Source organism: Streptomyces sp. NPDC002476, from assembly GCF_042889785.1.
In the GTDB taxonomy this organism is placed as follows: domain Bacteria; phylum Actinomycetota; class Actinomycetes; order Streptomycetales; family Streptomycetaceae; genus Streptomyces.
Map to the genome: position 1 here is coordinate 200,572 of NZ_JBIARH010000002.1, position 55,484 is coordinate 256,055.

51 protein-coding genes, 2 pseudogenes and 1 riboswitch (1 of these 54 running past the window's edge) are annotated in these 55,484 nt (G+C 72.0%); of the genes and pseudogenes, 14 read left to right on the plus strand and 39 right to left on the minus strand.

Features of this window, described 5'->3' with window-relative positions:
* Positions 1-150 precede the first annotated feature (150 nt).
* Both ACFYXM_RS02765 and ACFYXM_RS02770 read right to left on the minus strand, forming a co-directional pair.
* Positions 151-714: a M23 family metallopeptidase gene (locus ACFYXM_RS02765; RefSeq protein ID WP_389286198.1), complete on the minus strand. Its 564-nt coding sequence runs from the start codon at positions 712-714 to the stop codon at positions 151-153.
* A 5-nt stretch (positions 715-719) separates the two neighbouring features.
* A riboswitch (cyclic di-AMP (ydaO/yuaA leader) is annotated at positions 720-874 on the minus strand.
* 218 nt (positions 875-1,092) lie between these two features.
* Positions 1,093-1,670 (minus strand): annotated as a pseudogene (locus tag ACFYXM_RS02770) (alpha-galactosidase); the annotation flags it as partial.
* A 230-nt stretch (positions 1,671-1,900) separates the two neighbouring features.
* Between ACFYXM_RS02770 and ACFYXM_RS02775 the strand changes: the two are divergent.
* Positions 1,901-2,713: a tyrosine-protein phosphatase gene (locus ACFYXM_RS02775; protein WP_389286199.1), complete on the plus strand. Its 813-nt coding sequence runs from the start codon at positions 1,901-1,903 to the stop codon at positions 2,711-2,713.
* A gap of 26 nt (positions 2,714-2,739) precedes the next feature.
* Here ACFYXM_RS02775 and ACFYXM_RS02780 read toward each other — a convergent pair whose 3' ends face one another.
* The 18 genes from ACFYXM_RS02780 to ACFYXM_RS02865 all read right to left on the minus strand — a co-directional run bounded on the left by ACFYXM_RS02780 (position 2,740) and on the right by ACFYXM_RS02865 (position 22,771).
* Positions 2,740-2,907 carry a DUF6126 family protein gene (locus ACFYXM_RS02780; protein WP_389286201.1) on the minus strand — a complete coding sequence of 56 codons (168 nt, stop codon included), beginning with the start codon at positions 2,905-2,907 and terminating at the stop codon, positions 2,740-2,742.
* Positions 2,908-2,942: 35 nt separating this feature from the next.
* The gene (locus ACFYXM_RS02785) at positions 2,943-3,551 is read right to left on the minus strand and encodes a helix-turn-helix domain-containing protein (RefSeq protein WP_389286203.1); all 609 of its coding nucleotides are present in this window, start codon (positions 3,549-3,551) and stop codon (positions 2,943-2,945) included.
* Positions 3,552-3,660: 109 nt separating this feature from the next.
* Complete coding sequence (locus ACFYXM_RS02790; protein WP_389286204.1) at positions 3,661-5,058, minus strand: aspartate aminotransferase family protein; 1,398 nt, start codon at positions 5,056-5,058, stop codon at positions 3,661-3,663.
* Positions 5,055-6,956, minus strand: coding sequence for a 1-deoxy-D-xylulose-5-phosphate synthase (gene dxs / locus ACFYXM_RS02795; RefSeq protein WP_389286205.1), 1,902 nt, complete (start codon positions 6,954-6,956; stop codon positions 5,055-5,057). The genes ACFYXM_RS02790 and dxs overlap by 4 nt, the downstream gene beginning before the upstream one ends.
* Positions 6,957-7,142: 186 nt before the next feature.
* Positions 7,143-8,162 (minus strand): adenosyl-hopene transferase HpnH, encoded by a 1,020-nt coding sequence (gene hpnH / locus ACFYXM_RS02800; protein ID WP_389286207.1) that lies wholly within the window; start codon positions 8,160-8,162, stop codon positions 7,143-7,145.
* Between the two features lie 5 nt (positions 8,163-8,167).
* Positions 8,168-8,827 carry a 1-hydroxy-2-methyl-2-butenyl 4-diphosphate reductase gene (locus ACFYXM_RS02805; RefSeq protein ID WP_389286209.1) on the minus strand — a complete coding sequence of 220 codons (660 nt, stop codon included), beginning with the start codon at positions 8,825-8,827 and terminating at the stop codon, positions 8,168-8,170.
* Positions 8,827-10,815, minus strand: coding sequence for a squalene--hopene cyclase (shc, locus tag ACFYXM_RS02810; protein WP_389286211.1), 1,989 nt, complete (start codon positions 10,813-10,815; stop codon positions 8,827-8,829). Before shc ends, ACFYXM_RS02805 begins: the two co-directional genes overlap by 1 nt.
* 108 nt (positions 10,816-10,923) lie before the next feature.
* Positions 10,924-12,027 (minus strand): polyprenyl synthetase family protein, encoded by a 1,104-nt coding sequence (locus ACFYXM_RS02815; protein ID WP_389286213.1) that lies wholly within the window; start codon positions 12,025-12,027, stop codon positions 10,924-10,926.
* Positions 12,024-13,412 carry a hydroxysqualene dehydroxylase HpnE gene (hpnE, locus tag ACFYXM_RS02820; protein ID WP_389286215.1) on the minus strand — a complete coding sequence of 463 codons (1,389 nt, stop codon included), beginning with the start codon at positions 13,410-13,412 and terminating at the stop codon, positions 12,024-12,026. Before hpnE ends, ACFYXM_RS02815 begins: the two co-directional genes overlap by 4 nt.
* Positions 13,413-13,524: 112 nt before the next feature.
* Positions 13,525-14,445 carry a presqualene diphosphate synthase HpnD gene (gene hpnD / locus ACFYXM_RS02825; protein ID WP_389286217.1) on the minus strand — a complete coding sequence of 307 codons (921 nt, stop codon included), beginning with the start codon at positions 14,443-14,445 and terminating at the stop codon, positions 13,525-13,527.
* A gap of 29 nt (positions 14,446-14,474) precedes the next feature.
* Complete coding sequence (gene hpnC, locus ACFYXM_RS02830; RefSeq protein ID WP_389286557.1) at positions 14,475-15,395, minus strand: squalene synthase HpnC; 921 nt, start codon at positions 15,393-15,395, stop codon at positions 14,475-14,477.
* A gap of 453 nt (positions 15,396-15,848) precedes the next feature.
* Positions 15,849-16,634, minus strand: coding sequence for an ABC transporter ATP-binding protein (locus ACFYXM_RS02835; RefSeq protein WP_073781367.1), 786 nt, complete (start codon positions 16,632-16,634; stop codon positions 15,849-15,851).
* Positions 16,627-17,556: an ABC transporter permease gene (locus ACFYXM_RS02840; RefSeq protein ID WP_389286219.1), complete on the minus strand. Its 930-nt coding sequence runs from the start codon at positions 17,554-17,556 to the stop codon at positions 16,627-16,629. Before ACFYXM_RS02840 ends, ACFYXM_RS02835 begins: the two co-directional genes overlap by 8 nt.
* Positions 17,557-17,676: 120 nt before the next feature.
* On the minus strand, positions 17,677-18,549 hold the full coding sequence (locus tag ACFYXM_RS02845; protein ID WP_389286559.1) for a glycosyltransferase family 2 protein: 873 nt from the start codon (positions 18,547-18,549) through the stop codon (positions 17,677-17,679).
* An 8-nt stretch (positions 18,550-18,557) separates the two neighbouring features.
* A complete protein-coding gene (locus ACFYXM_RS02850; RefSeq protein ID WP_389286221.1) occupies positions 18,558-19,337 on the minus strand; it encodes a CDP-alcohol phosphatidyltransferase family protein in 780 nt (259 codons plus the stop codon).
* Positions 19,315-20,376 carry an iron-containing alcohol dehydrogenase family protein gene (locus ACFYXM_RS02855; protein ID WP_389286223.1) on the minus strand — a complete coding sequence of 354 codons (1,062 nt, stop codon included), beginning with the start codon at positions 20,374-20,376 and terminating at the stop codon, positions 19,315-19,317. The genes ACFYXM_RS02850 and ACFYXM_RS02855 overlap by 23 nt, the downstream gene beginning before the upstream one ends.
* Positions 20,364-21,101, minus strand: a complete 738-nt coding sequence (locus ACFYXM_RS02860) for a sugar phosphate nucleotidyltransferase (RefSeq protein ID WP_389286225.1) — start codon at positions 21,099-21,101, stop codon at positions 20,364-20,366. The genes ACFYXM_RS02855 and ACFYXM_RS02860 overlap by 13 nt, the downstream gene beginning before the upstream one ends.
* On the minus strand, positions 21,098-22,771 hold the full coding sequence (locus ACFYXM_RS02865; RefSeq protein WP_389286561.1) for a DUF5941 domain-containing protein: 1,674 nt from the start codon (positions 22,769-22,771) through the stop codon (positions 21,098-21,100). Before ACFYXM_RS02865 ends, ACFYXM_RS02860 begins: the two co-directional genes overlap by 4 nt.
* A 521-nt stretch (positions 22,772-23,292) precedes the next feature.
* Between ACFYXM_RS02865 and galE the strand changes: the two genes are divergently transcribed.
* The 4 genes and pseudogenes from galE (at position 23,293) to idi (ending at position 26,753) form a co-directional block, all read left to right on the plus strand.
* Positions 23,293-24,282, plus strand: a complete 990-nt coding sequence (galE, locus tag ACFYXM_RS02870) for a UDP-glucose 4-epimerase GalE (protein WP_389286228.1) — start codon at positions 23,293-23,295, stop codon at positions 24,280-24,282.
* Between the two features lie 166 nt (positions 24,283-24,448).
* Complete coding sequence (locus ACFYXM_RS02875; protein ID WP_389286230.1) at positions 24,449-25,390, plus strand: cation diffusion facilitator family transporter; 942 nt, start codon at positions 24,449-24,451, stop codon at positions 25,388-25,390.
* A gap of 116 nt (positions 25,391-25,506) precedes the next feature.
* Positions 25,507-26,013: pseudogene (locus ACFYXM_RS02880) on the plus strand (GNAT family N-acetyltransferase); the annotation flags it as partial.
* A 146-nt stretch (positions 26,014-26,159) separates the two neighbouring features.
* Complete coding sequence (gene idi, locus ACFYXM_RS02885) at positions 26,160-26,753, plus strand: isopentenyl-diphosphate Delta-isomerase (protein WP_351525772.1); 594 nt, start codon at positions 26,160-26,162, stop codon at positions 26,751-26,753.
* Between the two features lie 141 nt (positions 26,754-26,894).
* Here idi and ACFYXM_RS02890 read toward each other — a convergent pair whose 3' ends face one another.
* Together ACFYXM_RS02890 and ACFYXM_RS02895 are read right to left on the minus strand one after the other, a co-directional pair.
* Positions 26,895-27,317 (minus strand): ATP-binding protein, encoded by a 423-nt coding sequence (locus ACFYXM_RS02890; RefSeq protein WP_389286233.1) that lies wholly within the window; start codon positions 27,315-27,317, stop codon positions 26,895-26,897.
* Between the two features lie 164 nt (positions 27,318-27,481).
* Positions 27,482-28,198, minus strand: a complete 717-nt coding sequence (locus tag ACFYXM_RS02895) for an HdeD family acid-resistance protein (protein ID WP_389286235.1) — start codon at positions 28,196-28,198, stop codon at positions 27,482-27,484.
* Between the two features lie 84 nt (positions 28,199-28,282).
* Here ACFYXM_RS02895 and ACFYXM_RS02900 point away from each other — a divergent pair, with 84 nt between their 5' ends.
* The gene (locus ACFYXM_RS02900; RefSeq protein WP_389286237.1) at positions 28,283-29,095 is read left to right on the plus strand and encodes an enoyl-CoA hydratase/isomerase family protein; all 813 of its coding nucleotides are present in this window, start codon (positions 28,283-28,285) and stop codon (positions 29,093-29,095) included.
* Between the two features lie 43 nt (positions 29,096-29,138).
* Here ACFYXM_RS02900 and ACFYXM_RS02905 read toward each other — a convergent pair whose 3' ends face one another.
* Both ACFYXM_RS02905 and ACFYXM_RS02910 read right to left on the minus strand, forming a co-directional pair.
* A complete protein-coding gene (locus tag ACFYXM_RS02905; RefSeq protein WP_389286239.1) occupies positions 29,139-29,774 on the minus strand; it encodes a DJ-1/PfpI family protein in 636 nt (211 codons plus the stop codon).
* Positions 29,775-29,936: 162 nt separating this feature from the next.
* A complete protein-coding gene (locus tag ACFYXM_RS02910; protein ID WP_389286241.1) occupies positions 29,937-30,899 on the minus strand; it encodes a GlxA family transcriptional regulator in 963 nt (320 codons plus the stop codon).
* Positions 30,900-31,164: 265 nt separating this feature from the next.
* On the opposite strand from ACFYXM_RS02910, the gene ACFYXM_RS02915 reads away from it, so the two are divergent.
* Positions 31,165-33,546 (plus strand): Tex family protein, encoded by a 2,382-nt coding sequence (locus tag ACFYXM_RS02915; protein WP_389286243.1) that lies wholly within the window; start codon positions 31,165-31,167, stop codon positions 33,544-33,546.
* 96 nt (positions 33,547-33,642) lie between these two features.
* Here ACFYXM_RS02915 and ACFYXM_RS02920 read toward each other — a convergent pair whose 3' ends face one another.
* The 3 genes from ACFYXM_RS02920 to ACFYXM_RS02930 form a co-directional block, all read right to left on the minus strand.
* The gene (locus ACFYXM_RS02920; protein ID WP_389286245.1) at positions 33,643-35,280 is read right to left on the minus strand and encodes an ABC-F family ATP-binding cassette domain-containing protein; all 1,638 of its coding nucleotides are present in this window, start codon (positions 35,278-35,280) and stop codon (positions 33,643-33,645) included.
* A gap of 84 nt (positions 35,281-35,364) precedes the next feature.
* The gene (locus tag ACFYXM_RS02925) at positions 35,365-35,724 is read right to left on the minus strand and encodes a hypothetical protein (protein WP_389286247.1); all 360 of its coding nucleotides are present in this window, start codon (positions 35,722-35,724) and stop codon (positions 35,365-35,367) included.
* A gap of 140 nt (positions 35,725-35,864) precedes the next feature.
* Positions 35,865-37,805, minus strand: coding sequence for a Xaa-Pro dipeptidyl-peptidase (locus ACFYXM_RS02930; protein ID WP_389286249.1), 1,941 nt, complete (start codon positions 37,803-37,805; stop codon positions 35,865-35,867).
* A 211-nt stretch (positions 37,806-38,016) separates the two neighbouring features.
* Between ACFYXM_RS02930 and ACFYXM_RS02935 the strand changes: the two genes are divergently transcribed.
* The gene (locus ACFYXM_RS02935) at positions 38,017-39,504 is read left to right on the plus strand and encodes a M1 family metallopeptidase (RefSeq protein WP_389286250.1); all 1,488 of its coding nucleotides are present in this window, start codon (positions 38,017-38,019) and stop codon (positions 39,502-39,504) included.
* Between the two features lie 98 nt (positions 39,505-39,602).
* Here ACFYXM_RS02935 and ACFYXM_RS02940 read toward each other — a convergent pair whose 3' ends face one another.
* Positions 39,603-40,544, minus strand: coding sequence for an oxygenase MpaB family protein (locus tag ACFYXM_RS02940; RefSeq protein WP_389286252.1), 942 nt, complete (start codon positions 40,542-40,544; stop codon positions 39,603-39,605).
* Positions 40,545-40,836: 292 nt separating this feature from the next.
* On the opposite strand from ACFYXM_RS02940, the gene ACFYXM_RS02945 reads away from it, so the two are divergent.
* Positions 40,837-41,292, plus strand: a complete 456-nt coding sequence (locus tag ACFYXM_RS02945) for a hypothetical protein (protein ID WP_389286254.1) — start codon at positions 40,837-40,839, stop codon at positions 41,290-41,292.
* Positions 41,293-41,358: 66 nt separating this feature from the next.
* On the opposite strand, the gene ACFYXM_RS02950 is transcribed toward ACFYXM_RS02945, so the two are convergent.
* The gene (locus ACFYXM_RS02950; RefSeq protein ID WP_389286256.1) at positions 41,359-41,832 is read right to left on the minus strand and encodes a macro domain-containing protein; all 474 of its coding nucleotides are present in this window, start codon (positions 41,830-41,832) and stop codon (positions 41,359-41,361) included.
* A 181-nt stretch (positions 41,833-42,013) separates the two neighbouring features.
* Between ACFYXM_RS02950 and ACFYXM_RS02955 the strand changes: the two genes are divergently transcribed.
* Positions 42,014-42,748: a MerR family transcriptional regulator gene (locus ACFYXM_RS02955; RefSeq protein WP_389286258.1), complete on the plus strand. Its 735-nt coding sequence runs from the start codon at positions 42,014-42,016 to the stop codon at positions 42,746-42,748.
* A gap of 36 nt (positions 42,749-42,784) precedes the next feature.
* Here the strand turns inward: ACFYXM_RS02955 and ACFYXM_RS02960 are convergent, their stop codons facing one another.
* The 6 genes from ACFYXM_RS02960 to ACFYXM_RS02985 form a co-directional block, all read right to left on the minus strand.
* Positions 42,785-44,992: a 3-hydroxyacyl-CoA dehydrogenase NAD-binding domain-containing protein gene (locus ACFYXM_RS02960; protein ID WP_389286260.1), complete on the minus strand. Its 2,208-nt coding sequence runs from the start codon at positions 44,990-44,992 to the stop codon at positions 42,785-42,787.
* A 238-nt stretch (positions 44,993-45,230) separates the two neighbouring features.
* Complete coding sequence (locus tag ACFYXM_RS02965; RefSeq protein WP_389286261.1) at positions 45,231-46,445, minus strand: acetyl-CoA C-acetyltransferase; 1,215 nt, start codon at positions 46,443-46,445, stop codon at positions 45,231-45,233.
* A gap of 81 nt (positions 46,446-46,526) precedes the next feature.
* Entirely contained in the window at positions 46,527-47,669 is a 1,143-nt protein-coding gene (locus ACFYXM_RS02970) for an acyl-CoA dehydrogenase family protein (protein WP_389286263.1), read from the minus strand.
* 84 nt (positions 47,670-47,753) lie between these two features.
* The gene (locus ACFYXM_RS02975) at positions 47,754-48,905 is read right to left on the minus strand and encodes a CaiB/BaiF CoA transferase family protein (RefSeq protein ID WP_389286265.1); all 1,152 of its coding nucleotides are present in this window, start codon (positions 48,903-48,905) and stop codon (positions 47,754-47,756) included.
* A 44-nt stretch (positions 48,906-48,949) separates the two neighbouring features.
* Positions 48,950-49,732: a peptidoglycan-binding protein gene (locus ACFYXM_RS02980; RefSeq protein WP_389286267.1), complete on the minus strand. Its 783-nt coding sequence runs from the start codon at positions 49,730-49,732 to the stop codon at positions 48,950-48,952.
* A 323-nt stretch (positions 49,733-50,055) separates the two neighbouring features.
* Positions 50,056-50,274, minus strand: a complete 219-nt coding sequence (locus ACFYXM_RS02985; RefSeq protein ID WP_389286269.1) for a hypothetical protein — start codon at positions 50,272-50,274, stop codon at positions 50,056-50,058.
* 257 nt (positions 50,275-50,531) lie between these two features.
* Here ACFYXM_RS02985 and ACFYXM_RS02990 point away from each other — a divergent pair, with 257 nt between their 5' ends.
* Positions 50,532-51,554 (plus strand): peptidoglycan-binding protein, encoded by a 1,023-nt coding sequence (locus ACFYXM_RS02990; protein WP_389286271.1) that lies wholly within the window; start codon positions 50,532-50,534, stop codon positions 51,552-51,554.
* 29 nt (positions 51,555-51,583) lie between these two features.
* Here ACFYXM_RS02990 and mmpA read toward each other — a convergent pair whose 3' ends face one another.
* Together mmpA and ACFYXM_RS03000 are read right to left on the minus strand one after the other, a co-directional pair.
* A complete protein-coding gene (mmpA, locus tag ACFYXM_RS02995; RefSeq protein WP_389286273.1) occupies positions 51,584-51,727 on the minus strand; it encodes a morphogenic membrane protein MmpA in 144 nt (47 codons plus the stop codon).
* A gap of 102 nt (positions 51,728-51,829) precedes the next feature.
* Complete coding sequence (locus ACFYXM_RS03000; RefSeq protein WP_389286275.1) at positions 51,830-52,507, minus strand: endonuclease V; 678 nt, start codon at positions 52,505-52,507, stop codon at positions 51,830-51,832.
* 74 nt (positions 52,508-52,581) lie between these two features.
* Here ACFYXM_RS03000 and ACFYXM_RS03005 point away from each other — a divergent pair, with 74 nt between their 5' ends.
* Positions 52,582-52,878, plus strand: a complete 297-nt coding sequence (locus tag ACFYXM_RS03005) for a YciI family protein (protein ID WP_351519968.1) — start codon at positions 52,582-52,584, stop codon at positions 52,876-52,878.
* 68 nt (positions 52,879-52,946) lie between these two features.
* On the opposite strand, the gene ACFYXM_RS03010 is transcribed toward ACFYXM_RS03005, so the two are convergent.
* A complete protein-coding gene (locus ACFYXM_RS03010) occupies positions 52,947-54,116 on the minus strand; it encodes a WD40/YVTN/BNR-like repeat-containing protein (RefSeq protein WP_389286277.1) in 1,170 nt (389 codons plus the stop codon).
* 184 nt (positions 54,117-54,300) lie between these two features.
* Between ACFYXM_RS03010 and ACFYXM_RS03015 the strand changes: the two genes are divergently transcribed.
* The gene (locus ACFYXM_RS03015; RefSeq protein WP_073781396.1) at positions 54,301-54,714 is read left to right on the plus strand and encodes an SsgA family sporulation/cell division regulator; all 414 of its coding nucleotides are present in this window, start codon (positions 54,301-54,303) and stop codon (positions 54,712-54,714) included.
* 131 nt (positions 54,715-54,845) lie between these two features.
* On the opposite strand, the gene ACFYXM_RS03020 is transcribed toward ACFYXM_RS03015, so the two are convergent.
* Positions 54,846-55,250 (minus strand): ATP-binding protein, encoded by a 405-nt coding sequence (locus ACFYXM_RS03020; RefSeq protein WP_389286279.1) that lies wholly within the window; start codon positions 55,248-55,250, stop codon positions 54,846-54,848.
* 222 nt (positions 55,251-55,472) lie between these two features.
* Between ACFYXM_RS03020 and ACFYXM_RS03025 the strand changes: the two genes are divergently transcribed.
* Positions 55,473-55,484, plus strand: the 5' end (the start) of a protein-coding gene (locus tag ACFYXM_RS03025; protein WP_389286281.1) for a Scr1 family TA system antitoxin-like transcriptional regulator. The gene runs 840 nt beyond the window's last position; only the first 12 of its 852 coding nucleotides appear in the window; its start codon is at positions 55,473-55,475; its stop codon lies off the right edge, out of view.

Here is a 55,484-nt window from a genome sequence, read left to right on the forward strand (position 1 = left end):
TTGTTATCCCCCCCGGGGTTTGGTGGGCGGGGGGTTAATACGGGCCGGGGGGGGGGGCGGCGCGGGCGCCCCCCGCCCCTCCGTGTCGTCCGGGCCGAACCCGGCCGCTCCGGTCGTCGGACCGTTCGTCTCGGGCGTGGTCGGCTTGGATCAGACGTAGATTCCGTGCGCCGCGAGGTAGGCGACCGGGTTGATGTCGGAGCCGTACGCCGGGCCGGTGCGGACCTCGAAGTGCAGGTGCGGCCCGGTGGAGTTGCCGGTGGAGCCGGAGAGGCCGATCTGCTGGCCGGTGCTCACGGACTGGCCCACCGAGACGGAGATCGAGGACAGGTGCCCGTACTGCGAGTAGCGGCCGTCGGCGTGCTTGACGACGACCTGGTTGCCGTAGGCGCCGCCCCAGCCGGCGGTGACAACCGTGCCGGCGGTGATGGACTTCACGCTGGTGCCGGTGAAGACGGGGAAGTCGATTCCGCTGTGGCTGCCGCTGGACCAGTTGGATCCGGAGGCCCGGTATCCGGTGGTGTGGTTGCCCGGGACCGGGTGGACGTAGCTGGAGGCGGTGCTCGTGGCAGCCGGGGCGGCCGGCTGCGCGGCGTGGGCGCCGGTGGCGCCGAGCAGCGGCAGGGCGATGATGGCGCCGCCGGTGCTCACGGCGGCGACACCGCGGGCGATCAGGCTGGACTTGGTACGACGGTGCTTACCCGAGATGGGCATGATGCGCTTCCTCTCCGGCGCCTGCGAGGTGAGCTGTCGGGTTCGGGCTGGAGATGCCCGGCCGCGGCGAGCGCGACTTCACCCCGAGCCGACCGGTCTTCGCCGGTCGGCGGACTACCTGGTTCCCCCGCTCCTGCCACGCGTCGAGTGAGTGCGATATCCGGCCGGCGGCAGGATTGGGCGGCCCGTCCGGATTGACGGTGACCGTAGGCGAGCCGGAGACCGAGAACAAGCCGCCGATTCCGGAGAAGATTCCGCGCCGCGAATTCGGCGCGGAATTTCGGTCACCCTCCGTGGATCCGGGATCTTGAATTCCCGCGCCGCGTAAGGAATATCCGATCGGCCCGCCGGTACGCACGGTCACGGATATGATTCCGCTCACGAGAAGGAATCCCTCGACGGAATGAATTTGGACACACGCCAACAAATATCCTCAATACGGACATTCGGTCGATGTCGTGTACGGCGGAGCCCCTGCGGCCGCGCGTCGAGGTCCCCGCGCAACCCCGTCCGCAGCCCCGTCCGCAGCCCCCGGTGGAGAGCAGTACCGAACCGTGGTGCACCTCCCCCGCGTCCCGGCACACATAGGTCGCCGACGGGGCGGGCCCACGCAGCCGCAGGGCCGGCGGCCACGCCTCCCACCGCTGCCCGTCCAGCCACATCAGGACCACGGTCTTCTCCCCGTGGACGTACTGGACCGCGCCGAGGCCGCCGCGCGTCGATCGGCGTATCGGAGAGCAGCGCGTCGAGTTGCTCCCAGCGATACTCCCGGACATCACTCCGGGCGAGACCGAGAACCATTGGATGACAGAACTCCGTCCGCGTCCTTCCCGGAAATGCTGCACCCGGTCGGGGTGCGCGCGATAAAGATCACTTTCGACATTGACCATTTCTGGTTCGACACAAATTCCGAACTGTATGCCGAGCGCGTGCACTTCGTCAGCGCACGCCTCGATCGCGAAATCCCCGCATCCGAACATTTCCGCACATCATCAACCGTCACCGAGCGGCCGGGAAATGTCCACTGACAAAGAATCGGGGCAAATTCGCCTCGGAGGCACGGCGGTTGACACGGGCATCGACAGGGAGGAGGACGAAATGATTGCCTGAGGAACCGATGTCGTATCGTCGCAGGAGTGGCCTTGTCGGCGACTCGCACCGACGGCCGGACACCCCAGGAGTCACCGTGACGCAGCAACTGCCGCAGATCCCGCCGACGGAACCCGAGCTGGCGGGTGTCCGCAACTTCCGTGACGTGGGCGGCCTGCCCACCGCGGACGGCCGACGGGTGCGGTACGGGCGGCTCTTCCGCAGCGGGCATCTCGCGCACGCCACCGCCGAGGACACCGCCTTCCTGGCCGGTCTGGGACTGCACACCGTCTTCGACTTCCGCAACGCCGCCGACCGCCGGCTGGACGGGCTGGACGTGGAGCTGCCGGGCGTACGGAATCTCAGCATCCCGCTCTCCGACCCGGCGGACGGTGCAGAGTTCTGGCGGATGGTCCGCGACGGCGACCTGGACCAGCTGCGCTCGCTCCTCGCCGACGGGAAGGGGGCGAACCGGATGATCGCCTCGTACCGCTCGATCGTCCTGGAGCGCACCGCCGAGCACAGCCGGGTGCTGCACGCGCTGGCCGAGGACAGCGTTCCGGCGCTGATGCACTGCGCGGCGGGCAAGGACCGGGCCGGTCTGTCGATTGCCGTGTCGCTGCTCGCGGTCGGCGTCGAACGCGACGCCATCGAGGCCGACTACCTGAAGTCCAACGACGCGCACCGCCGTTACCGGATCCGCCGCAGCGACACCTCGGCGAACGGCGTGTCGGCCGAGGTGCTGGAACTGCTCAATCCGCTCTTCGGCGCGCACCGCGACTATCTCGCCGCGGCGTTCGCCACCATCGAGGAGACCTGGGGCGGCACGGAGCGCTATCTGGAGGAGGGCCTGGGGCTGTCCCCCGAGACCCGTGAGCGGCTGCGCGACCGGCTCCTCGAATCGGTCTGACGGCAGCCGCCCTCCGGTCGAGGTGGTCAGCCTTTGCCGGCCACCTCGAAGAGGATGTACAGGAAGGCCGCGAGGACGTGCCCGGCGATGAGATAGGCGAACAGCCGGATCACGACGCCGCGCGGGAACTTGCGCTCCTGGGCCTCGTACTTCTTGCTCGACCCCAGTGGGTCGAAGTTCTCTGAATCGGACATGGCAGTCCTCTCTGGCGACCGGCCGGGGGCCGGTCTCAGCGGCGGTGGATACCGTCGCCGAGGCACAGCTCGGCGGCGGGGCTCTGCAGCAGGGTGTGGACGAAGAGGAGCTCGGCACCCTCGCGGTCGACGGCCGAGAGCCGGTGCGGGGTGAGCGAGTCGTAGTGCGCACTGTCGCCGGGAGCGAGGTCGTGCACGGTGTCCCCGAGCGTGACCCGCAGATGCCCTGCGAGCACGTACAGCCACTCCTCACCGGGGTGAACGCGCACCAGGTCCCCCTCCGCGCCGTGCGGCACCCGGACGCGGAGCGCCTGCATCGCCCGGCCGGGGCTGCCGGCCCGTTGGTACTGCCAGCCGTCGGCCGCGGGGCCCTCGAACACGCCGCCGCGGATGACCGCTTCCCGTTCGGGAGGCCGCTCGCCGAGCAGTTCGGAGACCGTCGTACCGTAGATCCTGGCAAGACCGAGCAGCATCGGCAGCGAGGGCTGCCGCCGCCCCGTTTCCAGCCGGGAGAGGTGGGCGGGCGACAACCCGGCCCGCTGGGCGGCGGCCTCCAAGGTGAGACCGCGGCCACGACGCAGATCGCGCAGGCGCGGCGCGACCTCGGGCAGCTCGTCGGCCGCCGCTCCGTCCGGAGTGTTCATGTACCTATTGGGCCAAAATTTTTCCTGTCAGGCAAATTTCTTACCCGAGAGGCAAACCGCTGGGGCGCGGCCCACCGCGCCCGTCCGGACGAGGGGGCCGCGGCCGAGGTCAGCGGTGGGCGACGGCCTGTTTCACCAGGGTCCTGCCGAAGTCCCACATCAGTCCGCCGCCGCTGTGCGCCTCGTCCATGACGGCGGTGAACGCCGTGACGAACCGGTCGACCTCCGGCTCCCCGATCACCAGCGGCGGAATCAGCTTGATCACTTCCATGTGGTCGCCCGACACCTGGGTGAGGATGCGGTGCTTCCGGAGCAGGGGCACCACGACCATCTGCGCGAAGAGGCCCTTGCGGGCGGTCTGCAGCATCGTCCAGCGGCCGCGCAGCTTCAGTGACGAGGGCCGGCCGAACTCGATGCCGATCATCAGCCCGCGCCCGCGCACCTCGTGCAGCAGTTCGTACCGGTCGATCAGCGCCGCCAGCCGCTCGCGCAGCAGGTCGCCGGTGCGGCGCGCGCCCGCGACGACGTCCTCGTCCTCCATCACCGCGAGGACCGCGAGCCCGGCGGCCATCGCCTGCGCGTTGGAACCGAAGCTCGCGGAGTGCACCAGGACCCGGTCCATCGAGGAGTAGACCTTCCTGAAGATCCAGTCCTTGCCGAGCGTCGCCCCGACCGGTACATAGCCCCCGGAGAGAGCCTTGGCGACGCAGACCAGATCGGGTTCGACCCCCTCCTCGTGCTGGTACGCGTAGAAGTCGCCGGTCCTGCCGAGTCCGGTCTGCACCTCGTCGGCGATGAGCAGCGCCCCGTGCCGGTGCAGCAGCTCCTGCGCGGCCCGCAGGTAGCCGGGCGGCGCGGCGTGCACGCCCTTGCCCTGGATCGGCTCGACGACGAGCGCCGCGACGTCCCCGCGCCGCAGCTCGCGGCCCAGCGCGTCGAGATCGCCGAGCGGGACGGCGGTGTCCGGCAGCAGCGGCGCGAAGCCGTCCCGGAAGCCGCTCTCCCCGTTGACCGACAGCGAGCCGGCCGTCAGCCCGTGGAACGCGTGCGCGCAGTAGAGGACCCTGGGCCTGCCGGTGGCGTACCGGGCGAACTTCAGGGCGGTCTCCACGGCCTCCGTACCGCTGTTGCCGAAGAAGACCCGGTCCAGGTGCGGGCTGTGCGCCAGCAGCCGCTCGGCCAGCAGTCCGGGCAGCGGCTGACAGTCGAAGCGGGTGAGGTCGGCGAGCGAGGCGTCGAGGACATCGTGCAGCGCCCTGCGCACGACGGGGTGGTGGCGGCCGAGGCCCATCACCCCGAACCCGGCGAGCATGTCGAGGTAGTCGTTGCCGTCCGCGTCCCAGAAGTACGCGCCCTCGGCCCGTTCGTAGACCTTGTCGAAGCCGATGGTGCGCAGCATGCGGGGCAGCTGGTGATTGAGGTGCTTCGCGTGCAGCTCGTAGCGTTCGGCGCCACGCTCGGCGAGGAGCCGTGCCAGGTCGAAGCCCTTGGGTCCGTCGTCCTTCATTCCGTGCCCTCCTCGGTCCGTCCGGCCGCTCCCCGGCCGGCCAGGGCGGCGCTGATCCGCCCGGCGATCCCGACCGGCGTGAGGCCGACGTCCGCCAGCACCTCGGCGCGTCTGCCGTGGGCGAGGAACCGCTCGGGGATGCCGAACGTCCGCAGCGGTACATCGACCCCGGCGTCCCGCAGCGCCCGGCCGACCGCCCAGCCCACGCCGCCCGCCCGGCTGTTGTCCTCGGCGACGGCGACCAGCCGGTGCCGTTCGGCGAGCGGCGCGAGGTGCGCGTCGACGGGTTTGACCCAGCGCGGGTCGACGACGGTGCAGCGGATGCCGCGCCCGGCCAGCAGGCCGGCGGCGCCCAGGCACACCGGGGCGAGCGCCCCGACGGCCACCAGCAGGACGTCGGGGTCGTCCACCCGGTGCAGGACGTCCATGCCCCCGATCCGGCCGACGGCCTCGATCCGCTCCCCCACCGACTCCTTGGGGAACCGGATCACGGTGGGCGCGTCGTCGATGTCGACGGCCTCGCGGAGCTGGGTGCGCAGTTCGTCCGCGTCGCGCGGGGCGGCGATCCGCAGACCGGGGACGACCTGGAGCACGGACATGTCCCACATCCCGTTGTGCGACGGCCCGTCGGGGCCGGTGACCCCGGCCCGGTCGAGGACGAACGTCACCCCGCACCGGTGCAGTGCCACGTCCATGAGCACCTGGTCGAAGGCCCGGTTGAGGAAGGTGGCGTAGACGGCGACGACCGGGTGGAGTCCGCCGGTGGCCAGGCCGGCCGCGCAGACCGCGGCGTGCTGCTCGGCGATCCCGACGTCCCAGACCCGGTCGGGGAATGCCTGCGCGAACTTCGTCAGGCCGACGGGGTGCAGCATCGCCGCGGTGAGGGCCACGACGTCCGGCCGCCGCGCCCCGATCGCGGCGATCTCGTCCCCGAACACCGAGGTCCAGGACGGTGCTTCGGCCGGTACGAGCGGGGCGCAGGTCAGCGGGTCCATGGCGCCCACGGTGTGGAAGCGGTCCTCCTCGTCGAGCAGCGCGGGCGGGTACCCGCGGCCCTTCTCGGTGATGCAGTGCACCAGCACCGGTCCGTGGAAGCGCTTCGCCCGGTGCAGGACCGACTCGACCGCCGCGATGTCGTGGCCGTCGACCGGCCCGACGTACTTGAGACCGAGGTCCTCGAACATGCCCTGCGGGGCGAACGCGTCCTTGAACCCCTTCTTGGCGCCGTGCAGCGACTCGTACAGCGGCTGCCCGATGACGGGGGTCTGCTGGAGGACCTCCTTGCCCCAGGCGAGGAAGCGTTCGTAGCCGTCGGTGGTGCGGAGAGTGGCGAGGTGGTCGGCGAGGCCGCCGATCGTCCGGGCGTAGGAGCGCTCGTTGTCGTTGACGACGATGATCAGCGGCCGGCCCCGCGCCGCCGCGATGTTGTTGAGCGCCTCCCAGGCCATGCCGCCGGTGAGGGCGCCGTCGCCGATGACGGCCACGACGTGGTCGCTCCGGCCACGCACCTCGTCGGCCTTGGCCAGGCCGTCGGCCCAGCCGAGCACGGTCGAGGCGTGCGAGTTCTCGATGATGTCGTGCGCGGACTCCTCGCGGGACGGATAGCCGGACAGGCCTCCCTTGCCGCGGAGTTTGGAGAAGTCCTGGCGTCCGGTGAGCAGTTTGTGCACATAGCTCTGGTGACCGGTGTCCCACAGGATGCGGTCGGCGGGCGAGTCGAAGGCCCGGTGCAGGGCGATGGTGAGTTCCACCGCGCCCAGGTTGGGCCCCAGGTGGCCGCCGGTCCTCGCCACCGCCCGGATGAGGAACTCCCTGATGTCCCCGGCCAGTTCACCGAGTTGTGCCTCGCTCAGCGCCTTGAGGTCGCGCGGTTCCCGGATCCTCTCCAGAATCGTCACGCCCGGGCCCCCTCTCTCTGATTCCGTTCGGCTCACGCCGACGGGGACGACCGTGGTGGTGTCCCCGTGCCGTCCCTGCCCGTCCGCTCCCCGCCCGCGCCCGCGCCCGCGGCCGGCCGTACGCGCCGCGGCCGTCGACCGCGGCGGACACGTACCCGCCCGCCCGGCTCCGTCGCGGTCGCGGTGTCACCGGCTCCCGGCGATGGTCTCGCGCGCGGCGCGCAGGGACTCCTTCAGCGATCCCATGGTGGCGAGGACCGCGGTCGGCTCGTAGCCGCAGTGCGCCATGCAGTTGGCACAGCGCGGGTCCTTGCCGCGGCCGTACTTGTCCCAGTCCGTCTTCTCGATGAGTTCGCGGTACGTGGGGACGTATCCGTCGCTCATCAGGTAGCAGGGGCGCTGCCAGCCGAACAGCGAGTAGTTCGGGATCGCCCATGCGGTGCAGGGGAAGTCCGCCTTGCCCTCCAGGAAGTCCAGGAAGAGGGGCGAGTGGTTGAGCCGCCAGCGCGAGCGGTTGCCGCCTGCGAAGGACTTCTTGAAGAGTTCGCGGGTCTGCTCGACGCCGAGGAAGTGCTCCTGGTCGGGCGCCTTCTCGTAGGCGTAGGCGGGCGAGATCATCATCTCGTCGACCTTCAGGTCGTCGTTGAGGTAGTTGAGGACCTCGATGACGGTCTGCGGGGTGTCGGTGTTGAAGAAGGTGGAGTTCGTGGTGACCCGGAATCCGCGCCGCTTGGCCTCCTTGATGGCTGCCACCGCCTCGTCGAAGACGCCTTCCTTGGCGACCGATTCGTCATGGCGCTCGCGCAGTCCGTCGATGTGCACGGCGAAGGCGAAGAACGGGGAGGGCGAGAACTTGTCGATCTTCTTCCGCAGCAGCATGGCGTTGGTGCAGAGGAACACGTACTTCTTGCGTGCCACCAACTGCCGGACGATCTCGTCGATCTGCGGATGCATCAGCGGCTCGCCGCCCGCGATGGAGACCATCGGAGCGCCCGATTCGAGCACGGCGCCCACGGCCTGGGCAACCGGCATGCGCTGCTTGAGCACTCCCGCCGGATGCTGGATCTTCCCGCAGCCCTCGCACGCGAGGTTACAGGCGAACAGGGGCTCCAGTTCCACGATGAGCGGGAACTTGTCCCGCCTGCGGAGCTTCTGTTCCATGAGATACGTCGCAACCTTGATGGACTGACGGAGCGGCATGGCCATCTGGCTCACCTCCTGGGGAGCGGCAAAGATCGGTGCCATTCATAAAAAGCAGGCAGGACGGCACGGAGTACGCGGAAAGCCGATATTCCACCGCGTATCGTGCTGATACGGACGAGCTCATGCTCCGGGGCGTCGACGACCACCCGTACGGCCGCAACGGGGCGCGGCCCGGCCCGCAGCGCGGCGCCGAGGGTGGCGGCGGACTCCATGTCCACCGCGATCGCTCCGGTGGCCCGCAGCTCGGCCCGCTCGTGTCCCCGTACGACATGGGCGGAGCCGGTCAGCGGACCGGTGTGGACGGTGCGCCCGGGTACCGCCCGGGCGAGGGCCTCGGCGAGCAGCTCAGAGCCGGTGCAGACGGTCGGGTCTCCGGTGCCCCGGGTCTCGTCGGCGACCACCAGGTCCCCGGGGTGCATGCCGGGCGACAGTCCGGCGCAGAACCCGGCGGCGAGGACGGCCGTGCCGGGCGCCCGGCCCGTACCGAGCGCCCTGGTCACGGCCGCGTCGGCGGCCCTGGGACCCATGCCCGTGCAAAGGACGGACACCGGCCCCGGAGCCCCGCCGGCCCTGTCCCTGCCCCTGCGCAGCGCGAACCGCTCGATGCCGAGCGCGCAGGCGATCAGCAGCGGCGCCGTGGGACCGGCCGGCCGGGGGCCGTCGCCCATCAGGCCCCCTTGCGGCCGGCGAACGGTTCGCCGTGCACGTACCGCCCGAGCGCGGTCAGCGGGAAGACCTGACGGTAGAGGTGGTAGTTGATGGAGAAGTCCCACGGGAACCCGGTGCCGGTGAAGTACGGCTCGTCCCAGGAGCCGTCGGCCCGCTGCGTCCCGGTGAGCCAGGAGACGCCCCGCCGTACGGCCTCGGTGTCCCGTTGTCCCGCGGCGAGCAGCGCGAGCAGGGCCCACGCGGTCTGGGAGGCGGTGGAGGCGCCGTGGCCGATCCACTTCTCCTCGCGGTACGAGCGCAGGTCCTCGCCCCAGCCGCCGTCGTCGTTCTGCACGGACTCCAGCCAGGTGACGGCCCGGCGGATCGCCGGATGGGTGGCGGGCAGTCCTGCGACCACCAGTGCGGGCACCACCGACCCCGTGCCGTATACGTAGTTGACGCCCCAGCGGCCGAACCATCCGCCGTTCGCCTCCTGTTGGGCGAGCAGCCACTGGATACCGCGCCGGGCGGCGGGCCGGCCGGCCTGGCCCTCGACGGCGAGCATCTCCACCACGTGTCCGGTGACGTCGGCGGACGGCGGGTCGATGACCTCGCCGAAGTCGCAGAAGGGCAGCCGGTTGGGGAACGGGCTGGTGTTGTCCGCGTCGAACGCCCCCCATGCCCCGTTGCGGGACTGCATGCCGAGGTTCCAACGCACTCCGCGCGCGATGGCGTCCTCGACGCGCGAGGGGTCGGGGTGGCGGACCCGGCGCAGCGCGAGGACCACTTCGGCGGTGTCGTCGATGTCCGGGTAGTTGTCGTTGTGGAACTCGAACGCCCAGCCGCCCGGCGCGAGCCGGGGACGGCGTACGGCCCAGTCGCCCGGCCGGTCGATCTGTTCGCCGAGCATCCAGTCCGCGGCCTTCACGAGCGCCGGGTGGTCGGGGCGGACCCCGGCGTCGGCCAGCGCGATGGTGGCGAGGCAGGTGTCCCAGACCGGGGACTGGCACGCCTCGATCATCCGCGCGCCGTCCTCGCGCCAGACGGCGAACCGGTCGAGGGAGGCCAGACCGGCCCGCATCACCGGGTGGTCCAGGTCGTAGCCGAGCAGGTGCAGGGCGATGACGGAGTAGACGGCGGGAGGCTGGATGCCGCCCCAGCAGCCGTCGTTCTCCTGGCGTTCGACGATCCAGCGCGCCGCGTTGTTCATGGCGGCCCGGCGCAGCTTGCGCGGTGCGATCCGGTGGTAGAGGCGCAGCGCCTTGTCGAGGCGCTGGAAGAGGCCGTCCCAGCTGGCCGCGGGGGCGGTGCGCCGGGACGGGTTCGGGCTGTCCGGGTCGGTGTGGAGTTCGTCGAGCGGGAAGGGCGCGGGGCGTACCGGCCGCTTCGCCGAGACGATGGTGAGGGGCACGATGGTCTGGCGGGCCCAGCAGCCGAATTCGTAGATGTTGAGCGGGACCCACGTGGGGAAGAACATCAGCTCGGGCGGGAGCTGGGGAAGGTCCTCCCACTTCCACCAACCGAAGAGAGCGAGCCAGATGCGAGTGAAGACGCGGCTCTCGGCGATGCCGCCCTGTTCCCTGACCCAGCGTGCGGCGCGGGCCATGTGCGGTGCGTCGGGGGCGTCCCCGGCCAGCCGCAGGGCCACGTACGCCTCGATGGTGGCGGAGAGATCCGCGGGGCCGCCGTGGAAGGTGGCCCACGTGCCGTCGCCGCGTCGTTCGCCGCGGATGAAGCGGGCGGCCGCCCGGACGACGGACGGGTCCTGGATGCCGAGGAATTGACGGAGCAGCAGGTCCTCCGCGTCCATGGTGACGTTGGTGGCGAGGTCGCCCTTCCACCAGCCCTGCTGGTCCTGCCTGCCGAGAAGGTGCTCCACCGAGCGTTCCGCGGCGCGCCGCGCGGCTTCGAGCACGTCTTCCGCGGCGATGGTCGTATCGGTCGGATTGGTGGCCGTGGCCGCGCGGGGGTTCATGGCCCCTGCGCTTCCGTCGGTCGTCGCTGTCATGGCTTCCCCTTCGTGCAGTCTTGTCCTCTGCTGTGCTGGGGTCTCCGTCGGCCGGCGCCCGGTGGGGGCGCCGGCCGGCGACTGCGAGTCATATGGAGCAGATGGCGATCATCTCTTTCGTACGACGACGAAGTCCGCGAGCGCCGTGAGCTGCGCCCGCACGGTTTCCGGCATGTCGACGCGGTGCAGTGCCTCGACGGCGACCGCGTGCTGGCGACGCGCCTCCTGGGCGGTCCATTCGCGGCCGCCCGCCTCCTCGATGAGTGCCGCGCGGGCGGCGAACTCCTCCTCGGAGAAGCTGTCGAAATCGGTGCTCTTGGCGTCGGCGGCGAGCAGTTCGCCCAGCCGCCGCGAGGCCGGTCCGCCCGCCGCGAGCGCGGCGACGACCGGGAGGGACTTCTTGCGCTGGCGCAGGTCGCTCCACGTCTGCTTGCCGGTGGACTCGGGGTCGCCCCAGATGCCGAGCACGTCGTCGACGGCCTGGAAGGCGAGGCCGAGGTGGTAGCCGTACGCCTCCAGGGTGTCGGCGGTGCGGTCGTCGGCGCCGCCGAGGACGGCACCGATGGAGCAGGCGCAGGCGAGCAGGGCGCCGGTCTTGTTGCCCTCCATCTCCAGGCACTCCTCGACGGTGACCCGTTCGCGGTGCTCGTAGGAGATGTCCTGGGCCTGTCCGTCGATGAGCTTGCGGGTGGCGACGGTCAGCCGGCGGGTCGCGCGGCCCGCCTCGGAGGTGCCGAGCTCCAGCAGGACCTCGTTGGCGAGCGCGAACAACGCGTCGCCGACCAGGATCGCCTGGGCGGGGCCGTGCACCTTCCAGACCGTGTCGCGGTGGCGGCGCTGTTCGTCGCCGTCCATCAGGTCGTCGTGCAGCAGCGAGAAGTTGTGCACGAGTTCGACGGCCACGGCGCCGGGGACGCCTGCCTCGGGCGCGGCGCCCGCCGCCTCCGAGGACAGCAGGGCGAGCGCCGGGCGGACGGCCTTGCCGCCGTCGCCGGCCGAGGGCTGTCCCTCGGCGTCGATCCAGCCGAAGTGGTAGGCGGCGACGGTGTCCATGGGCGGTGCGAGCCGGTTCACAGCGGCCCGGAGCACCGGCGTGGAAAGGTCCCGTCCGCGCTCCAGAAGCGCGGTGACGTCCGTGGTGTCGGCCACGGTGTCGAAAGCCGGATTCGCCGGGGTCACTGACTCTCCTCTTGTTCCGGTGGTACTGCTCATGCCGCCTCCTGCAGCGGATGTTCATGGGAGCGGCCCAGCGCCCTCAGCGCGACGTCCGCGGCGCTGAACCCGCTGCGGACGGCGCCCTCCATCGTCGCGGGCCAGCCGGTGGCCGTCCACGCGCCCGCCAGGCCGAGGCCGGGGAGGCGGGTGCGGGCACCGGGCCGCAGTCGGCCGACGCCGGGCGCGGGGGCGAAGGTCGCCGCGCGTTCCCGGGTGACGAAGAAGTCCCTGATACCTGCGGTGCGGGCGGCCGGAAGGAGGCGCTCCAGCTCGGGCAGGTAGCGCCCTCGCAGTTCGGCCACGGGGAGGTCGATCTCCTCGTCCGCCGCGGACTGGGACACCGCGAGGTACTGCCCGGGGCCGGTGAGGCCGGATGCCTCCGTACGGTCGAAGACCCACTGCACCGGGGAGCCGAGCGCGGTGAAGAACGGGCGGCGCAACACCTTGCGGTCGTAGACCACGTGCACGTTCAGGATCGGTGAGGTGCCGATGTCGAGCAGCCGGTCCGGTGCGTCGATCGCTCCGGCGGGGAGCAGACCGTGGGTCTCGCGCTGCGGGACGGCGAGGACGACGGCGTCCGCGTCGATTGGTTCGCCGTCGGTGCCGACGCTCCAGCCGCCCTGCTCCATACGGGTGAGGGAGGTCGCCTTGGTGCGCAGTTCGACGCGGACTCCGACGGCGTCGAGTGCCGCGCGGGCGAGGGTGTCGTGGATCTCGCCGAGGGGTACGCCCGCCCAGCCGATGTCGGCGGCTCCGGGCTCCGAGAGGAGGCCGGTCTTGAAGACCTTCGCGGCCAGGGCCAGGGAGGAGTTCGGGGCGGTGGCGTTGAGCGTGGCGACGCCGACCAGGTCCCACAGCGCCTCGACGGTGCGCGGCGACTGACCGTGCCGGGCGAGCCAGCTGCCGAAGTCGACGGTGTCGAGGGCGGGATCCTCCGGGTCCAGGCGGCCCAGCGCGAGCGCGGCCCGTCCGACGCTCGCGCGTTCGGCGAGCGAGAGGTGGGGATAGCCGGCGAGTCCGGCCGCGAGGTGGAACGGCACCGGCAGGTCGTTGCGGCGCAGTCGTCCCAGCCGGGGCCCCGAGGGTCGGCCGATGTCGAGAACGGGCACGTCCAAACGGTTCTGCAGGGGCGCGAGGCTCGTGCCGCCGACGCGTTCGAGGAACCAGCGGTAGGCGGTGCAGCAGCGCAGGTAGACATGGTGTCCGTTGTCGACCGTCAGTTCGCCGCGCCGGAAGGAGAAGGCGAGTCCGCCGAGCCGGGGCCGCCCTTCGAGCAGGGTCACGTCGAGCCCGGCATCGGCCAGTCGCAGAGCGGCGGTGATGCCGGCGAGTCCGCCACCGATCACCACCGCGCGGGAGGAACGCAGGGCGTCGTCCGTCATGCGTCCTCCTTTCGTCGGGTCGCTTCAGTCAGGGACGCGTCGGTACGGCCGAAGGTTGAGCACGGAAGCCTGTCCGTGATGCACATGGTGCGCGAGATGTCCGTGCGCCGCATCAGACGCGCCTCCTGACCGTCCGTCGGGACACGTGCCGCGTGTCGAGTCCGGAGAGCCCGCGCACCGCGACGTACGCCTTCTCGTGGCCGGGCAGCGACACCCGGCCGCGCAGCACCGCGACGGGGTCGCGCTCGATGCGGTCGAGCAGCCGCCGGTAGATGCCCGCCATGGCCGCGACGCAGGCGCCGCTGCGCCGGTCCAGCATCGGCAGCAGCCGGTATCCCTCGGCGAACAGCGTGCGGGCCCGTCGGACCTCGAAGTGCACCAGCCCCGCGAAGTCGGCGCCGGACGGCGGGGTGGCCGCATGGAAGCCGGCCGAGCAGCCGAACTTGGCGAGGTCGTCGGCGGGCAGGTACGTACGTCCGTTGCCGGCGTCCTCGCGGACGTCGCGCAGGATGTTCGTCAGCTGGAGCGCGAGCCCGAGCGTGTCGGCGTACTCGGCAGCCCGTTCGGCGCCGGGGGCGCCCCGCTGGGTGCCGAAGACGCCCAGGCTGAGGCGGCCGATGGCGCCCGCCACGCAGCGGCAGTACACCTTGAGGTCGTCCCAGGTCTCGTACGTCGCGCCGCGCACGTCCATCAGAACGCCGTCGATGAGCTCGTCGAGCCCGCCGAGCGGGAGCGGGAACCGCCGTGCGGCGTCGGCGAGCGCGACGGCCACCGGATCGATGTCGTCCTCGTCGACCGCGCCGCCGCGGATCCGGTCCAGCACCTCGCGGGCGTTCTCCAGGCGTACCCGCTTCGTCTCCGGCGCGAGGTCGCCGTCACCGATGTCGTCGACCCGCCGGGAGAAGGCGTACAGCGCCGACATGGCCTGGCGCTTCTCGGCCGGCAGCAGCCTGATGCCGTACGCGAAGTTGCGCGCCTGCTGTCCGGTGACCGCCTCGCAGTATCTGTATGCGGCCTGTACCGGTGCCGACATGGGCGTCGTCTGTGCCTCCACGGTCCGGCTCACCCCTCTCCACGCGCTTTTCGCAAAACAACTCCCACTTCGCGCAGCAGGCTGGGCTTGGTGGGCTTGGGTGGTCCGGGCAGGACGTCGAACCCGGCGGCCGCGATCGCGGAGAGGGCGGCGCGCCCCCCTCCCACGAATCCGGCGAGAAGCAGCCTGAGCCTGCCGTGGACGCTACCCACCAGGGGGATGCCTTCATTCAGCAGTTCTTCGGCGCGTTCGGCCTCGTACGCGACCAGCGAACGCACCGACGCGCCCGCGGAGGGGGCGGCGAGGTCGGATTCACGGACGTGGAACCGGGCCATGTCGTCGGAGGGCAGGTAGATCCGGTCGCGCCCGAGGTCCTCGGCCACGTCCTGGAGGTGCTCGACGATCTGCAGGGCCGTGCAGACGGCGTCGGAGCGGCGGATCCGTTCGGGGCCGGCGGTGCCGGTGATCTGCAGGACGAGTCGGCCCACGGGGTTGGCGGAGAGCTCGCAGTAGGCCGCGAGCTCCTCGTACGTCCCGTAGCGGCGGACCTTCTGGTCCTGGCGGTTCGCCTCGATGAGGCCGAGGAAGGGTTCGGGGGTGAGCGCGCGGCGCCGCACGGTGGGGCGCAGCGCGCGCAGCAGGGGGTGGTGCGGGCCGTCGCCGGTGGTGGCGAAGACCCGGCGCAGGTCGGCCTCGAAGGCGTCGAGCAGGGCGAGCCGGTCGTCGGCCTGCTCGGGGGCGAGGCCGAGATGGCGGGCGTCCGCGCCGCCGGGTGCGAGGTCCCCGTCGCCGATGTCGTCGACGAGCCGGGCGTAGCCGTAGACGGCCATCAGGTCGTCCCGCCAGGCTCGCGGCAGGAAGAAGGGGGCCACGGGGAAGTTCTCGTCCGCGGCCTTGTCGAGAGTGGTGGGCACGGCCGCCGCGGGGCGGGCCTGCCGGGTGGGGGTCACCACGGACCACCCGGTGCCGGGAGGGGCGCTGGGACGGCGCGGACACCTCGGAGCTGGAGATCTTCCGTCATTGCCGTCACATCTCCCGTTCTACACTGCTGACCCAAAACATCCCATTCCGGACACGCCGCCCGTTCTGCCGAGTACGGAGCACGCCCGCGGGCCGTACGGCCAGGCGGTATCGCCCCACTTGCCACGAATCAGCACCGGTACAGCTTACGTTGTACGAGCCCGTCGGCACGGACGGGGTGTCGCGCACCGGCGGACACCACATCCCGCTCCGCCAACCTTCCCCGCGCTCAAGGATTTTGACGTCATCCGACGGGAGGAGATCTTGCCCGGCGCATACCGCCGGGCGTGCAGGACGCCCCGGCGGGCCCACGATCCGGACACCGAATCGGCCTTCGCCGGAGGGTTCCGGCGAAGGCCGATTCGGTGTGCCGCGGGAACGGGCTACTTGCCGGTCTCGCGCTCGTACGCCTTGAGGACCTCGTCGGTCGGACCGTCCATCAGCAACTCGCCCTTCTCCAGCCACAGCACCCGGTCGCAGGTGTCCCGGATGGACTTGTTGCTGTGGCTGACCAGGAAGACCGTGCCCGCCTCCTTGCGGAGTTCCCTGATGCGCTTCTCCGAGCGGATCTGGAACTTGCGGTCGCCGGTCGCCAGCGCCTCGTCGATCATGAGGACGTCGTGGTTCTTGGCGGCGGCGATGGAGAACCGCAGCCGGGCGGCCATGCCGGAGGAGTACGTCCGCATCGGCAGCGTGATGAAATCGCCCTTCTCGTTGATGCCGGAGAAGTCGACGATCTCCTGGTAGCGCTCGCGGATCTCCTCGCGCGACATGCCCATGGCCAGGCCGCCGAGCACCACGTTGCGTTCCCCGGTCAGATCGCTCATCAGCGCCGCGTTCACACCGAGCAGCGACGGCTGGCCGTCCGTGTACACCTTGCCGCTCTCGGTCGGGAGCAGGCCGGCGATGGCCCGCAGCAGCGTGGACTTGCCGGAGCCGTTCGTCCCGATGAGGCCGATCGCCTCGCCCCGGTATGCGGTGAAGGAGACACCGCGCACGGCGTGCACCTTCCGCACCCCGCGCCCCTCGCCCTTGTCGCGGCGCAGAATCCGGCTCAGCGCCGCGGTGGCGCTGCCCCTGCCTCCCCCGCCGCCGTTGACGCGATACACGATGTGCACGTCGTCGGCGATGACGGTGGGGACGCGCCCGGAAGTGTTGTCCTCAGCCACGGCCGTACCGCTCCTCCGCCTTCCAGAAGTACACGAAGCCCCCGACGCCGACGACGACCGCCCAGGCGAGCGCCACCATCCAGACGTGCGCCGGAAGATTCTCGGCGCCGTAGCCCTTGATCAGGGCGAAGCGCATCAGGTCCATGTAGATGGCCGCCGGGTTGTACTGGAGCACATCGGCGATCCAGGCCGGCTTGTCCGCGAGCATCACCGGGATGGAGAACATGACGCCCGACGCGTACATCCAGGTCCGCATGATGAACGGCATCAGCTGGGCGAGGTCGGGGGTCTTGCTCCCGAGCCTGGCCATGATCAGCGCCAGTCCGGTGTTGAAGACGAACTGAAGGGCCAGCGCCGGGAGGACCAGCAGCCAGGACAGGCTGGGGTAGCCGCCGAAGGCGACGGCCACGACGGCCAGCACGATCATCGAGTACAGCAGCTGCTGGAGCTGCTGGAGCGAGAAGGAGACCGGCAGCGAGGCCCGGGGAAAGTGCAGGGCCCGGACCAGCCCCAGGTTGCCGGAGATCGCCCGCACACCGGCCATCACCGAATTCTGGGTGAAGGTGAAGACGAAGACGCCGGTCACCAGGAACGGGATGAAGACCTCCTGGGTCATTCCCCTCCTGGTCCCCAGGATCAGCCCGAAGATCAGGTAGTAGACGAGGGCATTGAGCAGCGGTGTGGCCACCTGCCACAGCTGGCCCAGCTTCGCCTGGCTGTACTGGGCGGTCAGCTTGGCCCGGGAGAACGCCACGATGAAGTGGCGCCGCCCCCAGAGCTGGCGGATGTACTCGATGAGCCCGGGCCGGGCGCCGCTCACCGTCAGGCCGTGCTTGGCGGCCCTCTCGGCCGCGCTCAGGCCGTCGTCGGCGGATGGTGCGGCGCCCAGGGCGACCGCACCATCGTGGGTTGTGTCACTCACCAGAATGAAACTCTCGTATTCAACATGCGCGGCCGGTCGCGGGCGCGGCTCGGAGCGGACAGGTCCCGTGGAGACGGAGGTACAGAGGAGTCGTCCCCCATGCTCTCAGAGAGGAGACTCTCAGATCACCGGAGGTCGGCCGAGCCTGGTCAGCCGCCATACCGTGCGCCACTTCATCGGACGACGGGTGCCGCACGGAGTGGACCAGCCCTCCTTGAAGCCGCCGAACCACGCCTTCAGGGCCGGACCGGAGGGCTTGCGCACCAGGGTCAGCAGCAGCCACACGCCGAGGTAGACGGGGACCAGGGGCGCGGGCAGATTGCGACGCGCCAGCCAGACCCGGTTGCGGGCCACCATCCGGTGGTACACCGCGTGCCGCGAGGGAGCCGTCGTCGGGTGGTCGAGGACCATGTCCGCGCGGTAGTCGATCATCCAGCCGGCGTCCAGCGCCCGCCAGGCGAGGTCGGTCTCCTCGTGCGCGTAGAAGAACTGCCCGGGCAGCGGCCCGACCTCGGCGAACACCTTGGTGCGCACGGCGTTGGCGCCGCCGAGGAAGGTCGTCACCCGCGAGGAGCGCATCGGGTCGGACGCGCGCAGGCGCGGCACGTGGCGCCGCTGGGTGGCGCCGGTGTCCGGGTCGGCGATGCGGAAGCTGATGATCCCCAGCCGGGGGTCGGCCTCGAACGCCTGCCGGCACAGCTCGGCGGTGTCGGTGAGCGGCAGCAGCCCGTCGTCGTCGAGGAAGAGCAGGGCGTCCACATCGGCACCGGACGGGCCGAACGCCTCGATCCCGACATTGCGTCCGCCGGGGATGCCCAGGTTCTCGGGCAGCTCCACGGTGCGTACGCCCGCGGGGACGTCGGGCACGGGGGCGCCGTTGCCGACGACGACCACCTCGATCCGGTCGCCCTCCTGCTCGGCGACCGAATCCAGGAGGGCCCGCAGTTCCTCGGGTCGGTTGCCCATCGTGATGACGACCGCGCCGAGCTTCATCGATGTGCTCACTTCAACCTGCTCGACGCGAGGATCGACACGAGATGCAGAAGGGTCTGCAGCAGCGCGATGCCGGCCAGGACCGCGACCAGGAGACGGCTGACGAACAGGTCGTCCCTGACCGCGTCGAACACCGCCGCCACCAGGACCACCAGGGACGCCTCGACGCCGAGGATCAGGCGGTGGAACTTGAGCGCGGCGGCGGCCCGCCGGGCGAGCGCCATGCCGGACGAGCGCGGCTCGGAGGCGGCCTCCTTGACCGGCGGCAGTCCGCCCTGATGGCGCGCGACACCGACGAGGTCGGTCTCGGCCTTGATCAGGATGGCGCCGAGGGCCGCGAGGGTGCCCAGGAAGGCCCACAGCCAGTCGATCCGTCCGTGGCCCCACAGGTCTGCGGCGCGCAGACCGAAGCCGACGAGGACGGCCGCGTCGCAGAGGTACGCGCCGACCCGGTCCAGGTAGACCCCGCCCAGCGAGAACTGCTTCTTCCAGCGGGCCACCTCGCCGTCGACGCAGTCGAGCAGCAGGTAGAGCTGGACCATCAGCACGCCGAGCAGCGCCCCGGGGATGCCCGGGACGAGCAGGGCCGGCGCGGCGAGCACGCCCGCGACGGTCATCACGTAGGTCAGCTGGTTGGGCGTGATCCGGGTGTTCACCAGGTGCCGGTCCACGCGCAGGGAGATCTCGCGCATGTAGAGCCGCCCCGCCCAGTGCTCACCACTGCGCCGGTCCTTCACGCCCGGGGGGTGCACGACCGGGCGGAGTTCAGCTATCGATGGCTTTTGCATAGTCGGCGTACGCGTCCCTGATCTGGTCGGTGGACAGGTTGAGGTGTTCGAGGATCGTGAAGCGTCCCGGACGGGTCTGCGGGGCGTATTCGACGGCGCGGACGAACTCGTCGGCGGTGAAACCGATCTCTTCGGGCCGGACGGGCAGGCCGTGCCGACGCAGCACGGCCGCCATGAGCAGCGACTCCTCGCGCGCACCGCGCAGGTGCATGGCGAAGCAGGCGCCGAGGCCGACCTGCTCGCCGTGGCTGGCCGCACGCTTGGGGTACAGCAGGTCGAAGCCGTGGTTGATCTCGTGGCAGGCGCCCGAGGCGGGCCGGGAGTCTCCTGCCACCGACATGGAGATGCCGGTCAGCACGAGGCCCTCGGCCAGCACCGTGAGGAAGCCGTCGTCGCCGATCCCGCCGGGGTGGCGCAGGACGGCCTCGCCGGCCTGCCGGGCCATGGCCGCGGCGAGGCCGTCGACCTTCTCGCCCCTGACGTCGCGGGCGAGCTCCCAGTCGGCCACGCAGGAGATGTTGGAGACCGCGTCGCCGATGCCGGAGCGCACGTAGCGGGGCGGTGCCTGGCGGACGATGTCGAGGTCGATGACGACGGCGATCGGGGTCGGGACCCCGTAGGAGCCCCGGCCGTTGTCGTTGTCCAACGTCGCGACCGGCGAGCAGAGCCCGTCGTGGGCGAGGTTCGTCGCCACCGCGACCATGGGCAGCCCCACGCGCGCGGCGGCGTACTTCGCCACGTCGACGATCTTGCCGCCGCCGAGGCCGACCACTGCGTCGTACCGGTTGCCCTTGATGTCGTCGGCGAGCTTGACCGCCGAGTCGAGGGTGCCGTCGGCGACCGGGTACCAGTGGGCCCCTGGCAGTGCGGGGGCCAGCCGTTCGCGCAGCACGCGCCCCGACCCGTCGCTGATCGCGACGGCGAGCTTGCCGGAGGCGGAGATCCGCTGGTCGGCGAGGAGGCCGGCCAGGTCGTCCAGGGCGCCGCGGCTGATGTCGACGACGACCGGGGACGGAATGAGCCGGGTCAGTACTGGCACGCGATCTCACGGCCCTTCGCGAGGTCGTCGTGGTTGTCGATCTCGACCCACGCCACCTCGCCGATGGGGGCCACGTCGACGGTGAAGCCGCGGTCGACGAGTTCCTGGTAGCCGTCCTCGTAGTAGAGGTCCGGGTCGCGCAGATACGTCGCCTTCAGGGCGTCGGCGAGGTCGGCGGCGGCCTCCGGCTCGATGAGGGTGACGCCGATGTACTCGCCGGTCGCGGTGGCCGGGTCCATCAGCTTGGTGATGGAGCGCACACCCCGGCCGTCCTCGGTGACGACCTTCATCTCCTCGTCGGCGAGGCGCTTCACGGTGTCGAGCGCCAGGATGATCTTCTGCCCGTTGCCGCGGGCGGCGAGCAGGGTCTTCTCGACGGAGACGGGGTGGACGGTGTCGCCATTGGCCAGGATGACGCCGCGGGCGAGGACGTCGCGGGCGCACCACAGGGAGTAGGCGTTGTTCCACTCCTCGGCCTTGTCGTTGTCGATCAGGGTGAGGGCGAGGCCGTACTTCTCCTCGAACTCGGCCTTGCGGGCGTACACGGCCTCCTTGCGGTAGCCGACGACGACGGCGGCCTCGGTGAGGCCGATCTCCGCGAAGTTGGCCAGCGTGAGGTCCAGGACCGTCTTCTCGCCGTCCACCGGCACGAGGGCCTTCGGGAGCGTGTCGGTGTAGGGGCGCAGTCGCCGTCCGGCACCGGCTGCCAGTACGAGGCCGATCATGCGGGTTCTCCTTCGTCGTGAACGGCGGGTGCTCCGGAGGACACCCAGAAGCGGATGGACTCCACGAGCACCACCAGTGCCACGGCCACCGCGAACGCGGTGAGTGCCATGGTGAACGCTGAATGCCGGGTGAGTACGGCGGCGAGTACGGCCACCACCAGGGTGCGGCCCTCGTGCCCGCCGATCGTGCGCACCAGCCACCGGGGCGGCGCGCCGGTGCCTCCGCGAATGCGGTAGACGGTGTCGTAGTGATGGTAGGCGACGGCCGAGACCAGCCCGAAGGCCGCGGGAAGCGCCCCCGGGACGTCGCTGCGGGCGGCGAGAATCAGGACGGTGCTGTACTCGGCCGCCCTGAATATCGGGGGTACGAGCCAGTCCAGGGTGCCCTTGAGGGGGCGGGAGACGGCCATGCCGGAGAACATCGCGTACACGACGGCCGCGAGGATGGTGTGCCAGCTCCCGAAGGGCTGCGTGAGCGCGGAGGCGATCATGAGCGCTCCGGCGAGCAGGGCCGCGACGGGGGCGTTCCAGCTGCCGCCGAGCCTGCGACCGAACGCCGCGACGGCCTGGGCGAGCGGGCCGGAGTCGGCGAGGTCGGCCAGGGCTTGGGCGGCCCGGTCGGTGCGCTCGGCCCTGCGGGTCAGCGAGCGCAGCAGCCGGCCCGCGGTGGTGTAGCAGGCGGCGAAGGCGCAGCCGACGAGCAGGGCGTAAAAGACGATCCGGGGCGTGGTCGCCGCGGTGAGCACCGCGATCATGGCCCAGCGCTCCCCGATCGGCAGCACTATCATCCGGCGCAGCCACACCGTCCAGCCGACGCTGTCGAGCCGGTCGGAGAGGGCGGCTGTGGGGCTGGAATTGCCCACCGCGTCGTGGTTGGCCTCGTTGAACGAGAAGTCGACGACGTGCCGGCAGGTCTGGAGGACCATGGCGCCGAGCGCCAGCGCCCAGACGTCGTCCCCGCCCCGGGCGGCTCCGAGGGCGAGCCCGGCGTAGTACGCGTACTCCTTGGCCCGGTCGAAGGTGGCGTCCAGCCAGGCGCCCAGCGTCGAGTACTGGAGCGAATAGCGGGCGAGCTGCCCGTCGGTGCAGTCCAGGACGAAGGAGAGGAGCAGCAGCACCCCGGCCGTGACGAAGCCCGCGCGGGTGCCGGTGGCCGCGCTGCCGGCCGCGATCAGGGCGGTCAGCAGGGACGCGGTGGTGACCTGGTTGGGGGTGAGCCCACGCCGCGCGCACCAGCGGGCGATGTAGCGGGAGTAGGGGCTGATGAAGAACGTGGTGAAGAAGCCGTCGCGGGACTTCACGGCGCTGCGCAGCCGCACCGCCTCGTCGTCGACGGCCGCGACGGCGCTCTCCGCCTCGGCGCGCGCGGGCGCGTCGGACGGAACGACGGCGACCAGCGAGCCCAGCTCGGGGCGCTGCACGGGCGTGCCCTCGGCGTCCAGCAGGCCGGCGACGCGGCCCGGCAGGGTGTGGTCGGTGACCGTCGTCACGGTCGTGCCGGGGGCTGCGGCGCCGCCGGACGCGGCGGCGGTCCCCAGGGCCCGGACGAGCGCGGGGCGGGCCTGCGGCTGCGCGGTGAGCGCTCCGGGGACCGCGGCTGCGGGGAAGCGCGGGTCGGTCAGTCCGAGCCGGAGGGCGTGGACGTGACCGACGAGGCGCGGGTCGACCAGAGCGACGCGGCGGTCGGCGGGAACGGCCGCGAGGAGCCGTGCGGCCTCGGTCGCGTCGGCGGCGGCCTGTACGTCGAAGCCCAGTGACCGCAGATCGTCCGCGAGCGAGGATCCGGGTACCGGAGCACCGGTGAGGATGGCGGTCGACAGACGAACTCACTCCTTGGTGCTGACGGGGTCGGCGCGCTGCAACGCGGCCCGGAAGCGGGCCGACGGCACGTCGGCAGAGGCTATCGGATGAACGGAAGCGGGAGTTCACCGCCCGTTCGAGCTCCGTTGGGGGGCGGACCGGCATCATCCGGCACTGCCCGCGATCATCATCGTCGATCCCCGCCTCGACTGACAAAACGCGGTGGCACGGAACCGGGCCTTCCCGCCCGGATCGGGCGGGGACGCTCCCACCGGGGACGAAGCAGCCCGGCCGCGACGCCCCGGGCCCCGCCCGTCGCGGTGTGCGCGGGACCGCCCGGCCGCTCCGGGACGGCGGTGCCGCCGCCGGGGGCACACCCTAGGCTGGTCCGATGACATGGCTGATCACAGGCGGGGCGGGGTACATCGGCGCACACGTGGTGCGGTCCATGGCGGAGGCCGGTGAGCGGGTCGTCGTCCTCGACGACCTGTCGACCGGCGTCGCCGGACGGCTCCCGGCCGCTGTGCCGCTGGTCGAGGGCTCGGTGGCCGACCGCGCGCTGCTCGACGAGGTGCTGGAGCGGCACGCGGTGACGGGTGTGGTGCATCTCGCGGCGAAGAAACAGGTCGGGGAGTCCGTCGAGCGGCCGCTGCTGTACTACCGGGAGAACCTGGCCGGGCTGACCACGCTGCTGGAGGCGGTCGTCGCCGGCGGGGTGCGGAGCTTCCTGTTCTCCTCCTCCGCCTCCGTCTACGGCGTGCCGGATGTGGAACTGATCACCGAGGAGACGCCCTGCGCCCCGATCAGCCCGTACGGCGAGACGAAGCTCGCCGGGGAGTGGCTGGTCCGCGCGACCGGGCGGGCGCACGGGCTGTCCACCGCCTGCCTGCGCTACTTCAACGTGGCCGGGGCGGCGGCGCCGGAACTGGCGGACACGGGCGCCTTCAACGTGATCCCGATGTTCTTCGAAAGGCTGACCCGGGGCGAGGCCCCCCGGATCTTCGGTGACGACTACGCCACCCCCGACGGCACCGGAGTCCGCGACTACATCCACGTCGCCGACCTCGCCGAGGCGCATCTGGCCGTCGCCCGGAGCCTGGCCGCACGGGCCGAAGGCGACGCCGGTGACCTGACCGTGAACATCGGCCGCGGCGAGGGGGTGTCGGTGCGGGAGATCGCCGATCTCGTGAGCGAGATCACCGGGCGGCACACGCCGGCCGTGGTCGAGGCGCGCCGCCCCGGCGACGGTGCGAAGGCCGTCGCGTCCGCCGCCCGGATGTCCGGGGACCTCGGGTGGACGGCCCGGCACGACGTGCGCGAAATGATCGAATCCGCCTGGGCCGGCTGGTGCTTCCAGCATCCCGAGGCGCGCGCGAACTGACCTTCCGGCGATCGCTCCACCGCCCTGACCTGCAAGCATTTTCGCAGGTCAGGGCACATGACAACGGTGTTCAGTGCCGTGTTGCCCGATACCCCCCACCCGTAGTTCACTGACAGTGCTCGGGCCGACCGCGCCCGAGTCCGCGAGACGATCGGGAGGCGTCCCCATGGGGGCAGGGCACGATCACGGACACACTCACGGCGGGCCGCCGCCCACCGGCACGGCCGCCGCCGCGTACAGGGGCAGGCTGCGGATCGCGCTGGGCATCACGCTCACGGTGATGACCGTGGAGATCGTCGGGGGGCTGCTCGCCGACTCGCTCGCCCTGATCGCCGATGCGGCCCACATGGCGACCGACGCCCTGGGACTGGGCATGGCCCTGCTGGCGATCCACTTCGCCAACCGGCCCGCCGGGCTCAACCGCACCTTCGGCTTCGCCCGCGCCGAGATCCTGGCGGCCCTGGCCAACTGTCTGCTGCTGCTCGGGGTGGGCGGTTTCCTGCTCTTCGAGGCGATCCAGCGCTTCGTCGCCCCCGCCGAGACCAGGGGCGGGCTGACGATCGTCTTCGCGCTGATCGGCATGGCCGCCAACATCGTCTCCCTGTCGCTGCTGCTGCGCGGGCAGAAGGAGAGCCTCAACGTGCGCGGCGCGTATCTGGAGGTGCTCGCGGACACGCTCGGCTCGGTCGCCGTGCTGGTCTCGGCGGGTGTCATCCTGGCCACCGGCTGGCAGGCCGCCGACCCGATCGCCTCGCTGGTGATCGGCCTGATGATCGTCCCGCGTACCGTGAAACTGCTCCGGGAGACGCTCAACGTGCTGCTGGAGGCGGCTCCGAAGGGCGTGGACATGGGAGAGGTACGGGCCCACATCACGGCGCTGCCCGGCGTCCTGGACGTCCATGACCTGCACGCCTGGACGATCACTTCGGGGATGCCGGTGCTCTCGGCCCATGTGGTGGTGAGCCAGGACGTGCTGGACTCGGTCGGCCACGAGAAGCTCCTCCACGAGCTCCAGGGATGCCTCGGTGACCACTTCGACGTCGAGCACTGCACGTTCCAGCTGGAGCCGAGCGGCCACGCCGAACACGAGGCGGGACTGTGTCACTGAGGAACGGCCGGCCGGAGCCGCCGACCGCGAAGGGGTACGAGATGAACGACCACGATCACACCGCCCGTCCCGTGTCGTGCTCCCCCGGCACGGCGGGGCGCGACGGGCTGGGTGTTCCCCGCTGGACGACCCGGCCGGAGACCCCGGCGGACGCCGGGGCCGTGCGCGCGGTCGTCACCGCCGCCTTCCCGACACCGGCCGAGGCGGCTCTCGTCGACGCGCTGCGCGCCGATCCGTCGGCCTGGCTGCCCGGTCTCGGACATGTCGCCCTCGGCGGGGACGGTTCCGTCGCGGCGTACGCGCTGCTGACCCGGTGCCGGGTCGGGGACGCCCCGGCCCTCGCCCTGGCGCCGGTGGCGACCGCCCCGGAGCAGCAGCGGCGGGGCGCCGGGCAGGCCGCGGTGCGGGCCGCGCTCGACGCCGCCCGGCTGCGGGCCGAGTCCGTCGTCCTGGTGCTCGGCCACCCCGCCTACTACCCGCGCTTCGGCTTCGCACCGGCGTCCCGGTACGGAATCCGGCCGGCCTTCGACGTCCCGGACGAGGCGATGATGGCCCTGGTCCTCGACCCGTCCGCGCCGGTGCCGGGGGGCACGATCCGCTACCCGGCCGCGTTCGGCGTCTGAGGGCCTTCCGGTGCCGCCCGCGGCCGGGGCGGCACCGGGTCCGGACATGTCGGACCCGAAGTGCGGACAGGCGGCTTTTGTGCGGCAGACTTGAGCGGACTCGACGGGACCGGCGCACCGGGCCGGGACCATAGCGAAGGATGGGTATGCCGACCACACCAGCCACCGCGGCGCACAGCTCGTCGAACGGCACAGCAGAAGCGATCATGCTCGAACTGGTCGACGAGAACGGCACCACCATCGGTACGGCGGAGAAGCTCTCCGCCCACCAGCCGCCGGGGCAGTTGCACCGGGCCTTCTCGGTGTTCCTCTTCGACGAGCGGGGCCGGCTGCTGCTCCAGCGGCGCGCGCTCGGCAAGTACCACTCCCCCGGCGTCTGGTCGAACACCTGCTGCGGCCACCCGTACCCCGGTGAAGCGCCCTTCGCCGCTGCCGCCCGGCGTACGCACGAGGAGCTCGGCGTCTCGCCCTCACTGCTGGCCGAGGCCGGAACGGTCCGCTACAACCACCCCGACCCGGCTTCCGGACTGGTGGAGCAGGAGTTCAACCATCTCTTCGTCGGCATGGTGCAGGACCGACTGCGGCCGGACCCGGAGGAGGTCGGCGAGACCGCTTTCGTCACGGCCGAGGAGCTGGCCGAACGGCATGCCGAGGCACCGTTCTCCGCGTGGTTCATGACGGTGCTGGACGCCGCCCGCCCGGCCATCAGGGAACTGACCGGGCCGTCCGCCGGCTGGTAGCGGACGGGGCACCCGGTGTTCGCGCGAGCCGAGTCACCGGGTGCCCACGCCGGTCGGCCTCACGACCTGGGGAGCAGGAGGAGCTCACAAAATGGGCGCCCGGCCCGCGGGACCACCCGCCCGATGCCCGCACAGACCGGTTCAGAATCCCGCGCTCAGCGGCAGCGCGGCCCAGATGATCTTCCCGCCGCCCGCGGTGTGCTCCACGTCGCAGGCGCCGCCCGCCTCCCGGGTGATCTCCCGGACCAGGAGCAGCCCGCGACCGCCGGTCTGCCCGTGGTCCGTCTCCAGGGCCGTGGGCCGGTAGGGGTGGTTGTCCTCCACGGACACCCTGACCCAGTCCGCGCCGACGGCCACCTCGACGGCCAGCTCCGGCGAGAGCAGCGCGGCGTGCTTCACCGCGTTGGTGACCAGCTCGGAGACGATGAGCAGCAGCCCTTCGGCGATGTCGGTGCCGATCGGCACGCCCTGGCGGTCCAGCAGGTCGCGTACGGTACGCCTGGCCCGGGGGACGGAGACGTCCACGGCCGGGGCGGTGAACCGCCAGACTCCTTCGTACGACATGGGCCGGGCGGGGACGCTCCCGCGGCTCTCCATAGTCCGGTACCGCCCTCGACTCGTCGGTGACTGCACGTCGAGTACAGAGTGCGCGGCGTGGCTGCCGCTCCGGACCAGTGAATAGAAGTCAACCTCTATCGACGATTTTTGATCGAAACTGCACGATCTGATCAGCTCTTTGACTGATCCTGATCCTCTCCGGTGGACGTGTCCGGCCGTTGCCCCGGCGTCGGACCGTCCGGCTCCGTGTACCGGTGCAGGTGCCGGTCCGGGTCCGGGGCCGGGTGACGACGCCCGGGGGCCACGCCCTGGCCCGAGGCGTCCGAGGCGTCCGAGACGAGGGAGACGATGCGTCGGCCGCCGACCCCGATCGCGATCAGGCCGAGGCCGTCGAAGAGCAGTGCCAGGGAGAAGAAGAGACCGAGGACGTAGAGGCTGCTGTGCGGCCAGTCGAAGAGGACCAGCAGCCCGAGGAGCAGCCCGAAGGCCCCTTGAAGCAGCGTCCAGCCGAACTGCGGGCCGCGCACGACGACGCTGCCGACCAGCCGGAACACCCCGCCGGTCAGGAAGAGCAGCGCGGCGAACATGGTCAGCGCCTCGGCCGTGCCGTGCGGATGCCGGATGACGACGACCCCGGCGGCGATGTTGAGCGCGGCCACCACGACCGCCAGCCAGAAGTAGTTGCTGCCCCGGGACTCGATGGCGTGGAGCAGACCGACGAGCCCGCCGACCAGCAGCAGCCACCCGAAGATCAGCATCGAGGTCAGCGTCGCGACCCCGGTGTAGACGAGGCCGACCAGACCGGCCACGACGAGAAGAATGCCCAGCAGGGCCAGCCGGCCGAAACTCCGGCTCAGCCTCCTGCCCTCGACTGCGGGATCGGCCACGGAAAGCTCCTCACGGTGCGTACGTGCACGGCCACCCCCTTTTTTTTGATCATAGGTTCGAACCGTGCGGATAGCATCCGGCGCATGGACCGTACGGAACCCCGGCTGACGCACACCGTCGCGGACGGTGTCGCCACCGTCGTCATCGACAACCCGGCCAAACGCAACGCGATGACGGTCTCGATGTGGCTCGCGCTGCCCCCGCTGCTGGCACGGCTGGCGGCCGATCCCTCGGTACGGGCCCTGGTGCTGACGGGCGCCGGGGACACTTTCTGCGCCGGGGCGGACATCGCCTCGCTCAGGGCCGTGCCGCCCCCGGAGCCGTCCTCGCCCGGAGCCCCTTCCTCGCCCGGCGGTCCGCCGTCGGATCCGCAGCCGCTCACCGTGGTGGCCGAGGAGGCGCTGGCCGCGTTTCCCCGGCCGACGCTGGCGGCGATCCGCGGCTATTGCGTGGGCGGCGGCAGTCAGCTCGCAGCCGCCTGCGATCTGCGGTTCGCCGAGGAGGGCGCCGCGTTCGGGGTCACGCCGGCCAGGCTCGGGATCGTCTACCCCGCGTCGTCGACCCGGCGGCTGGTGGCGCTGACCGGACCCGCCACGGCTAAGCACCTGCTCTTCTCCGGCGAACTGATCGACACCGCGCGGGCGCTGCGGTGCGGGCTGGTGGACGAGGTGCTCCCGGCCGGTGGGATGGACGCGCGGGTCGGCACGTACACGCGGACGCTGGCGGCGCGCTCGTGGATCACGCAGGCGGCGGCGAAGGAGTTCGCCGACGGGCGCCGGGACCGGGACGCGTACTGGGCGGAGCGGGTACGGCGCAGCGGCGACACCGCCGAGGGTGTCGCCGCGTTCCTGGAACGGCGCGCGCCGCGCTTCGGGCCGCCCGAGGGCGCGAGCTGACCCGGCGGGCCGCCGGGCCGGGCCGCCCCCACTCGAGAGGGGTCTACCGGAGGAGGGTGGCGCGCCGGGCACGGAACTCGTCGGCCAGTGCCGCCGGGGCCTTCGCCGGCGAGCCCGCGTCGTACGGCGGCTGGGGGTCGTACTCGGTCAGCAGCTGTACGGACATGGCGTGCTCGTCGCCCGCGATTCGGCCGAGCAGGGCGAGCCCCATGTCGATGCCGGAGGAGACGCCCGCCGCCGTGACGTACTTGCCGTCGAAGACCACGCGCTCGCCGGTCGGTTCGACACCGAACTCCTTCAGGGTGTCCAGCGCGAGCCAGTGCGAGGTGGCGCGGCGGCCGCTCAGCAGTCCGGCCGCGGCAAGCAGCAGCGACCCGGTGCAGACGGAGGTCGTCCAGGTGCTGGTGGCGTCGGCCTCGCGCAGCCAGCCCAGCAGCGCCTCGTTGTCCATCTGCCCGGTCTGGCCGGGACCGCCGGGGACGACCACCACGTCCGGCGACGGCACATCGGCGAGCGTCCGGTCGGCGACGAGCGCGATGCTGCCGCTCTCGTTGCGCACGGGCCCGGTCCGTTCGGCGACGAACACGGTCTCGGCGCCAGGGAGGTGCTGGAGCATCTCGTAGGGGCCCACGGCGTCGAGCGAGGTGAAGCGGTCGAAGAGGACGATGGCGATCTGCACGGGTGCTCCTTGTCGTCGGTGTCGTCGGTGTCGTCGGTGTCGTCGGTCGTGCGGGCGGTGGCCCGGAAGCATGCCGCTCGCCCGTGGGTCGGTGCGCGTCGGGCCGGTCGGGCCGCCGGCGGAGCGTCCGCCCGGCCCGCGCGGTCGTGTGCGGGAAGCCGGTCAGTCCGTGCCGGGCCCGGGCCGGAAGCGGCGGCGGTACTCGGCGGGTGCCGTGCCGAGCGCCTTGACGAAGGCGCGGCGCATGGCCTCCGGGGTGCCGTATCCGCAGGCGTGCGCGATGCCCGCGACGCCGTCGCTGGTGTCCTCCAGCAGTCGGCGGGCGTGTTCGAGACGTACCCGGTCGACGTATCGGCCCGGCGTGAGGCCCGTCTCGGCCCGGAAGGCGCGGGCGAAGTGACGGGGCGAGAGGCGGGCGCGGGCGGCCAGGGCCTCGACGGTGAGGTCGGCGGACGGGTGTTCGGTGATCCAGTGCTGGACCTCACGCAGCGGCTCGCGCCGGGCGGTCTGGGCGGTGAGCTGCGCGCTGAACTGGGCCTGGTTGCCTGGTCTGCGCAGGAAGACCACGAGATGGCGGGCGACCGTGAGGGCGACCTCCCGGCCGTGGTCCTCCTCGACGAGCGCGAGGGCGAGGTCGATGCCCGCGGTGACCCCGGCGGAGGTGGCCAGCCTCCCGTCCCGGACGAAGATCGGGTCCGGGTCGACCTCCACGGCCGGGTGGGTGCGCGCCAGGTGCTCGCAGACGGTCCAGTGGGTGGTGACCCGGTGCCCGTCGAGCTGTCCGGCCTCGGCCAGCAGCAGCGCTCCGGTGCAGACGGAGACGAGGCGTTCGGCGCGCGGGGCGTGCTCCCGAAGCCAGCCGACGAGAGCCGGGGCGGGGACGCGGGCGCCCTCGCCCCCGGGAACGAGCAGGGTGTGCGGCGGCTCCACATCGGCGAGGGCGGTGTCCGGGACGAGGACGAGGCCGCTGCTCGTGCGGACCGGGGAGCCGTCGAGGGACGCGGTGCGCAGGTCGTACGTGGCCCCGAGGAAGTGGGAGGCCCCGGCGAAGACCTCCACCGGGCCGGTCACGTCGAGGCTCTGGACGCCGTCGAAGAGGACGACGAGTACGGATCGCTGCGTCATGTCCACCATCCTTCGCGGCCACACCGATGGCCGCAATGACGTACCCCCCACCTTTCCTGCCATCGCCCGGACGTCCCCGGTTCTCCCTGGTCCTTCCCCGACGCGCGCCGGAGGGCGCAGGGCACGACCGGCCGACGCGCGTCGGGGGTGGCCGGGCGACACGGCGCCCGGCCACCCGGCACAATGCAGACGAAGGGGCCCAGGCCCCGTGAGCACAGTCCGTGCGACCAGTACAGCCCGTACGAGAAGGCGAGTCGGTAGAACCGTGACGACGTCCATCGAAGGCAGGATCGCCGAGGAGCTCGGCGTACGCGAGCGGCAGGTGAAGGCGGCCGTCGAGCTGCTCGACGGCGGATCGACCGTGCCGTTCATCGCGCGCTACCGCAAGGAAGCGACCGAGATGCTCGACGACGCGCAGCTGCGCACCCTTGAGGAGCGGCTGCGGTACCTGCGGGAGCTGGAGGACCGCCGGACGGCGATCCTCGACTCCGTGCGCGAGCAGGGCAAGCTGGACGAGGAGCTGGAGTCCCGGATCAGGGCCGCCGACACCAAGGCGCGCCTCGAGGACATCTACCTGCCGTTCAAGCCCAAGCGGCGCACCAAGGCGCAGATCGCCCGCGAGGCGGGACTCGAACCACTCGCCGACGGGCTGCTCGGTGACCCGTCGGTGCAGCCGCTCGCCGCTGCCGCCGCCTTCGTCGACGCGGACAAGGGCGTCGCGGACCCGGCCGCCGCGCTGGAGGGCGCCCGTGCCATTCTCACCGAGCGGTTCTCGGAGGACGCCGACCTGATCGGCGAGCTGCGCGAGCGGATGTGGACGCGTGGCCGGCTGGCGGCGAAGGTGCGCGAGGGCAAGGAGGAGGCGGGCGCGAAGTTCGCCGACTACTTCGACTTCGCCGAGCCGTTCACCGAACTGCCCTCGCACCGGGTGCTGGCGATGCTGCGGGGCGAGAAGGAGGACGTGCTCGATCTGGTCATGGAGCCGGAGGAGCCCTCGGACACGCCCGGACCGTCGTCGTACGAGGGCGTCGTCGCCCGGCGCTTCGGAGTGGGCGACCAGGGCCGTCCGGGCGACAAGTGGCTGGGCGAGACCGTGCGCTGGGCCTGGCGGACCAGGATCCTGGTGCATCTCGGCATCGACCTGCGGCTGCGGTTGCGCACGGCGGCGGAGGACGAGGCGGTGCGGGTCTTCGCGTCGAACCTGCGTGACCTGCTGCTCGCCGCACCGGCCGGGACGCGCGCCACGCTCGGGCTCGACCCCGGTTTCCGTACGGGCGTGAAGGTCGCGGTCGTCGACGCGACCGGCAAGGTCGTCGCCACGGACGTCATCCACCCGCACGTCCCCGCGAACAGATGGGACCAGGCGCTGGCGCGGCTGGAGCAGCTGGCGCGGACGCACGACGTCGAGCTGATCGCGATCGGCAACGGCACGGCGTCCCGCGAGACCGACAAGCTCGCCGGCGAACTGATCGAGAAGCACCCGGAGTTGAAGCTCACGAAGGTGATGGTTTCCGAGGCGGGCGCGTCGGTGTACTCGGCCTCGGCCTTCGCCTCGCAGGAACTCCCCGACATGGACGTGTCGTTGCGCGGCGCGGTGTCGATCGCGCGGCGCCTCCAGGACCCGCTCGCGGAGCTGGTGAAGATCGACCCGAAGTCGATCGGGGTCGGCCAGTACCAGCACGACCTGTCCGAGGTGAAGTTGTCGCGGTCGCTGGACGCGGTCGTCGAGGACTGCGTGAACGGTGTCGGTGTGGACGTCAACACCGCGTCGGCGCCGCTGCTTTCGCGGGTCTCGGGGATCGGCGCGGGGTTGGCGGAGAACATCGTCACGCACCGTGACGCGAACGGGCCCTTCCGGTCGCGCAGGGCGCTCAAGGACGTGGCGCGGCTGGGCCCGAAGGCATACGAGCAGTGCGCGGGCTTCCTGCGCATCCGGGGCGACGACCCGTTGGACGCATCGAGCGTGCACCCGGAGGCGTACCCGGTGGTGCGGGCGATGGCGAAGCGGACGGGCGGTGAGGTGGCCTCGCTGATCGGCAACACGGGGGTGCTGCGGTCGTTGCGTGCCGACGACTTCGTGGACGAGAAGTTCGGTCTGCCGACGGTCACCGACATCCTGAAGGAGCTGGAGAAGCCGGGGCGCGACCCGCGGCCCGCGTTCAGGACGGCCACCTTCAAGGAGGGTGTCGAGAAGATCGGAGACCTGGCGTCCGGCATGGTGCTGGAGGGTGTCGTCACCAACGTCGCGGCGTTCGGCGCGTTCGTGGACATCGGGGTGCACCAGGACGGTCTGGTGCATGTGTCGGCGATGTCGCGGACGTTCGTGAAGGACCCGCGGGACGTCGTGAAGCCGGGCGACATCGTCAAGGTCAAGGTCATGGACGTCGATATTCCGCGGAAGCGGATCTCGTTGACGCTGCGGCTCGACGACGAGGCAGGGGCATCCGGCCAGGGCGGCGGGTCCCGGCGGGAGCGCGGTGAACGGGGTTCCCGGCCGCCGCGCCCGCGTCAGGGCGGTCAGGACCGCGACCGGCGCGGTGGCGGCTCCGCCCGGCCGGCGCCGGCGCCGGTGAACAGCGCGATGGCGGACGCCCTGCGGCGGGCCGGGCTGACCGGTCCGGACCGGGACGGCGGCCGCAAGCGCTGACGCACCGGGCGGGGGCGCGGGCGCGCAGGTCCGCGCCCCCGCCCCGCCCGGGCCCCGTAGGAGCGGACCGGGGGCGGCGGCCACGGGGCCGGAGGGTCAGAGTTCCTTCACCCTGCCGTCCACCACCTCGATGCGCCGTGTCGTCCGCACCGCCTCCAGCATCCGCCGGTCGTGCGTGACGAGGAGCAGCGTGCCCGGGTAGGAGCCCAGTGCCGATTCCAGCTGTTCGATGGCGGGCAGGTCGAGGTGGTTCGTCGGCTCGTCGAGTACGAGGAGGTTGACGCCCCGGCCCTGGAGGAGGGCCAGCGCGGCCCTGGTGCGCTCCCCCGGCGAGAGGGTCGTCGCGGGGCGCAGCACATGGTCCGCGCGCAGACCGAACTTGGCGAGCAGCGTGCGGACCTCGGCCGGTTCGCTGTCGGGTACGGCGGCGCAGAACGCGTCCAGCAACGACTCCGTGCCGTGGAACAGCTTGCGGGCCTGGTCGACCTCGCCGACCACCACGCCCGAGCCCAGCGTCGCGTACCCGGAGTCCAGCGGAAGGCGTCCGAGGAGGGCGGCGAGGAGGGTGGACTTGCCCGCCCCGTTGGCGCCGGTGATCACGACCCGGTCCGCCCAGTCGATCTGGAGGGACACCGGGCCGAGGACGAAGTCGCCCCGTGCGACGCGTGCTTCGCGCAGGGTCGCGACGACCGAGCCGGACCGGGGTGCGGCGGCGATCTCCATCCGCAGTTCCCATTCCTTGCGCGGCTCCTCGACGACGTCGAGCCGTTCGATCAGGCGCTGGGTCTGCCGGGCCTTCGCCGCCTGCTTCTCGCTCGCCTCGCTGCGGAACTTGCGGCCGGTCTTGTCGTTGTCGGTCGCCTTGCGGCGGGCGTTCTTCACGCCCTTGTCCATCCAGGAGCGCTGTGTGTGGGCGCGGTCCTCCAGGGCGGCGCGCTTGTCGGCGTACTCCTCGTACTCCTCGCGGGCATGCCTGCGGGCGCGTTCGCGCTCCTCCAGGTAGGCCGCGTATCCGCCGCCGTACAGGTTGATCGCCTGCTGGGCCAGGTCGAGTTCGAGAACCTTGGTGACCGTGCGCGTCAGGAACTCACGGTCGTGGCTGATGACGACCGTGCCCGCGCGCAGACCGGAGACGTGGCGTTCGAGCCGTTGCAGGCCGTCGAGGTCGAGGTCGTTGGTGGGTTCGTCGAGCAGGAAGACGTCGTAGCGGGAGAGCAGCAGGGATGCCAGGCCGGCGCGGGCCGCCTGGCCGCCGGAGAGCGCGGTCATCGGCAGGTCGAGGCCGACGGCGAGACCGAGGTCGGCGGCGACCTCCTCGGCACGCTCGTCGAGGTCGGCGCCGCCGAGCGCCAGCCAGCGTTCGAGCGTCTCGGCGTACGCGTCGTCGGCGCCGGGCGTCCCGTCGACGAGGCCCTGGGTCGCCTCGTCCATCGCCCGCTGTGCGTCGGCGACGCCGGTGCGGCGGGCCAGGAACTCCCGCACCGTCTCGCCCGGACGCCGCTCCGGCTCCTGCGGGAGGTGGCCGACGGTGGCGGTGGGCGGTGAGAGCCGCAGCTCCCCCCGCTCCGGCCGGTCGAGCCCGGCGAGCAGTCGGAGCAGGGTCGATTTGCCGGCGCCGTTGACTCCGACGAGACCGATCACGTCGCCGGGCGCGACGACGAGGTCGAGCCCGGCGAAGAGGGTGCGGTCGCCGTGCGCGGCGGTGAGGTCCTTGGCGACGAGTGTGGCAGTCATCAGGGTGCCGATCCTAACGACCTGGGGAGCAAGAGGGAGCGGGTTCCCGACGCCCTGCGACTCCGCCTCCCGCGTCGTCGTCGGTCACCGACGCTCCTTCCCCGAGCTCTCAGCTGCTATCGAGCACGGGAGGCCCCATCCTCCTCCCTCCTCCGCCCTGGATCCGAAGCCGCACGACGCCGCTCCCTGATCCACTCCCTCTTGTTCGACGGAGACCCGGTCGCTGTCGCGGTCGACGGCTGCCAGGAGGGACTGCTCCTCCGCCTGGCTCGTCCACCGGGCCCCGCCGCTGGTCTCGAAGCCGGTGCGGGGCGGGGCGGCCGGGGCGCTCGGGTCGGCCGCCGCGGGGACGGCTGCCAGGGGCGTGGCGAGCAGGGCCGCGACTGCGGCCAGGGCCAGGTGTCGGCGGCCGATTCGGCGCGCGGTCGGTGTACGGGGTGTCATGGGCGGCTTCCTCCCTGGGTGCGGCCGACGGGACGCGGTGGCGTCACGCCTTCGGGGCGGGCTGCGGGGGGCTGCCACGGGTCGGGACCCGCGGTGGCGCGTACGAGGGGCTGTCCTGCGATCCGTGATGGATCGGCGGGCTACGGGACGGACCCGAGGCCGGAGGTGCCGCCGACGAGCGGGAGCGTCGCGGACGTACGGGCCAGGTCGAGAGTGAGCGTGGGGGTGGAGTCCGGCGGCTCGATGAGGCCCCGGTCGGTTCCGGCCACGATCAGGGCGAGGCGGTGTCCGGCCGGGACGACGTGGTCGGTGGCGGCGAGGCGGAGGGTGATCGTGTGGGCCCGGCCCGGGGTGAGCGGGCGGCCGTGCCCGGCGGAGGCGTGGGTGCCGAGATCGGCCCAGCCCCGGCTGAACACGGTCCGGTCGACGGTGGCCGTGTCGGCCCGGGTCTCCTTGAAGCAGGCACTGTCCCCGGTGGTGCTCGCACCCCAGCAGGTGCGTCCGGGGAGCGTGGTGATGCCTTCTCCGGACGCGCCGTAGTCGCGGACGGTGTCGGGGCCGAGGTCCACGAGGACGGCGGAGAGATGGGCACTCGACGTGGTCGGGGTGGCGGTGACGGTCACCGTGGACGCCCCGGACAGCCGCAGGTCCCGGGAGAGCGGCGGGGTACGGAAGGCGGCCTTGGCTGCCGTGGGGCGGTCCGCGTCGGCGGCCCATTCCAGCTCGTTCAGCGCGGGGTCGTCGGTGAACGTCTCGGTGGCGCCGGGGCGGGCGGGCCGCAGCCCCAGGGTGCCGACGCCGGGCGCCGCTCCGGGGCGGGGGCGCACGGTGACGGCGTGGGTGGTGCGCGGCGGCCAGACGCGGTCGGTGGACCACTGGCCGGGACTGCGTTCGATGTCGGCCATCGGTTCGCGTTCGATGCCGTTGTCGTAACCGAGGAGGTAGTGGTCGAACCAGCGGTGCAGCGTGTCGACCCACTCGGCGCGCCGGAAGTCGAAGGGGTCGACGTGTCCGGTCTGCGACAGCCAGATCCTGCGTTCCACGCCCCGGGCCGCGAGCGCGTCCCACCACTGACCGAGGTGCTTGGTGCGGACGTTGAGGTCCTGCATGCCGTGCACCGCGAAGACGCTGGCCCGTACCTTGCGTGCGTCCTTCACGTAGTCGCGCTCGGTCCACAGCCGGGTCCAGTCTCCGGTGCGGGGCGCCCCTTCGACGAGCCGGCGCTGGACGGCGGCGCAGCGGCCGCGCGCCTCGGGGCTCTCCACCCCGTCGGCAAGCCAGTCCGGTCCGCCGTCGTACAGCGGCGCGCCCTGGGAGAAGTAGTAGTCGTACCAGGAGGAGATGGCGCCGATGGGGACGATGGTCCGCAGCCCGTCCACCCCGGTCGCCGCGACGGCGTTGGCGACGGTGCCGTCGTAGCTCTTGCCGATCATCCCGGTGCGGCCGTTGGACCAGTCGGCCGTGGCGTGCCGTCGGCCGGTGCGGGTGGTGTAGCCGCGGGCGCGGCCGTTCAGCCAGTCGATGACGGCCTTGGCGGAGGTGACGTCGGAGGGGCCGCCCACGTCGACGCAGCCGTCGGAGCGGTTGGTGCCGGCCAGGTCGACGGCGGCGAAGGCGTAGCCGCGCGGCACGAAGTAGTTGTCGTAGTACAGCGGGAACTGCACGGGCCTGCCGTCGGCGTCGTACGTCTTGAGCTGGCTCTCGTTGCCGCGGCCGCAGCAGGAGTAGTAGGGGCTGGCGTCCATGATGACGGGTATCCTGCGGCCCTGCCGGGCGGGTTCGCGGGGCCGGACGATGTCGACGGCGACGCGGTCGTTCCTTCCGTCCCCGTCGCCGTCGAGTCCGGTGTCGACCCAGACGGACTCGCGGACGGCGTTCTCGTACGAGTGGACGGGCCTGCTCACCGGCGGTCCGCTCGGCTGGTGTCCGTCGGCGGACGGGCCGGCCTTCCGGCCCGTGGCGGCGCCGGCCTCGGCGCCCTGTGCGCCCGCCGGTGCGAGCAGCGTGGTCGTCAGGGCGGCGAGGGCCGCCACCATCAGCGATCGGTACGTCAAGCGGGTGCCCCGCGCACGAATCGGCATGCGCGGAAAGTACCCCCTGTCAACTCCGGTGCGACAGAGGGCGATTGCTGATCGGCGTGGCGTGACCGGGCCGGGACGCCGCCGGGCTGCCATGCCGGAGGAATGGCCGACGTGTGACAACGGCGACCATGGACATGACTAACAGGAAGGCCCCTGCGCAGGGTCCTGGCAAGTGCTCAGAAACCCGTCCAACCGACGAATTGGAGCATTCGTGCACCGCAGACTCATCGTCCCCGGCGCCCTCGCGGCCTCCCTGTTGCTGGCGGTCCCGGCCTCGGCTGCCGGGGGAACCGTTGGCGCGCCGGGCATCGGCGACCCCTACTACCCGGCCGGCGGCAATGGCGGCTACGACGTGTCCCACTACGACCTGCGGCTGAAGTACCGGCCCGCCACCGACCTGTTGGAGGGCACGGCGACGATCCTCGCCACCACCACGCAGGCGCTGTCCCGCTTCAACCTGGACTTCGCGCTGGACGTGTCCGAGGTGCGGGTGAACGGCAGGAAGGCCGCGTTCGCCAGGAGCGGCGAACAGGAGCTGGAGATCACCCCGGCGTCGCCGCTGGCGAAGGACAGGGCCGTCTCGGTGGTCGTGCGGTACGCCGGAAAGCCGTCCGAGGCGAAGGTCGGCGGCTGGACGTCCTGGGTCCGTACGCCGGACGGCGCGGTGGCCGCGCAGGAGCCGGAGTCGGCCGTCTGGTGGTACCCCAGCAACGACCACCCGCTGGACAAGGCGACGTACGACATCTCGGTCTCGGTGCCGGACGGCACCCAGGCGATCAGCAACGGCACGCTCCAGTCGCAGAGTTCGAAGCTCGGCTGGACCCGCTTCAACTGGCGCTCCACCAAGCCGCAGGCTACGTACCTGACGACGCTGGCGATCGGGAAGTTCGACATCACCACGGACACCACGGCGGACGGGCTGCCGGTCGTCAACGCGTACAGCAAGGACCTCGGCGCCAACGCCGGTGCGGCGCGCGCCAGCATCGAGCGGACCGCCGAGGTCGCCGAGTGGCTGACGGAGGTGTTCGGTCCGTACCCGTTCGACGCGCTCGGCGGCTACTCCCCCAACGTGACGAGCGGATTCGCGCTGGAGACGCAGACCAGGCCGTTCTACAGCCCGAAGCAGTTCGCGAACGGTTCCAACGTCTCGGTGGTCGTCCACGAACTGGCGCACCAGTGGTACGGCGACAGCGTGTCCGTCAAGGGCTGGAAGGACATCTGGATCAACGAGGGCTTCGCCCGGTACAGCCAGTGGCTGTGGTCGGAGAAGGAGGGCGAGGGCACCGCGGGGGAACTGGCCGACCACACCTACGCCCTGCACCCCGCGGACGACCCCTTCTGGACCGTGAAGCCGGGTGACCCGGGCCCCGACGACCAGTTCCACGGAGCCGTCTACGACCGCGGGGCGCTGGCCCTCCAGGCGCTGCGCGACAAGCTGGGCGACGAGACGTTCTTCGAACTGCTCAAGGGCTGGCCCGCCGAGCATGCGTACGGGAACGCGTCCGTGGGCGACTTCGTGTCCTACGCCGAACGGGTCTCGGGCACGCCCCTCGCCGACTTCTTCGACACCTGGCTGTACCAGCCGTCGCGGCCCGGGGCCCCGGCCGGGACGCGCCTGGCGCACGCACCTGCGAAGGCCGAGCGGCCCGCGTCGTGGCAGAAGATCGCCGCGACGAACACGGTCCACGACCACCGCTGACGGTCCGGCCGCCCGAACCGTGCTCCGGGTTCCGTCGCCCTCTTCCTCCCGGTGGGCGACGGAACCCGCTCCCGCGCACGGAACGGACCGGCCCGTGCTCAGGTCGGCCGACGCGGCGCGCCGGCCCGCTGTCCGACGTGCGTCCGGTCACCGCGCACGGTCGCCCGGTGCGCCGCCCGCGCCCGGCGCGCGTACGGCAGATAGCGCAGCCTCTCGGGAAGCACGGGCACCACGCGCCGCACCACCGCGCCCAGCCGCCGCAGTCTCCGCTCCTGGGCGTCCGTCCACTCCAGCCCGATCGCCTCCCGCGCCTCCGGCGGCATCAGGCCGATGGTCACGAAGCGGCGGAACCGGGCCAGTGGCGGGAACAGCACCGGCCACAGCGCCCGGAGCACCGGCCGCAGCGGCAACGGCCCCCGGTCCGGCGGGGGTACGGGCCGGTCGGTCGCGAGCAGATCGTCGACGACGACGGTCCGCTCGATCTCCTCGTCGAGCGTCTTGCGGAAGTACGGCCAGAACTCCTCGATCGTCTGTGGCATGTCCCGGTCGTGGATGCCCAGAACCCTGCCCACCTGGAGCCATTCCCGGTACAGGGCCCGCTCCTGTGTCTCGGTGAAAGGCCGCAGCAGATAGCGCGCGGCATGCCGGTACACGGGAAAGCCGGTGGCGTGCACCCACGCGTAGGTGGCGGGCGACAGCGCGTGGTAGCGCCGGCCCCGGCTGTCGACCCCCTGGATGGTCCGGTGCAGCCGGCGGAGCCTGCGCCCCTCCTCGGCCGCCTCCTCTCCCCCGTACACCCAGAGCTGGAGCGAGCGCAGGGACCTCTCGCCGCGTCCCCACGGGTCCGTGCGGAAGACGGAGTGCTCGTCGACGCCCGCGCCGACCGCCGGGTGGGCGACCTGGAGGGTGAAGGCGGCGGGCAGCATCAGCAGGGCGCGGACGTCCCCGGAGATGCTCCAGAGCACGCCCCCGGGCGGCGGAGGGACGGGGTCGTGCGGCGCGGGGGCGGGGTCGACGCCTCGTGCCGGCGCAGTGCTCATACGGTGCTCCCGGCGGTCGGCCGGGCGTACGGCTGGGGCGCCCGGTCCCGGTACGTACCAGTATGCGGTCCCGTGCCCGGACGTGGCCCTCCTCCCTGGCGTACACGCCACGGGCATGCTCCCGCCGGCCACTCCGCTGCTCCTCCCGCGCCGCGGGAAAGCGCCCCGGAACACGGGCGACCGGGCCGCGAGCCTCGCCTGACGGGCCGTGGCCCCGGCCACCGGCCACGCCCCCGGACTGCCGTGTTCTACTGAGGGCTCGTACGCCGCACCCGTCTTCGGAGGTCGTCCCGTGGCCCGGCTCCTCGTTCGTCCCGGTGTGGATCCCGACGAGCCGGAGGTGCCCGTCGTGACGCTCGTCGTCGACCCGGACGGCCCGCCCGGTGAACGCGCCGTCGCACGGCTGGGCGACTACTGCTACGAGGGCGACGGGGCCTTCCACCTGCTGCCGACCGACGGCTGGGTCGAGCACGCCCTGGACGGCGACCGCCTGGAGGTCGCCGTCGCCGTGTACCCGTTCGCGCTGGGCCAGGTCGATGTGGACGCGTCGGCCTTTCCCGGCCGCTCGGCGGTCGACCCCGAGGCGGCGATGGTCCTGCGCGCCGAGTGCGCGGTGGATCCCGAGCAGTACGCTCTGACGCCTCCGCTGACCGCGGTGTTCACCGCGGGCCCGGACCGCGCGCCCGACGAAGTGGCCGCCGACGGGGACGACTGGCCGATCGTCCTCGGTCTGCGCCCCGAGCGCTGAACCGGCCGCCGCAGGGCACCCGGCCCCGCCGTGACGGGGCCGCGCCACCGGCCGGGGCCCGGTGGCTCAGAGGTCGTACACCGTGACCGCTATGCCCCGGCTCAGCAGGCGGTTCTCCAGAAGCGGTTCGATCCTGGACCATGTGCCGCCCGCCAGCCCGCAGCCGATCCGGGGCATGTGGACCGACGCCCCCAGTGCGACCGCCCGGTCGGCCACCGCCCCCAGCGCCGTGTCGATCGCCTCGTAGCGCACTGGAACCCCCTTGCTGCCCCTGCGCATCCCCCGCTGGCCCACCATGTTCGCCACCCATATGTACGGGCTCACCTGGACGAACTGCGCGGCGCCGAGCGAGAAGTCGTTGCCCGCCCGCTCCCGGTGCCAGCGGCGGTAGGCCGCCTCCGGTTCGGGCCAGCGGCGCGAGACCGCCAGGACGAAGCCCTTGCCCCAGCCGCCGAGGTCGTTGCAGACGTGCGCGATCAGTTTGACGCCGCTGCCCTGCGGCGCGGTGGCGTCGCCCCGGATGTACGTGATCTCCGACATGGTGGCACCATACGGGCCGGCACCGACATCGCACGCGGGGCGGCGGGAGCGCAGCGGGCCCGCGCATCACCCGCCACACGGCCACCGGGCACTTTCACAAGTGTGGTGAGACAGCAATACTGTTGAACCGTTGCGGGCGGGTTCGGCCGTTCACCGCCGGGCCGGAGTGCGAGGAGCAGACATGGCGACCGGGACCGAGGATCCGACAGCGCTCACCGTCGACGAGCTGGCGGCCCGCGCCGGTGTCACCGTGCGCACCGTACGTTTCTACAGCACTCGGGGGCTGTTGCCGCCCCCGGTGATCGGGCCGCGCCGGGTCGGGCACTACGGGGCCGAGCATCTGTCCCGGCTCGCGCTCATCGAGGAGCTCCAGCACCAGGGCATGACGCTGGCCGCGATCGAGCGCTACCTGGAACAGCTGCCGCCCGACCTCAGCGCCCAGGACCTGGCGATCCACCGCGCTCTGGTGGCGTCCTGGGCGCCGGACTCGGCGGAGGACGCGACGCGCGCGGAGCTGGAGCGCCGGGCGGGCCGGGCGCTGAGCGAGCAGGACATCGCGCGGCTGGCGGCGATGGGGGTGCTGGAGCGTGCGGAGCCGGTCGACGACGGCTACCGGGTGGACCCGGGGCTGCTGAGGCTCGGGGTCGAACTGCTCGGGATGCCGATCGCGCACGAGACGATCCTGGCCGCGCGGACGGTGCTGCTGGAGCACTCCCGGTCCGCCGCGCAGGAGCTGACGCGGCTGTTCCGGGACGAGGTGTGGGGCCCGTACCGGGAGCGGGAGTCGGATCCGGGGCACGTGGCGGCGATGAAGTCGCTGTCCGCCCATATGCAGCCGATGGTGATCCAGGCGCTGGTGACGGCGTTCCAGCGGTCGTTGAAGGAGGAGCTGCGGGCCGCGTTCACGGCGGAGTGAACGCGGCCCGCGGGGGCGGGGTCCCGCCGCGGCGGGTCAGTCGCGGAAGGTCTCGCCCCTCTCGGCCTTCTCCACGAGCAGCGCGGGCGGCAGGAAGCGCTCGCCGTACCGTTCGGCGAGTTCCCGGGCGCGGGCCACGAAGCCGGGCAGGCCGCCCGCGTACCCGTTGATGTACTGGAGCACGCCACCGGTCCACGGCGGGAATCCGATGCCCATGACGGAGCCGATGTTGGCGTCGGCGACGGAGGTGAGGACGTTCTCCTCCAGGCAGCGGACGCTGTCCAGCGCCTCGGAGAACAGCATGCGCTCCTTCATGTCGACGAAGGGGACGTCGGTGCCGGGACAGGCGTCGGACCCGCCCGCGGCCGGGTCCTCGGAGCGGCCGAAGTGCTCCCGCAGTCCGGGCCACAGGCGGACGCGCCCGCCGTTCTCGTCGTACTCGTAGAAGCCCGCGCCGCCGCTGCGTCCGGGGCGGCCGAACTCGTCGACCATGCGGTCGATCACAGTGTCCGCCGGGTGCGCGTCCCAGGTGCCACCGGCCTCCTCGACAGCCCGCCTCGTCTCGTCACGGATCCTGCGGGGCAGGGTGAGGGTCAGCTCGTCCATCAGGGACAGGACCTTCGCCGGGTAGCCGGACTGCGCGGCGGCCTGCTCGATCGACGCCGGTTCGACGCCCTCGCCGACCATGGCGACGCCCTCGTTGATGAACTGTCCGATGACGCGCGAGGTGAAGAAGCCGCGGGAGTCGTTGACGACGATCGGGGTCTTCCTGATCTGCCGGACCAGGTCGAAGGCGCGGGCCAGGGCCTCGTCGCCGGTCTTCCCGCCCTTGATGATCTCGACCAGCGGCATCTTGTCCACGGGCGAGAAGAAGTGCAGCCCGACGAAGTCGGCGGGGCGCTCGACGCCCTCGGCGAGGACGGTGATGGGCAGGGTCGAGGTGTTGGAGCAGAGCAGGGCGTCCGGCGCGACGACGTCCTGGATCTCCTGGAACACCCGGTGCTTGAGCGCGGTGTCCTCGAAGACGGCCTCGATGACGGCGTCGCAGCCCGCCAGGTCGGCCGGGTCGGCGGTCGGGGTGATGCGGGCCAGCAGCTCGTCGCGCTTCGCCCCGGTGGTGCGGCCCCGGGAGAGCGCCTTGTCGAGGAGCTTCTCGCTGTAGGCCTTGCCCCTGGCTGCGGCCTCGGCGGAGACGTCCTTGAGGACGACGTCGATGCCTGCGCGGGCGCAGGAGTAGGCGATGCCGGCGCCCATCATCCCGGCGCCGAGGACGGCGACCCTGCGGACCTTTCGTTCCTCGACGTCCTTGGGGCGGCTGGCGCCGGAGTTGACGGCCTGGAGGTCGAAGAAGAACGCCTGGATCATGTTCTTGGCGACCTGGCCGGTGACCAGTTCGGTGAAGTAGCGGGCCTCGATGGTCAGCGCGGTCTCGAAGTCGACCTGCGAGCCCTCGACCGCGGCGGCCAGGATGTTGCGGGGCGCGGGCATCGGGGCGCCCGCGAGCTGCTTCTTCAGGTTGGCCGGGAAGGCGGGGAGGTTCGCGGCGAACTTCGGGTGCGACGGGGTGCCGCCGGGGATCCTGTACCCCTTGACGTCCCAGGGCTGCTGGGACTCGGGATGGGCGTCGATGAAGGCGCGGGCCTTGTCGAGCATCTCCTCGCGGGTGGTGGCGACCTCGTGGACGAGACCGTTCTCCAGGGCGCGCCGCGGGGTGTACTGGGTGCCCTGGAGAAGGACCTTCAGCAGCGCGTCGGTGATGCCCATGAGGCGTACGGTGCGGGTGACTCCGCCGCCCGCGGGCAGCAGGCCGAGGGTGACCTCGGGCAGGCCGATCCGGGAGCCGGGGGCGTCGAGGGCGACGCGGTGGTGGGCGGCGAGCGCGATCTCGTAGCCGCCGCCGAGGGCCGCGCCGTTGATGGCGGCGACGACGGGCTTGCCGAGGGTCTCGATGCGGCGCAGCGCGTTCTTGATGGCGGTGCCGGTGTCGAACGCCCGCTGGGCGTCCTCGGGACGGACCTTGATCATGTCCTTGAGGTCGCCGCCCGCGAAGAAGGTCTTCTTCGCGGAGGTGTAGATGATGCCGCGGATGGAGTCCTTCTCGGCCTCGGCGCGGTCCGCGACGGCGGCGATGGAGTCCTTGAACGCCTGGTTCATCGTGTTGGCCGACTGGTCGGGGTCGTCCAGCACCAGGGTGACGACGCCGGTCTCGTCCTGTTCCCAGCGGATGGTCGTGCTCTCGGTCATTGCGGTTCTTCTCCGTAAGAGAGGGGGCGGCAGTGGACGGCGTGGGCGAAGGAACGGGGTCGGGGTGCGTGGATCGCATGGCGGAGGACCGATCCATGGCGAATGGGGGCCTCCCCTGCTCGTGCGAAGCCGAGAGCCCGGGGAACACGGTGAGGGACGACGACGCCGTGAGACGCGCGCCCCGACCCCGCGACGCCACGCCACCCACTGCCGGCCCCTCACGGGTGGCCGGGGACGGTCAGAGACGTTCGACGACGGTGGCGATGCCCATGCCGCCGCCGACGCACAGGGTGGCGAGCCCGTACCGCTGGTCGCGGCGCTCCAGTTCGTCGATGAGGGTGCCGAGGATCATCGCGCCGGTGGCGCCGAGCGGGTGGCCCATCGCGATGGCCCCGCCGTTGACATTGATCCGGTCGAGGGAGAGGTCCATGTCCCGGGCGAAGCGCAGGACGACACCTGCGAACGCCTCGTTGATCTCGACGAGGTCGATGTCGTCGATGGTGAGTCCGGCCTTGGCGAGGGCCTTGCGGGTTGCGGGCGCGGGACCGGTCAGCATGATGGTGGGTTCGGAGCCGGAGACGGCGGCGGAGACGATCCGGGCGCGTGGCGTGAGCCCGTACCGTTCGCCGACCTCCTCGTTGCCGATCGCGACGAGCGCGGCGCCGTCGACGATGCCGGAGGAGTTGCCCGCGTGGTGGACGTGGTCGATCTTCTCGACCCAGTGGTACTTCTGCAGCGCGACCGCGTCGAAGCCTCCCGCCTCGCCGATCGCTGCGAAGGACGGCTTGAGGCCGGCGAGCGTGTCGGCGGTGGTGCCGGGCCGCATGTGCTCGTCGTGGTCGAGGACGACGAGACCGTTGCGGTCCTTGACGGGGACGACGGAGCGCGCGAACCGGCCCTCCTTCCACGCCTCGGCGGCGCGTTCCTGGGAGAGCGCGGCGAACTCGTCGACGTCGCGCCGGGAGAAGCCCTCGATGGTGGCGATGAGGTCGGCTCCGATGCCCTGCGGGGCGAAGCCGGTCTGGAAGCTGGTCATCGGGTCCATGGCCCAGGCGCCGCCGTCGGAGCCCATCGGGACGCGGGACATCGACTCGACACCGCCCGCGAGGACGAGGTCCTCCCAGCCGGAGCGGACCTTGGCGGCGGCCAGGTTGACGGCTTCCAGGCCCGAAGCGCAGAACCGGTTCTCCTGGACGCCCGCGACGGTGTCCGGGAGTCCGGCGGCGACGGCGGCGATGCGAGCGATGTCGGAGCCCTGGTCGCCGAGCGGGCTGACCACGCCGAGGACGATGTCGTCGACGGCCGCCGGATCCAGGCCGGGGAAGCGGGCGCGGATCTCGTGGATGAGGCCGACGACGAGGTCGATCGGCTTCGTGCCGTGCAGGGCTCCATTGGCCTTGCCGCGGCCGCGCGGCGTGCGGATCGCGTCGTAGATGTACGCTTCGGTGCTCAAGTCAGCAGCCTTTCGAGGGTGGTCGGTCGGCGGGGACCGAGGGGCGGCCGGGAGGCCGTCGGGGAGGTCGGACGGGGCGGATCAGGCGAGCAGCGACCGGCCGATGATCTCCTTCATGATCTCGGTGGTGCCGCCGTAGATGGTCTGGATGCGGCCGTCGGTGAACGCCCTGGCGACCGGATACTCGGCCATGTAGCCGTATCCGCCGTGGAGTTGGAGGCAGCGGTCGGCGACGCGCTTCTGGAGTTCGGTGGCCCACCACTTGGCCATCGAGGCGTGCACGGCGTCGAGTCCGCCGTCGGAGTGGTCGACGATGCACCGGTCGACGAAGGTGCGCGTGACCGCGCATTCGGTGGCCATCTCGGCGATCTCGAACCGGATGTGCTGGAGCTTGGAGAGCGGCCGTCCGAACGCCTCGCGCTCCTTGACGTACCGGGTCGTGATCTCCAGCAGATGTTCGGCGGCGGCGATCCCGGCGACCGCTATGCCCAGCCGCTCCTGGGGCAAGTTGGTCATCAGGCGGATGAACGCGCCGTCGCGTTCACCGAGCAGGTTCTCCTTGGGGACGCGGACGTCGTTGAAGAAGAGTTCGGCGGTGTCCTGGGACTTCTGCCCGATCTTGTCGAGGTTGCGGCCCCGTTCGAAGCCCTCGGCGCCGCGCTCGACGACGATCAGCGAGAGGCCCTTCGCACCGCCTTCGGGGGTGGTCTTCGCGACGACGACCACGAGGTCGGCGAGGATGCCGTTGGAGATGAACGTCTTCGATCCGTTGAGCAGCCAGTGGTCGCCCTGGTCCTCGGCGGTGGTGCGGATGCCCTGGAGGTCGGAGCCCGCCCCGGGTTCGGTCATGGCGATGGCGGTGACGGTCTCGCCGCTGCAGAAGCCGGGCAGCCAGCGTCGCTTCTGTTCGTCGGTGGCGAGGCCGGTGAGGTAGGGGCCGACGATGTCGTTGTGCAGTCCGAGGGCGAGGCCGGGGGCGCCGGCCCGGGTGAACTCCTCGGCGAGGACGGCGCTGTAGCGGTAGTCGGTGGTGCCGCCGCCGCCGTACTCCTCGGGCACGGCGAGGCCGAGCAGCCCCTGCCGTCCGGCCGCCCGCCACGCCTCGCGGGAGACGATGCCGTCCTTCTCCCACTGCTCGTAGTGCGGGAGCACCTCCTTGTCGAGGAAGGTGCGGACGGTCTCGCGGAACGCGTCGTGCTCTTCGGTGAAGATCTGCCGCTGCACTGCGGGCCTCCTGGGGCCGGTGGTGGTCGTCGTGGTTCGGCCGGGCCGTCCGGCTCCGCCTGGGCCGGGGTGTGGTCGGTCCCGTCAGGCCGGGGGCGCGCCCCCGGCCCCGCCGAGCCCGGGGACGTCCCAGTCGGCGGCGACGGCCTCGGTGTCCGAGCCGGGCCGCGCGGGCCCGCGGCGTACGGTGACGGGGGTGGCGGAGAAGCGGGGCGCGGGGGCCGGCTGGGTGAGGCCCTCGTGCTCGACGAAGGTGGAGCGGGCCGCCAGGTGCGGGTGGTGCGGGGCCTCGCGGAGCGAGAGGACAGGCGCGACGCAGGCGTCGCTGCCCGCGAACACCTCGGTCCATTCCGCGCGGGTGCGGGCCCGGAACCGATCGGCGACGAGGGCCCTCAGTTCGTCCCAGCGCGTCACGTCCGACCGGTCCGGGGCCTCACCGTCGATGCCGAGCAGCGTGCTGAACTCGTCGTAGAACCCCTGCTCCAGGGGGCCGACCGCCATGTACTCGCCATCGGCGGTCTCGTACGTGCCGTAGAAGGGGCAGCCGCCGTCCAGAAGGTTGGAGCCGCGCCGGTCCTGCCAGCCGCCCGCCGCCAGCATGCCGTGGATCATCGTGGCGAGGTGGGCGGCGCCGTCCACGATCGCCGCGTCCACGACCTGGCCCCGGCCGCCGGGGGTACGGGCGTGCTGGAGCGCGGCGAGGACGCCGACGACGAGATAGAGCGAGCCGCCCGCGTAGTCGCCGACCAGGTTGGCCGGGACGGCGGGCGGCTCGCCGGGCTTGCCGATCACGGAGAGGGTGCCGGTGAGGGCGATGTAGGCGATGTCGTGCCCGGCCCGTTCGGCGAGCGGCCCCTCCTGCCCCCAGCCCGTCATCCGTCCGTAGACGAGTTTCGGATTGCGGGCGAACGCGGCGTCCGGGCCGACCCCGAGGCGTTCGGCGACACCCGGCCGGTATCCCTCGATCAGGATGTCGGCGCGCGCGGCCAGGTCGAGCACCGTCCCGGGCCCGTCCGGGGCCTTGAGATCGACGACGACGGACCGCTTGTTGCGGTTGGTCAGGTCGTACGCGGGGTCGATGCCGAGCCCCGGGCCGCCGGGCCGGTCCACGCGGACGACGTCGGCCCCCAGATCGGCCAGGAGCATCGCGGCGAACGGCCCGGGCCCGATGCCCGCGAGCTCCAGGACGCGCACGCCCGTCAATGGGCCGTGTGATCCGTACCCGGTTGTCGCCATCGGGCCCCCAGCGGTATGACACAACTGATGTAACAGCGATGATGCTAAGAACGCACCGCCGCGCGCACAAGCCCTTCGGCCGGGCAAGCGCTTGGTCCTCCCCCGGGATCCTCCCCCATGGACACCGCCCGGCCGCACATCGCCACGGCCACGCCACCCCGGCAACATGCCGGTGTCCGGCAGCCCCGCGGCGGGCTGCCGGACACCGTTCGCTCCCAGTGGGCCCGGCCTCCGCCCCGGCGGGACCGGGCTTCCTCCTGGGCCGTGCCCTCGAAGAAACTGCCCAAGGGCTGTCCCGTAATCCCCGGCGGGCGCGCGACGACGGCTGCGGCACCTCGCCGCGCTGGCGGAACATCCGCATATGTCCAGCATGCGGACGCCCCTCCGCCTTGCGATGCACCGCATCCGACGCCGCGCGCTGGTCCACCACGGATTACGGGACAGCCCTTAGGACCAGGCGCAGTGCACATGCCGGCCGTGCCCGGGGTCGCCCGGCCGTCCGCGGTGAGCCGCTGCGCCTTCCGGAAGGCCTTCACCTTGGTCGTGGTGGCCGGTCCGAAGCTCGCGTCGACGGCCACGGCCTGACCCCGGAAGGTGAGCAGGTACTGGAGCGCGGTCACGCCCGCGCCCTTGCTCCCGGCCTTCAGGGTCGGCCAGTCGGCTGCGGCCGACTGCGCGGCCGTTGCTCCGACGCCGCCCGGGGCCGCCGCCGGGCGGTCGCCCGCGGTGGCGAGGGAGGCGGCCGGTCCGGTGAGGACGGCCAGGGCCGCGAGGCCGGCGGCGAGCCGGACGGCGGTGCGACGGGTGCGGGTGGACGGTGCGTCCATGGGTCACTCCGTAAGAGGTCGCGCGCATAGGTGGGGCGGAGGAAGGAGCGGGGCGAGGGGCAAGCCCGGCAAGGCGGAGAAGGGAGGTGACGCGAAGGGGGCCCCTCCCATGCCTTTCGGGCCATGGGGGAGTCGTCGACCGACGACAACGCCGCCGGGCGCCGCCCATCGCCACGCAACGCCGACCCACCTGTCCGCGAGACCTCTAAGTTGTCAGGTGGCCCGGGAGGGCCGGAGACGGATGTCGTGCGGGTGGACGAGCCTGTTGCGCCGCATGGGTGGACGGCGGCGCGAACACTGCGGTCCAGGGAGATGGCGAGACGTCAAGTACCGCCATGTGCACCGAGGGTTGGCGGATCGCCTCCGCCGTCCCGCCCCTTCGGCTCGTGGTTGTGGTGACTGGTGTCCACCCCGTCGACCGGATAGGCGGACGGCGGTGCGGCGCCCACGGCCGGGTTGATCACCCCCAGCGCGACGAGAGCCGCTCCCGCCAGGGTTCCGGTCAGCGCGAGACGCACTCGAACGGGTGATGACTGAGGCATATTCAGACCTTCGTGTTCGTCGGATGAGAAGCCCTCGGGCACCGCCGCCGACCACGAACGCACAGGTGGGAGCGGCCCTTCGAGGGCCCGATGACGGGGTGGGGTCGCGGCGCCCGCCGGGCCGGCCGCTCCTCAACTGTGCAGCACCGCCGGGGGGTTTCACTACGATCTGCGTCCCGCGAATCGATGCGGCTGTGCAGAGCCACCATGCACGCCGCTGAACTGCGGTTATGCACACAGAGAGTCGGGAAGTGCCGATGACGGACAGCACCGTGACGAACGACGACGAACATCCGGGGCGGGATCTCGCGGAGTTACTGAGGAGTTGGTGGGAGTCCTCCGCGCGCGGCGGCCGCGAGAAGCCCACCCAGCAGTCGCTCGCCAAGCGGCTGGGGATCGACCAGACCACCCTGTCGCGGTATCTGAATCCCGCACACGCCTCCAACGCCCCGTGCCGGATCGTCGAGCAGTTGCACACGGCGCTGGGGGCACCCGCCGACGAACTGGTCCGGGCCCGTGCCCTGGCCGAAGCCGCGGCCGGATCCGCGTCGCCGAGGAGGCGTTCGAGGGCCGGGAACCGGCCCGCCCCGGCGACCTCCGGCGAGGGCGGGGACACACCGGCGACGAGGAACGACGCGGAGCCCGCGTCCGACGGTCCGGGCACCCCACCGGCCCCCGGGCACGGTACGGGGACCGGCCGGTGGGGCCGCTCCCGCGTCGCGTGGACGGTCGCGGCGGCCTTGGCACTCCTGCTGCTGCTGGTCGTCGGCTGGACCGCGTGGTGGCCGGGGCCGACGGCGGAAAGCGGCGACGCCAAGGCGGTCGCGGAGGTGTCCGATCAGCCGTCGGAGGGCACGGACTGGCCGCTGGCGCGCAGGGGGAACGTGCTGTGGAAGGCCCGTACGGTGCAGTTGCTGCTACGGGCGCACGGCTACGACGTGAAGGTCGACGCCGACTACGGGCCGGCCACCGCGGAGGCGGTCAAGAGGTTCCAGACAGCCCACGCCCTGACGGCGGACGGCAAGGTCGGGAAGGACACCTGGCCGCTGCTGATCACCACGGTCGATTCCCGCACGCGGGAGCCCGAGGCCGTCATGGCGGTGCAGTACCTGCTCCATCAGGCGGGGGTGGCGACCGACAGCACCGGCACGTACACCCCGTCGACGATGCGGTCGCTCAAGGAGTTCCAGGCATCCCGGAATCTGCCCGTGACGGGCGTCGGCGACGAGGTCACCTGGCGTGCCCTGCTCAACACCCAAGGCCCGGATCTGCACAAGTAGCCGCGTCGGAAAGGGTGGACGCGTCCGGGTCACAGCGCCCAGGCCACCAGCGTGCAGATCATCGAGACGGCCCAGACCACCCCCGCGACGATCCCGAGGGTCATGCCCACCGCGACCCGGCGCTGGGCGAGGTACACGGTTCCTGGTCGCGCAGACGTTCGATGTTCGGTCATGCGTACCAGTCTGCCCGTCATGATCGCCGGGCGACATCCGTACGCGTACTCAACCGGTGTCCACGCGCGATCGGTGTGCCACCCCAGCCATATGGCGACGCGTCAGGAAATCGCCTCCCGCAGCGCCCGACGGCACAGCGCGTCGGCACGGCGCGTGGTCTCCGGCTGGCGGAAGTCACGGGCGAGGAGCAGGGTGTGGGCGCAGGCGTTGTCCAGGCCGGTGCGGTGTCCGACCGAGACGAAGACCGGTTTGACGCCGTCCTGGGTGCGCAGCGCCCGGCCCACCTCCTCCTCTCCGTCGAGGAGCGGCGACCAGTCGCCCCGGCGGGGCCCGGGCTGCTCGTACGTGAAGGTGAACGGGTTCTTGGCGACACCGATCACGGGGAGTCCGGTGAGCACGCCGAGGTGGCTGGCGAGACCGAAGCGGCGCGGGTGGGCCAGGCCGTACCCGTCGCAGATCACGAGCCCTGGATCGACGGTCAGCGATTCCAGTGCGGCAAGCACGGTCGGGATCTCGCGGAAGGCCAGGAGCCCGGGGACGTACGGGAAGGCGACCCGGCCGACGGCGGTGGTCTCGGCGACCACGTCGAGCGTCGCGCCGTCGAGCACCACCGCCGCCGCCACGACGACATCGCGCTCGTCGTCATAGGCGACGTCGACTCCGGTGACACGGCCGGTCCCGGGCCGGGGTCCGGGTTCGTCGAGCACCACCCGGGCGCGGAGTGCGTCCTGGACGGCTCGGGCCTCGGTCTCGTCGACGGGTGTCGGGAACATTGTCATGGTGCTGTCGAGTGTACGAGCCGCCCGGCGCACGGCCGGGGCCCCGTCGGCGACCGTCCCGTAGCCTGGCGATCATGTTCATACTCGAATTGACCTACACCGCCCCGCTGGAACGCGTGGACGCGCTGCTGGCGGACCACGTCGCCTGGCTGGAGCGGCAGTACGCGGCCGGGGTGTTCATCGCCTCGGGACGCAAGAACCCGCGCGACGGCGGTGTGATCCTGGCGGTCGGGGACGACGTCGCCCGGATCGAGGAGATCGCTGCGGAGGACCCGTTCGTGGCGGGGGACGTGTGCGCGTACCGGATCACCGAGTTCATCGCGACGAAGACCTCGGAGGAACTCGCCCCGTACCGGCAGGAGCTCCCGTAGCAGAGAACCGCCCGCCGGATCCCGGACACCCGCGCGGAGGGTGGCGGGCGGCGGCGCGAGGACGGGGCCTACACCCCCGAGCGCGCCACGCGGCCTTGCACGCCCGCGGCCCAACAGCCGCCGTCCGGTGTGCAGTCGACGGTGTCGTACGCCCCCGTGTCGACCGTGCGCCAGGTGCGTCCGCCGTCCCGGGTGAGATCGGTTCCGGTCGGCCCGACCGCCAGGGCGCGCGATCTGCTGTGCGGCAGCCAGGCGACACCCGAGCGGTATTCCGCCGGGGGCAGGACGGATCTCCGCCAGCTGCGGCCCCCGTCACCGGTCACGGCCGCGGCGTCGGGCGACGGCTGTCCCGCGCGGTAGTCGCCGCCGACCGCGATGCCGTGGTGGCGGTCCCGGAACCCCAGCCCGAACACGCCGCGCGCGGGATCGCCCGCCGGGATCGTCGCCCCGGTCGCGGTCCAGGTCCGGCCCCGGTCGGCGGAATGCAGCACGCGCGCGGTGGCGGCGCCCCCGGTCGCCAGCCAGACGTCCTTGGGACCGGACGCGACCAGGCACTGGCCACTGGCGGCGAACGCCGCTTCGCCCTCCTGGGCCCGAGGCATGCCCTCGGTGGGCAGCACCCGCCAGTTCCGGCCGCCGTCCTCGGTCGACAGGATGCGGTACTTCCCGTCGACGGGATCACTCATCGCCAGTCCGTGCCGGCTGTCGAAGAAGGTGAGGCAGTCGTAGAAGGCGCGGGCGTCGGTGTTGCGGAACGACTCCGTCCAGGTCGCTCCCCCGTCGTCCGTGCGCAGCACCCTGGACGCCTCTCCCTCCCCGATGGACAGAGCCACCGCGCGCCGGGCGTCGAACGCCTCGATGTCGCGGAACTCCAGGCCCTCCCCCGCCGCGCCGGGCGGTGACACGTCGTGCCAGTGGCGCCCGCCGTCGGTGGTCCGCAGCGCCGTCCCCCGGGATCCGGCGACCCAGGCGGTACGCCGGCTCACGGCGGCGAGACCGCGGAAGCGGGCTTCGGTTCCGGTGGCGGTGAGCGTCCAGACGGGCCGTTCGCCGGGCCGGTGACGCTCCCCGGGCGATGCCCCGGGATCCGGCGCGGCCTCGGTTCCCCGCACGACCCCGGCGCTCCGTTCGGCCGTCTCCGGTGCGGCGGCTGCCTCCGGTGCGGCCAGGGCGGCGGCCAGCGCCGCCACGCACAGCCCCCATGACATCAGTCGTCTCGTCGTTCCCTCGGCTCTCATGGCGCCGGAAGCTAACCCACGGGCCGCGCCCCGTCCAGGGTGCCGAGCCGCGAATCGGATACCCGACCGGCGCCCGGCGCCCAGTGACACAACTCACCCCGCCGTTCCGTGCACGCGGTCATGTGATCCGCCGTCTCTGTCTGTGCCGGGAACCGTTCATCTGGCCGGGAAAGGGAGCAAGGTCTTGTCCACCGTCATCGAGCAGTCCGTGCAGGCCCGCATGGTCGCTTCCGCTCCGCGGATGGAGACCCTTCCGGCCACTCTGCGGTACGACCGGAGAGATCCGTTCGCCGTGAGCATGGCGTTCCCGGCGAAGGCGACCCTGGAGGGCGCCGACGTCTCCTGGGAGTTCTCCCGGGAGTTGCTCGCCGCGGGGATGGACGGGGCCGCCGGACTCGGGGACGTGCGCATCAGGCCGTACGGATACGACCGCACGGTGCTGGAGTTCCACGCCGTCGAGGGGATCGCGATGGTCCACGTCCGCACCGCGGAGCTGCGCCTGTTCCTCGAACGCGCGCAGGAGCTGGTACCGGCCGGCGACGAGCACCGCTTCCTGGACCTCGACCGGGACCTGACCGATCTGTTCGACGGAACCTGACCGGTTCGTCCCTCGTCGCCCGGGAGCCTCGTTCCACCGCGTCGCCCGGCCGTCCCGTCGCGCATGGTCCCGTCGGCCCTCGGAGTCCGGACCGGATCCTGGCGGCGGGAGCGGGGGCGGTCGACGGGCCGTCAGCGTTGGAGTAACGCCCACGTCTTGCAGCCGCCGGAAGGGGCCAGCGCGGGAGCGAGCCCCCAGTCCCCTCCGTGCGAGTCGACCGCCGCCGCCAGCAACCACATGCTCTCGCTGCGGCGCTTGCGGCACTTCTCGGACTTCTCGACCGAGCCGTGGGGCGGATGCCGGTCGTAGAGGATCACGCGCAGCGCGTCGAACTGCCAGTGGACCCGCAGCAGCATCTCCCGGTCCGGGGTGAACCGGCAGGCGGCAGCGACCAGCTCGGAGGCGGCGAGCACGGCCGTCTCACGGAGTTCCGCGAGGCCGTGCCGTTCGAGGAGTTCGCCCACGGCTCCGCGTGCGACGCCGGCGCAGAACGCGCCACCCGGCAATGCGAACGAGTAACTGAGGTTGTCCACCATCGGCGGTCGAGGTCCGACCGGGACGGGAGCCGGGAGGCAACGCAATGCGCCCTTCATCAAGATGCTCACATTTCCAGTAATTGTGCTGACGATCACAACCGGGGTCAGTTGCCCCGTGTGAGACTTGCGCTACTGACGGTAGCGCACACTGGAGCACGGTGCTACCACTTGCCCGGTTCCAGTCATTTCGTTCAGCCGCTCCCCCGGAAAGGAACTTCCACCGTGCCCCCCAGA

What these genes read in the sequence shown, in the direction of transcription:
- ACFYXM_RS02765 (WP_389286198.1), bottom strand. Translation starts at nt 714, where the DNA reads ATGCCCATCTCGGGTAAGCACCGTCGTACCAAGTCCAGCCTGATCGCC.
- ACFYXM_RS02780 (WP_389286201.1), bottom strand. Translation starts at nt 2,907, where the DNA reads ATGTCCGATTCAGAGAACTTCGACCCACTGGGGTCGAGCAAGAAGTAC.
- ACFYXM_RS02785 (WP_389286203.1), bottom strand. Translation starts at nt 3,551, where the DNA reads ATGAACACTCCGGACGGAGCGGCGGCCGACGAGCTGCCCGAGGTCGCG.
- ACFYXM_RS02790 (WP_389286204.1), bottom strand. Translation starts at nt 5,058, where the DNA reads ATGAAGGACGACGGACCCAAGGGCTTCGACCTGGCACGGCTCCTCGCC.
- hpnH (WP_389286207.1), bottom strand. Translation starts at nt 8,162, where the DNA reads ATGGCCATGCCGCTCCGTCAGTCCATCAAGGTTGCGACGTATCTCATG.
- ACFYXM_RS02805 (WP_389286209.1), bottom strand. Translation starts at nt 8,827, where the DNA reads ATGGGCGACGGCCCCCGGCCGGCCGGTCCCACGGCGCCGCTGCTGATC.
- shc (WP_389286211.1), bottom strand. Translation starts at nt 10,815, where the DNA reads ATGACAGCGACGACCGACGGAAGCGCAGGGGCCATGAACCCCCGCGCG.
- ACFYXM_RS02815 (WP_389286213.1), bottom strand. Translation starts at nt 12,027, where the DNA reads ATGAGCAGTACCACCGGAACAAGAGGAGAGTCAGTGACCCCGGCGAAT.
- hpnE (WP_389286215.1), bottom strand. Translation starts at nt 13,412, where the DNA reads ATGACGGACGACGCCCTGCGTTCCTCCCGCGCGGTGGTGATCGGTGGC.
- hpnD (WP_389286217.1), bottom strand. Translation starts at nt 14,445, where the DNA reads ATGTCGGCACCGGTACAGGCCGCATACAGATACTGCGAGGCGGTCACC.
- ACFYXM_RS02845 (WP_389286559.1), bottom strand. Translation starts at nt 18,549, where the DNA reads ATGAAGCTCGGCGCGGTCGTCATCACGATGGGCAACCGACCCGAGGAA.
- ACFYXM_RS02850 (WP_389286221.1), bottom strand. Translation starts at nt 19,337, where the DNA reads ATGCAAAAGCCATCGATAGCTGAACTCCGCCCGGTCGTGCACCCCCCG.
- ACFYXM_RS02860 (WP_389286225.1), bottom strand. Translation starts at nt 21,101, where the DNA reads ATGATCGGCCTCGTACTGGCAGCCGGTGCCGGACGGCGACTGCGCCCC.
- galE (WP_389286228.1), top strand. Translation starts at nt 23,293, where the DNA reads ATGACATGGCTGATCACAGGCGGGGCGGGGTACATCGGCGCACACGTG.
- ACFYXM_RS02875 (WP_389286230.1), top strand. Translation starts at nt 24,449, where the DNA reads ATGGGGGCAGGGCACGATCACGGACACACTCACGGCGGGCCGCCGCCC.
- idi (WP_351525772.1), top strand. Translation starts at nt 26,160, where the DNA reads ATGCCGACCACACCAGCCACCGCGGCGCACAGCTCGTCGAACGGCACA.
- ACFYXM_RS02890 (WP_389286233.1), bottom strand. Translation starts at nt 27,317, where the DNA reads ATGTCGTACGAAGGAGTCTGGCGGTTCACCGCCCCGGCCGTGGACGTC.
- ACFYXM_RS02900 (WP_389286237.1), top strand. Translation starts at nt 28,283, where the DNA reads ATGGACCGTACGGAACCCCGGCTGACGCACACCGTCGCGGACGGTGTC.
- ACFYXM_RS02910 (WP_389286241.1), bottom strand. Translation starts at nt 30,899, where the DNA reads ATGACGCAGCGATCCGTACTCGTCGTCCTCTTCGACGGCGTCCAGAGC.
- ACFYXM_RS02920 (WP_389286245.1), bottom strand. Translation starts at nt 35,280, where the DNA reads ATGACTGCCACACTCGTCGCCAAGGACCTCACCGCCGCGCACGGCGAC.
- ACFYXM_RS02925 (WP_389286247.1), bottom strand. Translation starts at nt 35,724, where the DNA reads ATGACACCCCGTACACCGACCGCGCGCCGAATCGGCCGCCGACACCTG.
- ACFYXM_RS02930 (WP_389286249.1), bottom strand. Translation starts at nt 37,805, where the DNA reads ATGCCGATTCGTGCGCGGGGCACCCGCTTGACGTACCGATCGCTGATG.
- ACFYXM_RS02940 (WP_389286252.1), bottom strand. Translation starts at nt 40,544, where the DNA reads ATGAGCACTGCGCCGGCACGAGGCGTCGACCCCGCCCCCGCGCCGCAC.
- ACFYXM_RS02950 (WP_389286256.1), bottom strand. Translation starts at nt 41,832, where the DNA reads ATGTCGGAGATCACGTACATCCGGGGCGACGCCACCGCGCCGCAGGGC.
- ACFYXM_RS02955 (WP_389286258.1), top strand. Translation starts at nt 42,014, where the DNA reads ATGGCGACCGGGACCGAGGATCCGACAGCGCTCACCGTCGACGAGCTG.
- ACFYXM_RS02960 (WP_389286260.1), bottom strand. Translation starts at nt 44,992, where the DNA reads ATGACCGAGAGCACGACCATCCGCTGGGAACAGGACGAGACCGGCGTC.
- ACFYXM_RS02975 (WP_389286265.1), bottom strand. Translation starts at nt 48,905, where the DNA reads ATGGCGACAACCGGGTACGGATCACACGGCCCATTGACGGGCGTGCGC.
- ACFYXM_RS02980 (WP_389286267.1), bottom strand. Translation starts at nt 49,732, where the DNA reads ATGGACGCACCGTCCACCCGCACCCGTCGCACCGCCGTCCGGCTCGCC.
- ACFYXM_RS02985 (WP_389286269.1), bottom strand. Translation starts at nt 50,274, where the DNA reads ATGCCTCAGTCATCACCCGTTCGAGTGCGTCTCGCGCTGACCGGAACC.
- ACFYXM_RS02990 (WP_389286271.1), top strand. Translation starts at nt 50,532, where the DNA reads ATGACGGACAGCACCGTGACGAACGACGACGAACATCCGGGGCGGGAT.
- mmpA (WP_389286273.1), bottom strand. Translation starts at nt 51,727, where the DNA reads ATGACCGAACATCGAACGTCTGCGCGACCAGGAACCGTGTACCTCGCC.
- ACFYXM_RS03000 (WP_389286275.1), bottom strand. Translation starts at nt 52,507, where the DNA reads ATGACAATGTTCCCGACACCCGTCGACGAGACCGAGGCCCGAGCCGTC.
- ACFYXM_RS03005 (WP_351519968.1), top strand. Translation starts at nt 52,582, where the DNA reads ATGTTCATACTCGAATTGACCTACACCGCCCCGCTGGAACGCGTGGAC.
- ACFYXM_RS03010 (WP_389286277.1), bottom strand. Translation starts at nt 54,116, where the DNA reads ATGAGAGCCGAGGGAACGACGAGACGACTGATGTCATGGGGGCTGTGC.
- ACFYXM_RS03020 (WP_389286279.1), bottom strand. Translation starts at nt 55,250, where the DNA reads ATGGTGGACAACCTCAGTTACTCGTTCGCATTGCCGGGTGGCGCGTTC.